Source organism: Pseudochrobactrum sp. B5, from assembly GCF_001939785.1.
Classification (GTDB): domain Bacteria; phylum Pseudomonadota; class Alphaproteobacteria; order Rhizobiales; family Rhizobiaceae; genus Pseudochrobactrum; species Pseudochrobactrum saccharolyticum.
The window spans coordinates 57,672-115,342 of record NZ_MOYL01000005.1; the positions used below are offsets into that span (position 1 = coordinate 57,672).

The following is a 57,671-nucleotide window of genomic DNA, read 5'->3' on the forward strand; positions in this document are numbered from 1 at the left end:
TCGTGCTCTATGCGATGCTTTATCTGCTGCCATTTCGCATGACGTTTTTCGGCGCCAGCATCTTTGTGTCACCATTTCTCAAGGCTGTCATAGGTTTGTCCCTGCCCGTTACCGCCTATGTTGCGGAAGGTTTCCGGAACGGAATCCGTGCAGTGCCGGATGGTCAGTGGGAATCTGCCCGTGCTCTCGGCTATCGCCGCGGTCAGATTTTACGCTCCATTATTCTGCCTCAGGCACTGCCAATGATGCTGCCCAACCTGATGACCACCTATGCAATGCTGTTTATCGGCACGAGCCTTGTGGTTGTTACCGGCACATCAGATGTCCTCTCCATTGGCAAAACAGTCATTGCCAGTGACGGCGATGAATATGCGACGGCAATCTATCTCTACATTCTCCTGCTATTTTTTCTCTTCGCCTATCCGTTGGCGACCTGGACGCGTGCTCTTGAGCGCCGCCTGATTAAAGGCAAATGACATGACCACATCCTCCACACCAATCATCAAAGTCGCTGACATCTATAAAAACTATGGTTCTGTTGCGGTGCTGAAGGGCATTTCAATGGATATTCAGAAGGGTGATGTTGCCTGCATCATCGGCCCTTCTGGTTCAGGAAAATCCACACTTTTGCGTTGCCTGAACGGCCTTGTCCCAGTTAACCACGGCAGCATTCGTGTCGGCAATTTTCAGGTTGAGAAACTGCGCTCTGAAAAAGAGCTGGTGCCGTTGCGCCATCAGGTTTCAATGGTGTTTCAGCAATATAACCTGTTTCCGCATAAGACCGTTCTGCAGAATATTATGATGGCACCCATACAAGTGCTGAAACACAATGCGCAGGAGGTGCGGGAGCGCGCGGTCAGGCTTCTCGCCAAAGTTCAACTGTCAGGCAAAGAAAATGCGTATCCGGGAGAATTGTCCGGCGGCCAACAGCAGCGTGTAGCCATTGCGCGGGCACTGGCGATGCAGCCGGAAATTATCCTGTTCGATGAAGTAACGGCCGCTCTTGATCCGGAAATGGTGCAGGAAGTCCTCAATGTCATCCGCGATCTGGCAGCTGAAGGAATGACCTGTGTGCTTGTTACCCACGAAATGCGTTTTGCGCAGGAAGTGGCCGATCAGGTGTTTTTCACCGATGGCGGCATCATGGTCGAGCGTGGCGAACCGTCAACATTCTTCAGCCAGCCGCGTGACCCGCGCCTCAAATCTTTCCTGTCCAAAGTTCTCTGATTAATTCTCGGGAGGAATTTATGCAGACTTACAAAATTCTGGTGCCGGATGCGCATCTGCGCGATTTGGCAATTGAAAGTGCCGTTTCCGGCGACCGGTTTGAGTATCTGATTTATGATGAGACTGATCCTTCTGCTATTCCGGAACGGCATTGGCGGGAATGCGACGGCATTCTGGTCTGGCACCGTATGCGCATTGCCCCGCAAACAGTTGCCCTGCTGGACAATTGCAAGCTTATTGTCCGCGTTGGCGTAGGCTTTGACAATGTGGATGTCGATGCGTGCCGGAAAGCCGGCATTGCCGTATCAAATGTTCCGAATTACGGCACAACAGAAGTGGCAGATCATGCCATTGCCATGCTGCTTTATCTGACACGCGGTCTCGGCACCTATGAGAAACGCCTTAAAGCTGATCCCGTCAAAGGATTTGTCGCAGAAGGCGCCCCTGTTGTACGGCGGCTGCGCGGGTTGACATTCGGAGCTATCGGCCTCGGCCGCATCGGCACTGCAATCGCACGTCGTGCTGCGGCCTTTGACATGAAAATTGCCTACTACGATCCCTATCTGCCTGAAGGGCATGAACTGGGTATCGGCTTTGAGCGCAAGCAAACGCTGGAAGAACTGGTATCGACATCTGACATTGTCAGTCTGCATGTACCATTATCTGCTGAAACCCGTTCCATGATCAATGACACCCTGCTGGCACAATTCCGAGACAATGCTGTTTTCATCAATATTGCGCGCGGCGGTCTGGTGGATATTGATGCGCTTTATCGTGCTTTGCAGAGCGGACGCCTAGCCGCTGCCGGACTCGATGTTCTGCCGGTTGAACCACCGTCCCCTTCTCCCGCCTTGCTTGAAGCATGGCGCAATGATGAAGCGTGGATTGCAGGACGGTTCATTGTATCGCCTCATGCGGCTTTTTATTCTGAAGCCGGCTATGTCGACATGCGCACATTCTCAGCTGAAATTATGCTGGATTTTCTTCTGCGCAACAAAGTCCGCAACAACGTCAATCCCGGTTGGGAACAATACAACCACTGACATACAGTGTGCCGAGGAGTGTGCCACAATGGCATTTCAAAAAGTAAACGCCCCGTTTCAAAAACTGTCTAGTGCTGCTCTTGATGCATGGCGCACCATCCCGCCTGCAGTCGCTTCCGACTGCCTGAACCGGACGCAGGCAATGAGCGCTGCGATCAAACCCGTCTCAACGGGCATCACACTCTGCGGTCAGGCGCGAACCGTTACTGCTATGGCGGGAGATTGCGGCAGTATCTGTGAACTGATTGGCGTAGCAGAGGCCGGTGAAGTCATTGTGGTTGATGCCGGTGGCGTAGAAGACACTGCGGTATGGGGCGGGATCATGACGGCAGAAGCAGCCCACCGGAAACTTGGCGGTGCAGTCGTTTTCGGCGCTATCCGCGATGTTGAAGAAGTTCGGCAACTGCAATTCAACATGTTCTGTAAAGCGATTGTCCCCCGTGGTCCGCATCATGGCTTTGGCGGCATCATTGACGGTGCTATTTCAATGGCCGGCGCCGTTGTTCACCCCGGAGATATTGTGCTTGGCAATGATGACGGCGTGGTGATTGTCCCCTTGGAACGAGCGGAAGAAATACTCGCGGCCGCACAAGAGCACATCGAAAAAGAAAAAGCTTGGCTCGACGGCATACGAAGCGGACAAACGATCCAGCAAATGTTCAAGATGCAAACTTCTGCATCAAGGTAACAATATTATTTTCAAAAATATGTAATATCAATAATTTTTGGAACTGACATTAAATATTCACATGTATTATCCATGTCAGTTCCAACAAAAATATTACTATTTTATATATACTTATAATTAGAAATAAAAATAAGAAATATATTGTAACTATGGTAAAATTTCTTGATAAGCAAGATTATCACTGTACTGATTACATAAGTTGCGACCTGCTTCGCGGGCAATTGTTGCAACCAGCGTAATTAATCGCGTTGCCGATGCCTCCAGATACATCGCACTATAATTTGTGGCCGGAAACATTGTATTTGTATTGAGAACTTTCAGCTCCCCCTGCCGCAGTTCTTTTTGGATAACAACCGGCGGAAGAACCGAAATACCAACACCCGCAGAGATCATATTGATGGTTGTAGTCAGAGAATTGGAATAATGCACCGTTGCATCTTTAATACGATCTTCTGAAAAATAATTGATGATTTGCTGATGATTATGTGCCCCTCGTTCATAGGAAATAATCGGATAGTTCAGCAAATCTTCACGTGAGAACAAATCTTCAGGACTAATAAGAACATCAGGTGTCCGGCTGATCCAAAACATGCCGAATGTGCAGATGTTAACACTGCGCAGTGTTGCCGCTGTGTCGGGACGTATTGCAAACACAATATCCAACTCACGTTGCTCAAGTTGTTGTGTCAGGACTTTGGAGGAATCTGTGGTAATTGAAATTCTGATTTTAGGATAACGCTGACGTAAAATATCTAAAACATCAGGCAAAATTGTCATTGCCAGGCTCGGAACAATACCGAGTTTAAGCTGTCCTTCGACACTGTTTTTGGGGCTAACGCTTTCAACAAGGTTGTGATAGCGCAGCACAATATCCCGTGCACCTTCAACAAACACCTCCCCTTCGGCTGTCAGGCTGACGTCACGGGCATCACGCTCAAATAAACGGAAGCCGAGTTCTTGCTCGATTGCACCAATGCGATTGGAAATTGCAGCCGGTGTCATGTTCATGCGCGCCGCAGTGATCCGGAAATTGCGCAATTCCGAAAGCCAGATCACCGTCTCAAGAAACCGGATATTCATCGATATGCAGTCTCCCCTCCGCATATTATGTGACTGAATTCTTATGTCTTATTTTTTAATATGATCCTACTGAGAAATAACCGGAGCGACCGACTATGAAACTGAATGGCCGCGCCGCTCCGGTTCAGATTTTTATACCGCCATACGCGCTTTGACTTTGTCGGAAGCGCCTGAAACTTCGCCGAGTTTCAGGCCGGTTTTGACGGAAGCCTCACGCTCTTTGCCGCGTTCCTGAATAGCCAGCGCTTTGGTTGCAACTTCGTTGACTTCGCCATGCGGCAGCACAAGCACACCGCTTTCATCAGCAAGAATGGCATCACCCGGATTGACGACCACGCCACCACAGGAAACCGGAATATTGATCCCGCCGCCCAGATCGTAAAGACGGGTGGTGATTGGCGAAATACCGCGTGCCCACATCGGGAAGTCGGAATCCTCAATCTCGGTCAGATCTGTGCACGGCCCGTCGACAATACCAGCCACCGCACCTGCAGCTTTAGCGGCAATGGTCACTCCCCCACCCCAGCAGGCATAGCGGTCATCTCCCATACGGTCGACCACCAGCACATCGCCCGGCCGCAGCATACCGGTGATATGATGCAAAAGCGTTGAATCCGGCCCCGGAATGGCAATGGTTACGGCAGTGCCAACAATCCGGCGCTTTGGCAGCAGCGGCTGAATGGAATGGTTCATAAAACCAAAGAAACGCCAGTGACCGACAGTTGCCGTTTCCACACCGGACAGCAAATCCAGATCAGCCTTAGCCACCTGTTCAGGCATCGCATTAATAACATACATGATGGGATTTCCTTACACTGCACAGGCTTCGTGACGTTTGCCTAACCGGCGGTGCTGCACCATCGGAATTAAAGCACGAACGCGGTTGATCTGCTCACGATCAACTCTGGCTGTAACAAAACCCACACCGTCTGATGCGCGGGCAACGACATGCCCCCAAGGATCACAGACTAGAGAATGTCCGTATGTATGACGTTTCTCACCGCCGCTCACCACCGCGCCGGTCTGTCCGCAGGCGACAAAGTAAGTCTGGGTTTCAATGGCGCGGGCGCGTGCCAATACTTCCCAATGGTCTTTGCCCGTTTGCAGTGTGAAGGCGGCAGGCAGAATGATGATATCAACACCAGCCTTTTCCAGCTCAAGATACAGTTCAGCAAACCGGATATCGTAGCAAATAGCACAACCGACTTTGAAACCGTCGAGGTCATAGACCACAACATCTTCACCCGGTTTCACCGTTGCGGATTCTTTATAGGCTGTGCCATCCGGTGCCACGATATCGAACATATGGATTTTACGATAATGGGCGACTTCTTTACCCGAGCGGTCAAAGACAAAAGTCGAATTATAAATCCGTGCCTCGCCGTCAACTTTCTCCATGATCGTACCGGCATGAACAAAAACTTTATGCTCACGGGCAAAATCCTGCGCCATTTTATAGGCAGCACCATTTGGTGCGGTTTCAGCCTCATTCAGCTTGCCCTCAGGACTGCCGCCATAATATTCAAAATATTCCGGCAGAACGATCAGATCAGGCGCATCTGTACGCACTGCATCTTCCATCAGTTTACGGGTTGTAGCCAGATTGGCGGCTTTATCAGCCTGCGGATTGGTCTGGATCAAACTTACTTTCATCATGCTCCTCCAAGCTCATTGAATAGAAATAAAATCAGGCAATAAGCGCTTCTTTTTTAAGCGCATTGACAGTGGTCATCATGCCCTGACGCAGGGTCATATTCTGTGTGGCGACGACCAGCATTGATGCGCCCTCATCCAAGGCAAAACGGCGCTCGGCTTCTGTCCATGCAGGCATGATCCATGGCTTGCCCGCATCACGGGCAGCTTTGGCGCAACGGCGCAGATCAGCCTTGTCCGCATCATTGAATTCATAAGCACCGCGACCACGGGCAAGTGCCAGATCAGAAGGCCCCGGGAAAAGACCATCGACCGTATCCAGCGCGATGATCTTTTCGACATCAGCAAGGCTTTCAGCCGTTTCGATCATGGCGTAGCATTTGGTTCGCTTATTCTCTTTTTCAAAGGCATCAGATGCAGGACGGCTATAGCCGAACACGCGGCCACCGGCATAAGAACGCGTACCGGTCAGCGGATATTTCGCTGCTTTGGTGACCTCTCTGGCATGCTCCACACCCAGAATATGCGGAACAATCACACCATCTGTGCCAAAATCGAGCACCTGCTGAATAGCTTCTGTGGTCGGTGCCAGCACCTTGGTCAGTGTCGGCAGGCCATGCGCTTTGGTGAAGGCCAGAAACTGATCAAGCGTGCCCAAGTCAAATGTGCCATGCTCCAATTCCAGCACGAAAGATGTGAAACCACAGGTTTTAGCAATCTCAAGATATCCGAAATGCGGCTGCGACATCCAAAGGGCGATATTTTCCATTTTCGAGACCTCCTCGTCTCTTCATTCATGCAATGCGAATGCGGTTATTTGGTATTTTCAGAAGACTTGCCGATGGTTCGGGAAAGGCCGAGCGTGCGTTCAATCAGGAAAATGATCAGCAAAGTTGCGATAATCAGCACCACAGAAATCGCGGCGGTCATCGGATCTGTACGGCTTTCCACATAGTTGAAAATCTCGACCGGCAAGGTAGTCAGGCGCGGTCCTGTGATGAACAGCGAGATCACCACCTCGTCAAAAGACAACAGGAATGACAGGGCAGCACTGGCCACCAGACCCGGCATCATCAACGGTAAGGTAATGCGGCGGAACACTGTGAATGGTGTAGCGCCTAGCATCGTCGCAGCTTCTTCAACGGAGGGTGGCAGGGTTGAAAAAGCTGTGATCATAATGCGGATCACATAGGGTGTGGTCACGATCAGATGCGCGATAACAAGCCCTGTAAAAGTACCGAGCAGCTGCATTCTTACAAAGACCAGCAGAATGGCCAGACCCAGCACGATTGACGGCAGCAGCAACGGCGCAGTGAAAATGTTGAGCAAGAATTCCCGCCCACGGAACTCATAGCGACGGATCGCATAGGCGGCCGGAATACCGGCTATCAGCGACAGAACAGTCACCACGCTTGCAACGCCAAGGCTGATCCACAAAGCATTGATTAGCGCCTCGTGATGCAGCATTTCACCATACCACCGCACACCCCAGCTTTGCGGCGGAAAGGTCAGATAATTATCATTGCTGAAAGACAGCGGGATCACCACCAGAATAGGTGCAAGCAAAAAAAGGTAGAGCGCTGCAACCAGAATTTTAAACGGCAGTTTCATAGTACCAATCATGAGATTTCCCCTGCCGGTTAATCGATGCGGCGGGCAATGCGTGAATACACGACCAAAGCCAGCCCGAAGATGATGAGAACGATGACGGATGTTGCTGCCGCACGCGGCCATTCAAGCTGGATAACCGCTTGATCATAAATCTCGGTTGCGAGCATGAAGACACGACCACCGCCAAGCAGTTTCGGTGTGATGAAAGAGCTGATTGCCAATACGAAGCACAGCAGACAACCCAGCGCCACACCGGGCAAAGTCAGCGGGAAAATCACACGGCGAAAACGGGTGAAGCTATTGGCACCAAGTGAAGCGGCAGCCTCTTCCAATGTCACATTCAGGCGGCCAAAACCGGCAATTAATGACAGCGCCATATACGGGATAAGGATTTCCACCATACCGATGAAAACGCCAAGCGTATTATTGACCAGACGAAACGGTTCTGAAATCAGACCCGTGCTCATCAACATACCATTGATAAGCCCCTGATCACCGAGCAGCACCATCCAGCCATAAGTTCGCACCACGCTGCTCACCAACAGCGGTGAAACGGTGATGACAAACAACAAGTTACGCCATACCGGTGATACACGATGAAGAAACAGGGCAATCGGATAAGCGCAGACCAGTGTCATCACTGTAATCAATGTGCTGATCCAGAGAGAGTTGAAAATTAGCTCCCAGTTGAAACTGTCAGTGAAGAAGCTGAGATAATTCTCCAGCGTGTAATTGTCGGTCAGAACCCCGCCGCTGCGGCTTTCCAGAAAGGAGATCTGCGCAAGATTGGCTACCGGTACGATGAATGCGATCAGATTGATCAATGCCATCGGCAGTAAAAGCCCGACGGCAATCAGAGGAAACCAGCCGCGCTTCGGTTTCACAAGATTATTGGATGCAGAGGTAAGTGCAGTCATTGCTTACCTCCGAAAACCAGCATGTCTTCCGGCTTCCACTCGCACAGCAGCTTATCGCCAAGCTGGAAACCATGGCCACCACTGGTCGTCGGCACTTCAACCTTCAGGCAGCCGCCATTAATCTCGATTTCATATTGAACAATATCGCCGATATAGGTAATCCGCGCGACCTTACCGCGGGCGCTATTGGTGGTCACACTGATCAGCGACTGGTCACGGTTAGGTGTCAGGCTGATACGATGAGGACGGATCGCAATCTGCCCCTCACCGGAAGTCGCACCATGAGTGTTACAGCGATAGACATTGTCACCCAGACGGCAGGTATTCTCTGCGATGATCTGGCAGATATGCACATTGGCGCGTCCGACAAATTCCGCCACAAACAATGAGGACGGGCGCTCATAAATTTCTTCCGGTGTGCCGAGTTGCGCCAGTTTGCCATTATGCATCACACCGACCACGTCACACATGGTCAGCGCTTCCACCTGATCATGGGTCACAAAAACAGTTGTGATATTCATACGTTGCTGAATTTCGCGGATTTCGATGCGCATATCATCGCGTAATTTCGCATCAAGGTTGGAAAGCGGCTCATCAAGCAGCAAAATGCGTGGTCGGATCACCAAAGCACGGGCAAGTGCAACGCGTTGTTGCTGGCCGCCGGACATATCTTTCGGTTTACGGGGGCCATAACCGGGCAAGCGCACCATTTCCAGCGCTTCCTCAACCCGTGCCAGTGCTTCATGTTTAGGCACGCGGCGCATATCCAGCCCGAAAGCCACATTCTCTGCTACGGTCATATGCGGAAACAGCGCATAATTCTGAAACACCAGACCAATGTCTCGCTGATGTGGTGGTTTGCGGGAGATATCCTCGCCATTGATATAAATATTGCCGTCTGTGATCGGCAATAATCCGGCAATCATGCGTAGAGTTGTAGTCTTGCCACAACCGGATGGCCCCAAAAGCCCGAGAAGTTTGCCTTTGGGCAAATCAAGATGCAGATCATCAACGGCCTTATAGTTGAGACCATAGAGTTTTGAGACGGCTTTGAGTTGCAGAAATGTATTGTCTGTCGTCATGTCAGAACCCGAATTATTCTGTGCCGTTCCGCCTGATAAAGATCAGGCAGAGCGGTTTTGCAGTCATAAGAAATGGAAATCTGTGCGCTGAAAATCAGCGGCCGGCAGGGATGATCTGGCGACGCCACGGGTCCAGAATTTTGCCGCGGATATCGCCGATCGTCATCCAGTCCACAGGAATGAGCTTGTCACGCTGTTCAGAATTCATCATCGGGATGCGGGCGCGTGTGGCCTCATCAACTTCGGCTTTGGTATTGGTCGGTGCATAGAACATCATCTTGGCAAAACGCGCCTGTGCCTCAGGGCTGAGTGCATAATTTATGAAAGTCTTGGTTGCGTCCTGATTTTTACCGTTGGCAATCGCACTGATCACATTAATCTGCGCTGCTGTACCCTCGGAAGGCCCTACAGAACCTAGCTTACCGCCGGTCTGATCATAATAAAACTGCGCACGGGCATTATAACCGATCGACAGGTTCGCGGTGCCATTCGCCACCAATGTATAGGCGTCAGGTTTTGGCTCCCATGTCTGAACCAATGGCGCCAATTCTATAAGCTTTGCCACAGCAGGTTTGATGGTTTTTACATAGTCAGTTTCACCGGCGAGCCGGTTGGTGATGATTGTTAGCAAAATAGCCTGAATATCACCGCCACCCTGCGCGGCGATAATGACTTTGCCATTTTGTTTTTTATCCCACAGCGCTTCCCAACTGGTTGGCCCTTCCGGAAAAGCATCGTGATTATAGATCAGTGACAATGTATCGAATGTAATCGGAATGGCTTTACCGGCAAGCTCTCTGCCAATATCTGCCAGATCGGCGTAATTGCTCAGATCAGCAGTATTTAGGTCTTCGACCAGCCCTTCATCACTGGCGATTTTAGCAACGGAAAGATCATAAATAACCGCATCAGTTTGCGGAGAGGACTTTTGAGCGCGCATATTACCAAGTGATGTCGCGGCATTCTGGACACCGTAATAGGTCACTTTAATATCCGGATGTTCTTTCTGGAAAGGCTCGATAACAGCCTGAATATAATTATCCTGAAATGCACCGCGATAGCCCATCACGGTAATATCAGCAGCCATCGCTGGCAGTGCCACCCCCGTCAGGGCAGCGGCAGCTGCCAAAATCAAAATACGGGATGCCTGATATTGAGATTGTTTCATGTTCTTCCCCTTTGTTTTTTTCAAAGGTGCAAAACATCAGGCTTATCGTCCAACGACTTATTCTTACCGCCTGTTCGATTTTGGTTTATGCATGTTGCTTATGCTTGTCAGAATTATGTTTTTTGCCTGTCAGTATCCATCTTGGCCGCATAATTTATATAACAATCCAAACGCAAATAGATTGGCCAATGATCATCCATGATGTCTCGTGACACTTCAATGGCACAATCAAGCACTCGCACTCTCAGGTTTGAGCTTTTTCTCTCTTCCTAGGAGCAATGTTCCCACCTTTTCTATTGGTCATTAAAGAGGCAAAAGGGCAATGGTCTGTCCGTCAACAGCTATTCATCACGAAAAATAAGCTTTACAGCTTCATGTGCTAATCTGATAACCTTTAGTAACAAGATTATTCGTGCTGAAATCCAAGGAGTGAATGCCACATCCGGCGAGCAATCACTACCGCAACCTGCCCCCCCAAATCACGTTTCAATACAGCACCATATCTGTAGCATTACATTATGTAGCGTCTAATAAAGATTCATTTTCACCTTCAATTTATCTAGGTAAAAAAACAGAATAGATCATATTTTTTCAATAAACTTAAAATAATACGCATTTTTATGAGTAAAAAAGATTTTTAAAGTGACAATAAATTGTTACTTTATGTTATTATAAAAATTCTCAGCACAACTATCTGTTTGGGGATTACGGGGAAATTATTTCACGTGCAGATAGCTGGGAATCAAAGTCGGGGTCACAGGGGGAATTGTTTTTGGTTTCAAAAACGCACCGGAAAATTTGCATCGGTACGATCACAAAAGATCGCCCCGTTATGCTGCAGAAATTGCTGATGTCTTATGCCCGGCTGATTATTCCTGAGGGGATACAGGTCTGTTTTTTAATTGTAGAAAACAATCATGAGAAAACAGTCTGCTCGATTATCAATGACTTTAAGGCAAGAGTTTCACCTGCTGAAGTCGTCTATACTGTTGAGCCGGTTTTAGGGATCGCATCCGCCCGAAATCACGTGCTCAATTATGCTGTTGATCATGGTTATGATCTGCTGACATTTGCCGATGATGACGAGCAGGTAGAGCCGCAATGGCTCATGGAATTGCTGAAAGAACGCGATTACCACAATCTTGATATTGTCGGCGCACCGGTACGTTTTGCACCACCCGAAGGCAAATTGTCATTATGGCAAAGAATTGTCTGGCAGGGTGTTGATAAAATGAACAGTAATGCGGAAAGCCGCTCAATCAAAAAACGAGCTAACGGCAAAGCCGGACAAGTGAAACTTGCGACCGGCAGCTGGATGGGCAATCTCGACTTTTTCCGCTCAACCGGATTGCGCTTTGACGCAGCTTTAGGTCAGTCTGGGGGTGAGGACTGGCAGCTATGGGCCGAGGCAAAAGCCCTTGGCGCTAAAACAGGCTGGACGCCGCACGCTATTGCCTATGAAACCGTTCCTACCTCGCGTTTGAAACTGGGCTATTATTATCGCCGCAACCGTGATATTGCCAGAGCAGCCCATCTGGAGCGCATGAAAAATCCGGAAAAAAGTATAATATGGCGCACCTTCAAATCCGTTCTTTCGCGTGTTTATAAAGTGCTTGTCGGCAGCTTATTACTGCCCATCTATCGCGAAAGAGGCCTGCTAACGATCGCTGCGAATTTAGGCAGTCTGGTCGGCTTTATCGATGGAGCCCGTGGCAAAAAATCCATGCATTATGTTGATATTGACGGCTACTGATAACCAGCCCCTGCCCAAAAAGTAAAAGCATCTGCCTATGACAGTTCCGATCCTTGTCTATCATCATATTGCGGCTGTCGGCAGCAGTGTCCCTTTTCGCAGCCTGTTTGTGCATCCTAAACGCTTTGCAAGCCAGATGCGCTGGCTGAAAAAACTCGGTTATCAGGGGCTCTCTGTGCGGGATGCCATGCCGTACATTAAAGGAGAAAAAACCGGAAAGGTTGCTGTCCTGACTTTTGATGACGGCTTCCTGAATGTACTGGAAAATGCCGCACCGGTTCTGGCAGAGTGCGGCTTCACCGCCACGAATTATTTTGTGGCCAACCAGATCGGTGGCAGCAATATCTGGGACAAGGCAATCGGCATTCCGGAAATGGCATGTATGTCCGTTACGCAAATGCGTGAATGGGCAGCATTGGGACATGAAGTCGGCGCCCATACGCTTGATCATGTCAATCTGAATGACACACCGGATGAAGAAGCCCGCCGCCAGATCAGTGAATCAAAATCACGTCTGGAGGGCATGCTGGGCGCAGAGGTTCCTCATTTTTGCTATCCCTACGGTGCCAATAATCAGACGCACCGCGTAATGGCACGCGAGGCAGGTTTTCAAACTGCGGTCACGACAATTGCCGCGCGTGCAAAACCAAATGATGACCCGTTTGGCATTCCGAGAATATATATCCGTCGCAATCATACATTGCCGGAATTTTTATACCGTGTGTATTTCCGCTAAAGGCAGCAAACAGCATATTTTCAGATAATTAACACCTGCAATTATCGTCAGTTTGTTCTGACGCAAAGACGCATTCCGCCACTTCATTAAAGTCCACTGCATAACCGCTGAGCAGCCTGCTGCTGCAGCACCTGACTTGCAGTGAGCACCTTATATGAACCGCTTTCATGATCGTCCGGCATTTTTCATCAGAAAACTGATCCTGCTGTTCTGTCTTCTGTTAAGCGGCTTCATCAGCCTGCAAACGACAGCCTTTGCCGCTCAGCTGGATAAGTATCTGCCTGTGCTAAAAGTGCAGGAACTATTTCAGGATGCGGATCGTATCGGCACGCCGCAAGGCGAACCACCGATTGCGCCGGTTTATAAAAATCAGGATTTGCTCGGCTATATTTATCTGAATTCGGATTTTACCAGTTCAGTCGGCTATTCCGGCAAGCCGATCCATATTCTCGTTGGTATTGATACCAAAGGTATCATTCGCGGCATCAAACTTGCCGACCATAAAGAGCCGATTGTGCTGATCGGCATTCCCGAAGCCAAAGTGGTTGCGGCGCTCAACTCCCTCATCAACAGCGATTTCAATGCCGTTGCATCCGGTACAGCCAAACCGCCTCAGGTCGAGATTGTCAGCGGTGCCACGGTCACTGTTCTGGTCATGGGCGACAGTGTGGTGCGCTCGGCTGTCGGACTGATCCGTAGCGGCCGTCTGGGCAATCAGCTTGCTGCCGGACAAGTCGCGGCACCGCAAGAAACCCGCACTGTTGATCTGTCGAAACAGGATATCCGTGACTGGCAGGAACTGACCGGTGACGGCTCTGTCCGCAGCCTGAAGCTCAGTGTCGGCGAAGTAACGCAAGCCTTCCTTGATGCCAAACAACCGCGTGCGGCAGAAAACCCTGAAACATCCGCTCCGGAAGACCAGTTTATCGAGCTCTATGTCGCGCCGGTATCGGTGCCATCCATAGGCCTCAGCCTGCTGGGACAGGCCGGTTATGACCAGATGCAAAAACGGCTTAAACCCGGTCAGCAGGCCGTACTGGTTGCCGGTGATGGTGCCTATTCCTTCAAGGGATCAGGTTACGTACGCGGCGGTATTTTCGACCGTATCGAACTGTTGCAGGACGGTCAGGGCATCCGTTTTCGGGATAAAAACCATACGCGCATCGGCAATATTGCTGCTGAAGGCGCACCGGATTTGCGTGAAATCGCACTGTTCACGGTGCCGGAAGGTTTCGCTTTCGACGTAACAAAGCCATGGGAACTGCAATTACTGGTACAGCGTGGCTTTGGTGCCCGTGACAAAGCCAGCATCTTCTATGACCTCGGTTATACACTTCCCGACCAATATGTGACCATCACCGCACCTGCCAAACCTGTCCCGGCTCCCGTGCAGCCTGCACAAGATGCTGCCACTGCGAATAATCCGCATGTCAGCGCACCGGTCGGTGAAGCATCCATGCCTGATTTCTTCGGAGAAGATAATCCGTTGTGGATCCAGATGTGGCAGATGAACAAAATCAATATTGTGATTACTGCCTTCGCCATTCTGGTACTGGTCGCAATCTTCTTCTTCCAGAACCATCTGGTCAGACGTCCGCGCTTCTTCGCATGGGTCAGACGCGGCTATCTTCTGTTCATCCTTGTCTGGCTTGGCTTCTACACCAACACCCAATTGTCGGTCGTCAATGTCCTGACTTTCACCAATTCGCTTATCACCGGCTTCAACTGGGAATTTTTCCTGACCTCCCCGCTGACCTTCCTGTTATGGGGCTCGGTTGCCGCCGGTCTGCTGTTCTGGGGACGCGGCCCGTTCTGCGGCTGGCTCTGCCCTTTCGGTGCGCTGCAGGAACTGAGTAACAATCTGGCACAATGGCTGAAAGTACCGCAGGTCAAACTGCCATGGGGCCTGCATGAACGCCTGTGGCCGATCAAATATATTATCTTCCTCGGCCTGTTTGGTCTGTCGCTCTATTCCGTGGCTCTGGCCGAAGTTTTCGCTGAAGTCGAACCGTTCAAAACTGCAATCATTCTGAAATTCGCCCGCGAATGGCCTTTCGTCATCTATGCTCTGACCTTGCTGACTGCCGGTCTGTTCATTGAGCGCTTCTTCTGCCGCTATCTGTGCCCGCTCGGCGCGGCACTCGCCATACCCGGCCGTATCCGCATGTTTGAATGGCTGAAACGCTGGCCGGAATGCGGCTCGCCATGCCAGCGCTGCGCCGTTGAATGTCCGGTGCAGTCTATCCATCCGGAAGGCCAGATCAATGTCAATGAATGTATCTACTGCATGCATTGTCAGGAACTCTATCACGATGACCAGCGCTGCCCGCATATGATTCAGGTGCGCGTCAAACGTGAGAAATTCGCTGCCCGCAACGCGCCTTATACGCCACCGGCAGAGCGTACCGGCAGCCAGTCAAAAACCATCATCACCCATAACGGACAACCTGTTACCGGCGCATCCGCACCGGACGCAGCATCCTGAAATTTTCAACTGGAGACAAAGCAATGTCTGAGCAAGAAAATAAGACCCGCATGAACAGACGGCAATTACTCGGCACCTCGGCTTTTGTAGCCGCTGCCGGTGCCAGCGGCATGGGCGGTGCGCTTGTCATGGCCGGCGCACCGAAGCAGGCCATGGCGGCATCCGCATCCGGTTCAAGTGCGGAGGTAAAACCGGGGGAACTGGATGAATATTACACCTTCTTTTCCAGCGGCCAGAGCGGTGAAGTGCGTATTGTCGGCCTGCCATCCATGCGCGAGCTGATGCGCATTCCGGTTTTCAACCGTGACAGCGCCACCGGCTGGGGGCAGACCAATGAAAGCCTGAAAGTGCTGACCGAAGGCATGCTGCCTGAAGACCGTGAGTTTATGAAAGACCGCGGCGGCGTTTTCGACAATGGCGATCTGCACCATCCGCATCTTTCCTTTACCGACGGCACCTATGACGGCCGCTATCTCTATGCCAATGACAAGGCCAATACCCGCGTCTGCCGTATCCGTCTTGATGTGATGAAATGCGACAAGATCATTCAGCTGCCGAACCAGCACACGGTTCATGGCCTGCGCGTGCAGAAATATCCGAAGACCGGCTATGTCTTCTGTAATGGTGAAGACCGCGTGCCGATCCCGAATGACGGTAAAAATCTGACAGATACCAAAAACTATCATGCGATTTTCACCGCCGTTGACGGCGAAAGCATGAAAGTTGCGTGGCAGGTCATGGTCAGCGGCAATCTCGACAATGTCGACTGTGACTATCAGGGCAAATATGCTTTTGCCACTTGCTACAATTCCGAAGAGGGCGTGACACTGGCCGAAATGATGGGCAGTGAGCAGGACTGGATTGTTATCTTCAACCTGAAACGCATTGAAGAAGCGGTTGCCAAAGGCGAGTTCAAGGAAATCAACGGCGTGCCGGTGATTGACGGACGCAAAGGCTCCAAATTCACCCGCTATATTCCGGTGCCGAACAGCCCGCATGGTATGAATACCGCACCGGACGGCATCCATATTGTGGCCAATGGTAAATTATCGCCGACCGTCACTGTTTTCGATGTGCGCAAATTTGACGACCTGTTTGATGACAAAATCAATCCGCGTGATGCCGTTGTGGCAGAGCCGGAACTCGGTCTCGGGCCTTTGCACACCGCCTATGACGGCAAGGGCAATGCCTATACGACACTGTTTATCGACAGTCAGGTCTGCAAGTGGAACATTGAGGATGCCAAACGTGCCTTTAAGGGCGAAAAGGTCGATCCGATCCGCCAGAAACTTGATGTGCATTATCAGCCGGGCCACAACCACACCTCAATGGGGCAAACCAAAGAGGCTGACGGTAAATGGCTGATCTCCCTCAATAAATTCTCCAAAGACCGCTATCTCAATGTGGGCCCTCTCAAACCGGAAAATGACCAGCTCATTGATATTTCCGGAGATAAAATGGTGATTGTCCATGACGGACCAAGCTTTGCCGAACCGCATGACGCAACAATCGTACATCGCTCCAAGATCAATCCGGTCAATGCCTGGAATCGTGAAGATCCGTTCTTTGCCGATGCTGTTGCACAGGCAAAGGCCGATGGCGTCGATCTGATGGAGGCTGCTGAGGTCATCCGCGACGGTAATAAAGTCCGCGTCTATATGACCTCTGCCGCACCGGCCTTCAGCCTTGAGGAATTCACCGTCAAACAGGGCGATGAAGTCACTGTCTATGTAACCAATATTGATGAAATCGAAGACCTGACCCATGGTTTCTCGATCATCAATTACGGGATCAATATGGAAGTGGCACCGCAGGCCACCGCCTCAGTCACCTTCATCGCCAACAAGCCGGGCGTGTGGTGGTATTACTGCTCGTGGTTCTGCCATGCCATGCATATGGAAATGAAAGGCCGTATGCTTGTTGAGCCGAAAGGCGCTTAAGCATCATGCAGCATCAGCGCCATAAGGAAAAACGCAATTCCGCAGCTTTACCGGAGCACAGAGCGCCCGCAATGAAGCACTATGCTTTGGCCACGGCTTTGTGTTTTTCCGGCCTGCTGCCCGCTATGATTTCTCCGGCACTGGCCGGAGAGATCACCGTATCTGCCGGACAAAATCTGCAGACCGTCCTTGATCAGGCACCGGCGGGGGAAACGATCCGCCTGCTCAAAGGGCGGCATGACGGGTCAGTCGTCATTGACAAGACAGTCATGCTGGAGGGGGAAGCCGGAGCCGTGCTTTACGGCTCCGGCACCGGCAATACGATTACTGTCAATGCACCGGAAACTATCATTCGTGGGTTGGAAATCCGTGGTTCCGGCGACAATCTCTATGATCTCAATTCCGGTATTTTCATCGCCAAAACTGCTACCGGCGCGCGCGCGGAGAATAACCGGCTGATTGATAATCTCTACGGTATCTATCTGCATGGTGCCAAAGATTCCGTAGCCGAAGGCAATGAGATTATTGGCAAGCGCGGTGTGCGTATGGCGCAAACCGGCAGCGGTGTTTCCATCTGGAATGCACCGGGTGCCAAAGTGCTGAATAATATCATCCGCTATGGCCGTGACGGCATTTATACCAATGCCAGCCGCAAGAATATCTTCCGTGGCAATCTCATGGAAAATGTGCGCTTTGCTGTCCATTATATGTACACAAATGATAGCGAAGTCAGCGATAATATCTCGCGCAATAATTCTGTCGGCTTTGCCATTATGTATACCAGCCGGCTTAAAATTACCGGCAATCTTTCAGAGGGTGACCGCGATCACGGGTTGCTGCTAAACTATGCCAACAGTTCCGTCATCACCGGCAATCGGGTAATCGGCAAAATGCAATCGGCTGACCGCTGGATGGATGCCGGTGTACAAAGCGCCGAGCACGGCATGCCAGCACCGGAAACTGACCCGTCTGCAGAGACTGGCAACCTGCGACTGGGGCCTGAGAAATGCGTTTTCATCTACAACGCCAATAAGAACAAGTTCACCGGCAATCAGTTTGAAAATTGCAGAATCGGCATTCATTTCACGGCCGGTTCCGAAGGCAATGTGATGAGCGGCAATGCCTTCATCAACAACCGCAATCAGGTCAAATATGTCGGAACCCGTAATCTCGACTGGTCGGCCAAAGGACGCGGTAATTTCTGGAGCGACAATCCCGCCTTTGACCTCAATGGCGACGGCATTGCTGACAGCCCCTACCGGCCGAATGATCTGATCGACAAAGTGCTGTGGACAGCACCGCAGGCCAAAATTCTTATCAACAGTCCGGCGATCCAGACGATCCGCTGGGCGCAGACGCAATTTCCCGCATTGATGCCCGGTGGTGTCATTGACAGCTATCCGCTGATGAAACCGCCTGCGATGCCGGTCAAATCCGGAGGCGAAAATAAATCATGACTGAAACTGTAAAGCTTGCCGGTGTTACCAAAACCTATGGCACATTCAATGCCATCAGCGATGCGTCCTATGTGCTGAATGCCGGTGAAAATATTGCCCTTGTCGGCCATAATGGTGCAGGCAAAACCACAATGATCAAGCTGATGTTGGGACTGATCCGCCCGACACATGGCAAAGTGCTGGTGCTGGGTGAAGATCCCGCAGCCGGACAATTTGCGGCACGGCGCAAGCTTGGCTATCTGCCCGAGCATGTCTCCTTCAATATGGCGCTGACCGGACGGGAAACTCTGTCCTTTTACGCCAAGCTCAAATCCGTTCCCGTGAAGGAAACCGCTGCGCTGCTCGATCATGTCGGCCTGTCCCATGCGGCAGACCGCCGTGTCGGCACCTATTCCAAAGGCATGCGCCAGCGGCTGGGTCTGGCGCAGGCTTTGCTCGGCAAACCCGCTGTGCTGCTGCTGGATGAACCGACAACCGGCCTTGATCCGGCCTTGCGTAAAAACTTTTACGATCTGCTGGAGGTTATGCGTGCGGAAGGTACCACTATTCTGATGTCCTCTCATGCGCTCACTGAACTGGAAAATCGTGTCGGACGGGTGATTATCGCCAATCGCGGTAAGGTCATTGCTGACGGTTCACTGGATGATCTGCGCCATATTGCGCGTCTGCCGGTGCGTATCCGTGTCAGTTTAGCCGAAGGCGAAACTGCACCCCACAGCACCGGACAATCCCTGCGGATTGGCTGGCGAAAAACCGGCTTTGCAAGTTTTGAGGCGGATGTTTCCGCAGAAGATAAAATGCAGGTTCTGAACTCCGTTATCGCTCAGAACCATAACATCACGGATATTGATGTCATGGCACCGACACTGGATGAGCTTTACGCCCATTTCCTCACAGTTAAAGAGGCCGCGGAATGAAAAATCTCATTCATATTGCCGGTAAGGAAATTCAGGAAGGGTTGCGCAACCGCTGGGTGCTGGCAACCACTCTGCTGCTGGCTGCGCTGGCACTCAGCATGAGCTTTCTCGGCAATGCACCGACCGGCAGCACCATCGGTTCCAACCGGCTGGATGTGGTGATCGTCAGTCTCTCCAGCCTCACTATTTTTCTCATCCCGCTGATTGCACTGCTGATCTCTCATGATGCTGTTGTCGGCGAGATGGAACGCGGCACCATGCTGTTACTGCTGAGTTACCCGATCGGGCGCAAACAGGTCATTCTTGGCAAGTTTCTCGGACAGCTCACTATTCTCGCTTTCGCGACCCTGTTCGGCTATGGCAGCACTGCCGTAGTGCTTGCGCTGACAGGCGGCGGCATTGATGCGGCAAGCTGGCTGGCTTTGCTGTCGCTGATCGGCAGTTCCATCTTGCTCGGCGCGGTATTCATCGCCATCGGTTTTTTCGCCAGCACAATCGTGCGTGAGCGCAGCACTGCTGCGGGTATTGCTATCGGTATCTGGCTGCTCTTTGTGCTGATCTATGACATGGCGCTGCTTGGTTTGCTGGTCTTCGATCAGGGACAAATGATCGGCACTGCTTTGCTCAATATTTTGCTGCTTATCAACCCGACAGATGCCTATCGCCTGCTCAATTTCGGCACAGGCGGTGCCGGTGCCCTCACCGGCATGGGTGGCGTTGCGGGTACCACAACTCTGAGCGCAGGTGTCCTCACTCTGGCGCTGGGACTATGGACTGCCATTCCGCTCGGCCTTTCCATACTCATCTTTTCAAGGAAAGAACTATGAGACTGATCTCCCTTTTCATCCCCGTCATTGCCGCTCTTACCCTGTCCGCCTGTTCGCCTGAAAAACAGGCCGAGACACCGGCTCCGTTTGCACTGACGGAAGCGGCCATGGGGCGCTATTGCGGTATGAATGTTCTGGAACATAGCGGCCCGAAAGGTCAGATCATTCTGCATCCGGCAAGTGAAGCCATCTGGTTCTCCTCTGCCCGTGACACGCTGGCTTTTACCATGTTGCCGGAAGAGCCGAAAAATATCGCGGCAATCTATGTCTCCGATATGGCCAAAGCCCCAAGCTGGGAGCAACCGGGCGCACAAAACTGGGTTGATGCGAAAAAGGCTTTTTTCGTCATCAACAGCAATGCCACCGGCGGCATGGGGGCTAAAGAAACCGTGCCCTTCTCTACCCGTGAAGCGGCAGAGCAATTTGCCAAAGATAAAGGCGGCGACATCGTTACCTTTGCCGACATTCCGCAGGACTATGTTCTCGGCACCTCAGACGCGCCAACTGAAGCACCAATGAGCACACATCACTAATCTCATGAATATTTGCACGGAGGCTGCCATGACAAGCCGTATCAATCGCAGACGTTTTATCGGTATCAGCTGTGCTGCTGCGGGTCTGAGCCTCCTGCCGTTTCATGCCGGTGCATCTGCACATAATAATGCTGTGATCTGGCAGGGCTTTGCCCTTGGCGCACCGGCAAAAATCATTCTGCATCATCCCGACAAGAGGGCTGCAGAAGCCCTCCTCCGGCAGGTTCGTGCGGAAATCGCACGTCTGGAAGGTATTTTCAGCCTTTACCGGCCAGACTCTGAACTTGCCTCGCTCAACCGCTCCGGTGCTCTGGCGATGCCATCGCCGGAGCTGGTTGAGTTGCTGGAAAAATGCCGTGATTTTTGGGAGAAAAGCGGCGGTCTGTTTGACCCGACCATTCAGCCGCTTTGGGCATGTCTTGCGCGGCATTTCTCCGCAGAACATGCCGCCGCCTCCGGCCCCTCCGCACAGGAATTGCAGCAGGCGCAGTCTTTAACCGGCTTTGATGCCGTGCGTTTCAGTAAAGACCGGATTGTCTTTGACCGCCCGCATATGGCCATGACCCTCAATGGTGTGGCACAAGGCTATATTACTGATCTGATTACGCAATTACTGGCAGACCACGGCGTGACCAATACGCTGGTGAATCTGGGTGAATATCGTAGTCTGGATAATCAGCCCGATGGTACGCCCTGGCAGATTGGTATTGCCGATCTTGAAACCGACCCGCAGCCCGATGCGATGCTGGAACTCTCCGACAATGCACTGGCCACATCCGGCGGTGCCGGTTTCCGGTTTGATCCGGACGGGCATTTCAACCATCTGCTCAATCCGAAAGCTGCGAACAGTCATGAACTGTCTTCGTCGCGTTATCAGCACCTGACAGTTATCGCGCCTGATGCAACTTCTGCCGATGCATGGGCGACAGCCTTCAGCCTGATGGAGCAGGCAGAAATCCGTGCAATCCTGCAAAATATGTCCGCAACTTCTGTCTATATAAAAACTGCAAAAGATGGTTTTCACCGGTTAAAAGTCTGAAAATGATAGCAATATATTGAATTGCACCACGCTTCACAAAGCTTTACTACTCATCCCACATTGATGAACACAGGGGCGGTCACGGCGACGGCTCTATAGCGTATCATGACTGCAAAGGGATGAGTATGATTGACCGGACGCTTGTCAGCGCATTGCCGATCTTTGCAGGCATGGAAGAAAGCGCTCTAGACAAACTGCTCTCCAATGCGGCTCAGCGCCCTGTTGCCAAAGGCGCTAAAGTCTTCGAGCAAGGTCAAAAAGCAACCTCATTCTACCTGCTTCTGCAAGGCCGGTTGAAAGTCATGCAGGTCACCGCCGGTGGTCAGCAGCTGATTGTGCGCGTCGTCCATCCCGGTGATTTATTCGGATTTGCTCTGGCAATCGGGCGCACAGAATATCCGGGCACACCGATTGCGGTCGCCGACAGTATTGTACTCGCATGGCCGATGAACATGATGAACAGCTTTTTGGAGCGCAATCCCACGCTGGCGATTAACGCCATGCAGATGATCGGCCAGCGGCTGGATCAGGCGCATAACCGTATCCGTGAAATGTCCACGCAGGAAGTGGAGCGCCGTATCGCTCATACGGTTATCCGGTTGGCACAGGAAGCGGGCATTCATGAAGGTTCTGATATCCGCATTGATTTCCCGATTTCGCGGCAGGATATTGCCGAAATGACCGGCACCACATTGCATACGGTTTCACGCATACTCAGCAACTGGGAAACCAGAGGACTGGTCAAAGGCGGACGGCAATTGCTTCTGGTTTCCAATCTGACCGGACTTAAAAGACTGGCCGAGCACGAAGACTAAAATACTCCACCATTTTTGTCCGGTTTTTCAGCCTCTTTGCGCCCCGACAAAGAGGTGTGTTTCAATCTGTCTTAAGAAACGGGCAGCCGCTGAAGCGGTTACCTTTTTTCGGAGACTGACATGAAACTTACCGCAACAAAACTGGCTCTGACAGCAGGCGTTTTCGCCCTCTTCACCCTGCCGTCTCTGGCTGCCGATATTGAAGTACACATGCTTAATAAAGGCGCAGAAGGCGCAATGGTCTTTGAGCCCGCCTATATCAAAGCCAATCCCGGCGACAACATCATCTTCATCCCGACGGATAAAGGTCACAATGTCGAGTCGGTCAAAGATATGATCCCCGAAGGCGTTGAAAAGTTCAAAAGCAAGATCAATGAGAATTACACGCTGACAGTTCAGCAGGACGGCGCTTATCTGGTCAAATGCACACCGCATTATTCCATGGGCATGGTCGCGCTGATCGTTGTCGGTGACAATCCGGCTAATCTCGATGCCATTGTGGCCGCGAAGAAGCCAAAGCCGGTGCAGCAGCGCCTCGAAAAAGCAATTGCCAGCGCACAAAAATAACAGCCCTGCCTGATGCAGGTTTGCATACCGGCCCGCATGTTGAGATGAGGACACCGCTGTGAACGCCCCTGATACCGCTGACCATCTGAAAAACGAAAACACCAAAACCAGAAAACCGGTGCCGCGCGGGTTAAAAATGACCGGCCCTGTGCTTTTCAGTTATGGTTTCAGGCCGTTTTTCCTCGGTGCCGGTATCTGGGCTGTGCTTGCAATGCTGTTGTGGATTTTATCCCTCACACTCGGCATGCCGCTGGGCGGTTCTTATGATGCACTCAACTGGCATGCCCATGAAATGCTGTTCGGTTTCGGTTCTGCGGTTCTGGCAGGGTTTCTGCTGACCGCTGTACCAAACTGGACCGGCAGCCTGCCGGTCTCCGGCACACCACTGATCATTCTTGCCGGTTTCTGGCTGGCGGGACGTCTGGTCTTTCTCTATCCCGATCTCATCCATTTCTATGCGGCAATCGCATTGGAAAGCCTGTTTCTGCCGTTATTGCTGATTATTTGTGCAAGAGAAATCATTGCCGGCAAACAATGGAAAAATCTGAAAGTGCTGATCGGTGTCACGCTTCTCACCATCGCCAATCTGATCTTCCATTATACCGTGATAACCGATGGTGATATTGCTTTTGCCAGCCGTATCGCTGTCAGTGCCTATGTGTTGCTGATTATGATTATCGGCGGCCGTATCGTGCCGAGCTTCACCCGCAACTGGCTCAACCGCAATCAGAAAACACGTTTTCCTGTACCGTTTAACCGCTATGATGCACTTTGCATCATCACAGGCGCATTAACGCTTCTAAGCTGGATAGTTGCGCCGGAAACGCCGGTCACACTCGTGCTCGCCAGTCTGGCTGCGATCTTGCATATTGCGAGACTGGTACGCTGGCGCGGCTGGGAAACCGCACCGGAAAAACTCCTGCTCATCCTGCATATTGCCTATGTTTTCATTCCCGCAGGTTTTATCGCTATCGCTTTGTCTGCAGCGGATATGCTCAATGCCTATTCAACATTACATATCCTGACTGTCGGCGCTGTCGCGACCATGATGCTGGCGGTGATGGGGCGTGCCACTCGTGGGCACACCGGCAATGCGCTCAACGCATCTCCGCTCACCATTCTGTCTTATGTCTGTCTGATTGCCTCAGCACTCCTCAGACCATTTGCGGAAATTGTTCTGAATTATTTCCATACAATTCTGGCAGTGTCGGCGCTGTTATGGATCGCGGCCTTCGCCCTTTATGTCATCGAATATGCACCGATGCTGCTGCAGGATCGCCGCCAGCGGGCAGAATAAGAACAAATCAATGAGTGCCGGAGCGGATCATCATCCGGTATGCTTCGCCGCTGGCATCAAAATTTCCGACCCATTGATGACCTGCATTTTCCAGCTCCGGCAGCAAGAAATACGGCTCGGCTGAAAACAGCGCGAAGATCACAGCGCCTTCTTCAATTCTGCCAAGCAGGCGCAGGATTTCTTCCGTAACAGTCTTCTGATCCGGCAATGAATAATCCAGATAATGCATCGGATCCGGCCAGATTTCCGGCACCACGGTTCGGGCAGACAGGCTGACAGGCTTTATCTCTTCTGCGGTTTCTTCTGAAATTGCCGGAGAGAAAATGACCTCCCAGTCACCACCGGTAATTTCACGGGCAGCGCAGGAAAAACCTTTCCGCTCCATGACCTGAAACAACGGCACCGGACGGAAAGTTGCAAGCAATCTGAGGGATTGCCCTTCCTGCAAGCCGGAAACAGTCTGCATAATCAGTGGAAACGGCTCACCGCCCTCGCGCAGCACCGGCCGTACATCCAGCTCAACTATTTGCATGTAAATCCCCCGTCATAGACAGAATCTTGATTCCGGTGCGTTTTCAGGAGGTCAGTTTAAACCGGAAGTCTTCAGAGAATAAACAAACCATGTGTGAATTATAATCATGGTTTGAGGACAGGATTTTGTTCTGTCGCAAATTGCTCGAAATAAGAATTAGCTTTTTAAAATTACGCTAAAATACACAGTGAGGTAAGCACGGGCATATCGGTGACCGCGCGTAAAAGCGTGTGGTTTACACCAATTAAGAGCGTAAACCACAAAGCTGATTAACCGGCGGCCATCACTGAATGCGCCTGTCCGGTTTTGTTCAGGTCAGGAATAACGACGATATCACTGCCATCACGCACATTATCATACAGATGCATCACATCCTGATTGACCATGCGGATACAACCGGAAGAAACGGATTTACCAATGGTCCAATATTCAGGCGAGCCGTGAATACGGTAGATCGTGTCACGTCCGTCTTTATGGATATAATGGGCACGGGAACCGAGAGGATTTTGCAAGCCCGGCCCCATACCACCATTGGCGATGCTGTAAGGTTCAAGCGCCGGATTACGGGCTACCATTTCATCCGGTGGTGTCCAGCGCGGCCACTTACGCTTATAGGCAATTTTCGCACGGCCGGACCATGCATAACCGTCTTTACCGACGCCGATACCGTAGCGAGTTGCACGGCCACCGGATTTAATGTGGTAGAGATATTTATTCGGGGTATCGACGATAACCGTGCCCGGCTTTTCATCCGTGATATAATCAACTTCCGTACGCCAGAATTTCTCCGGAATTTTCGACACATCGACTTCAGGAACCTGATAGCCTTCATCCCACACTGCATAATACATTGGCGGAGTGACAGGCTTGATTTTGTTGGCTGCAAGATCAGCCGAAGGGCGCTTGGTTTCACCGGTGGAAACGCAACCCGTCAAAGCAAGAGCACTGGCTCCAAGCAAGAAATGACGACGGGAGAATGCAAATTCAGACATTTATAGCTCAATCTTCATTGGAATTGACCCCGAACTATCATGTCTGTCCTTAAGTCAGGCTTAAGAGCAGTCACGGGATCTTTCACTTCATTCATTTATCTTTTCTGATTTACTGAACGCGGGAGGCTGCGTTTTTCATTCAGCAAGTCTGAAACCTGAGAAACCACATCTATGACAACAACATGGTAAAAACAGAATTAACGCATGAAATAATAAGTTTTCTGGATGACCTGTGGCATTTATAACAACATGTAAGTTTGTCAATTACATTCACTCCCAGATGAGAGGACATTGCATGACAATTAACGCAGTGATTGAAAAATATGACGGACGGGACTTACGCCTCAAAACGCGTATTCTTGAAGTTGATGAAGATAGTATTCATCCATATGTCCTCATCGAAGGGAGTGCCGATACATTAAGAAAATTGGCGGAACTAATACTGGCCCTACCCGACGATAATATTGCACGTGATTTTCAAATGGGACCGAATGCACCTGGTTGTGCTCATTTTACAAAAGATTCAACCATCGGCATTTATATTAATTGCGTTGATTGACGGCCTGTCGGTTGAATAAATACACCTATTTTATTTTTCTTATACAACAAAGCCCTCTGCATTTCAGGCAAAGGGCTTTGTTCATTTCGTACTTATGTCAAAGTTCAGTTCTTGCCGTAGCCGCCACCGGTCGGGGTAATAATGGTGAAAGCCTCACCGGCTTTCAGAACTACCTGATCGCAGCCTTTCAGCACTTCAACAGCACCGTCCTGACGGCGGACTTCATTGCGTCCCAGCTGACCGTCCTCACCACCTTCAAGGCCAAACGGCGGTACGCGGCGATGGCCGGAGAGAATCGCAAATTCCAGTTCTTCCAGAGCGCGGATGGTACGGTGTGTACCATTACCCGCAGTCCATTTACCGCGGCCGCCGGAATTTTCACGGATATGGAAATCTTCCAGCATCACAGGGAATCGGGTTTCCAGAATTTCCGGATCGGTCAGACGCGAGTTCGTCATATGGGTATGCACAGCATCGGCACCGTTGAAACCAGGGCCTGCCGGCGCACCGGAGCAGATGGTTTCGTAATACTGATATTCATTATTACCGAAGGTCAGATTGTTCATCGTACCCTGTGCCGCAGCCATGGCCTTGGTTGCACCAAACAGACAGTTGGTCACAGCCTGACTGACCTCCACATTGCCCGCCACAACAGCAGCAGGATAATGCGGTGACAGCATCGAGCCTTCCGGCACAATGATTTTAATCGGGCGCAAACAACCGGCATTCATCGGAATATCGCCGTCAACCAGCACGCGGAAAACATAAAGCACGGCGGCACGGGTAACCGGCTGCGGGGCGTTGAAATTGTCAGGACGCTGTTCAGACGTACCGGTGAAATCAACCGTCGCTTCACGCTTCACACGGTCAATCGTTACCTTCACTTCAATCTTGCTGCCCTGATCCAGTTCATAAGTGAACTGACCATCCGGCAATTGATCCAGCACACGGCGCACGCTTTCGGCAGCATTATCCTGCACATGCCCCATATAGGCTTTCACAACATCCTCACCGAAATGCACAATCATCTTGCGCAATTCAGCCACGCCTTTTTCATTGGCGGCAATCTGAGCTTTCAGATCGTTGACGTTCTGGGTGAGATTACGCACCGGATATTTTGCGCCATTGAGCAAATCAGCCAGCGCTTCTTCGCGGAACTGCCCCTGATCGACCAGCTTGAAATTGTCGATATAGACGCCTTCCTGCTCAATATTCACCGCCAGAGGTGACATCGAACCCGGTGCAATACCGCCGATATCGGCATGGTGACCACGGCTGGCAACCCAGAAACGGATTTCTGTCTGCTCATCATCGAAGACCGGCGTACACACGGTCAGATCCGGCAGATGCGTGCCGCCATTATAAGGCGCGTTAATCAGGAACACGTCACCCGGTTTAATCACCGGATTCTCACGGATAGCTGTGGCAACAGAGGCATCCATCGATCCCAGATGCACCGGCATATGCGGCGCATTGGCAACCAGATTACCTGTCGCATCAAAGACCGCGCAGGAGAAATCAAGACGCTCTTTAATATTCACCGAATAGGCAGTGTTCTGCAAAGTCACGCCCATCTGTTCAGCAATTGACATGAACAGATTGTTGAAAATCTCCAGCATGACCGGATCAGCTTCTGTGCCGATGGCAACGCGCTTCGGCAGCGCCTTGATGCGGGTCAGCACCACATGGTCATGCTCGGTCAGGCGTGCCTGCCAGCCATCTTCAATGATAATAGTCTGGTTTTTCTCAATGATAATCGCAGGACCGGTTACGGTCTGGCCGCGCTGCATGGTTTCACGCACCACAACAGCTGCATCATGGAACGCACCTTGTGAATAGAAGCGTGTCTGACGGTCAGCCTGCGCTTCAGTTGCCTCACCAATATTGCCTGCTGCCTCGCCCTCACCGGCACCACCGCCGACAGTTTCGAGTTCAACAGCATCAATGACCAGCGCTTTATTTTCCGCAATGAAACCAAAACGACGCTTATGCGCAGCTTCAAATTCGGCACGCAGGCGCGAAGCCGCATCAATAGCCGGATAAGTTGCCTCAACGGAAAGCACGGTATCTGTGCCTGCATAACGGATATGGGCACGCAGATGCTTGGTAATAACCTGCTCTTCCACGCCCTGTGCGGTGAGTTCCGCCACGCATTCTGCGGCCAGTTCTGCACCAAGACGCTGCAATTCTGCAGGCGCATCCGCATCAAGATCAACACCCAGCGCCTTCTGACGAGTGGCGCGAATATCTGCCAAGCCCATACCATAGGCGGACAGCAGACCGGACATCGGATGCAACAGAATATTCTTCATGCCCAACGCATCAGCCACCAGACAGGCATGCTGACCACCGGCACCGCCAAAGCAGCTGAGTGCATAACGGGTCACATCATAACCGCGCTGTACGGAAATCTTCTTGATCGCCTCAACCATATTGGCAACAGCAATACGGATGAAACCGTCTGCCACGCTTTCCGGTGAACGGTCGTCGCCGATTTCATCGGCCATCTGTGTAAACAATTCACGCACGCGCTCAACATCCAGCGGCTTGTCCTGATCGGGACCAAAAATCGAAGGGAAATAATCCGGAATCAGTTTGCCAAGCATCACATTGGCATCGGTGACGGCCAGCGGGCCACCATTACGGTAGCAGGCAGGCCCCGGATTGGCACCGGCAGAATCAGGACCAACGCGGAAACGACCTGCATCAAAATGCAAAATAGAACCGCCGCCCGCTGCAACAGTGTGGATCAGCATCATCGGCGCGCGAACGCGCACACCAGCCACTTCGGTTTCAAAAGCGCGTTCATATTCGCCGTCAAAATGCGCCACATCTGTTGATGTACCGCCCATATCAAAACCGATCACCTGACCAAAACCAGCAGTTGCACCGGTACGGGCAAGTCCGACCACCCCGCCGGCAGGGCCGGAGAGAATCGCGTCTTTACCCTGAAACATATCCGCAGCCGTCAGACCGCCGGAGGACATCATGAACATCACGCGCGCACCGGTGCGTTCTACGTCGAGTTCGCGGGAAACCTGTGCCACATAACGGCGCAAAACCGGCGACAGATAAGCATCAACAACGGTGGTATCGCCACGGCCAACCAGCTTAATCAATGGTGACACTTCATGGCTGACGGAAACCTGTTCAATGCCGATCTCACGGGCGATTTTGGCTACAGAAGCTTCATGGGCAGGGAATTTATAGGCATGCATGAAGACGATTGCGACGGCATTATAGCCTTCAGCTTTCAGGGCACGCAGCGCAGCTTCTGCCTGAGCCAGATCAAGAGGCAATTCAGTGCTGCCATCGGCCAAAACGCGCTCATCAATCTCGACAACGCGGTCATAAAGCGCTTCCGGCTTGATGATTTCAGTCGCAAAAATATTCTTGCGTTCCTGATAGCCGATGCGCAGCGCATCACGGAAACCTTTGGTAGTCACCAGCGCCAGCTTTTCGCCCTTGCGCTCCAGCAGCGCATTGGTGGCGACTGTTGTGCCCATGCGCACTTCACCGATTGCACCGGTCGGTACCGGCTCACCGGTTTTCAGCCCCAGATGCAGGCGGATACCCTGAACAGCCGCATCCTTATAGGCAGAAGGATTCTCTGACAGCACTTTGCGGGCGTGGAGCACACCCTGCGGGTCACGACCGATAACATCCGTAAATGTGCCGCCACGATCAATCCAGAAGTCCCAAGCCCCTGAAATCTCTTGTGTCGCTGCGCTCATTATCGGCTCCCTCACAAAATTATGCCGTTACGCTGAATGTTTATTGGAAAACATAGTTTCATTTTATTGACAAAATGTCGATAAGATGGTGACATAAAATACACAGGATTGGGAGACTGGCAATATGAGCAGGAAAAAATCGCCGCCACCGGCAGATCATAATGACGAGTCATTTATGGCCGAGGTCAGCCTGCCTAAGCATTTGCGCCCTGTCCCTTCCATCGGCCCTATTGTCTCTTCCGCCCATCTGGCAGAAGGCGGCTCCACCGCTTTATCCGAAGTGGAATATGGTTTAATTCTTGCGTCCCATGCATTTTCCCGCTGGATGGTACGCTGCATGGCTGCTGCAGGTTTGCCGGGCCTCTCCCCGATCGAAATTCTGATCCTGCACTCGATCCGTCATCGCGGACGTGAAAAGAAGCTTGCAGATATCTGTCTGGTTCTGGATATTGAAGACACGCATATTGCGACCTATGCCCTGCGCAAGCTGGAAAATGCCGGCTTGCTGACCACCGGCAAGGCCGCAAAAGAAAAGACCGTCCGTATTACCGATAAAGGCGCTGAAGCCTGTGCGCGTTATGCGCAAATCCGTGAGCGTCTGCTCGTGGATTCCACAGCCAATGCCCGCCCTTCGGAAGAAACCCTGTCGGAAGTTGCAGCTCTGCTGCGCTTTATGTCGGGTGCATTTAATCAGGCAGCCCGTTCTGCCATTACACTATAAGGATGACCGGAGTGAACGACGCACAGCTTCGCCAAACAGCTGAAACCCAGCCACTGCTGGAAGTCAAAGATCTCTCGGTAGAGTTCGGCACCGCCCGCGTGGTGGACGGATTGAGCTTTTCCGTTCGTTCCGGCCGCACAACGGCGATTGTCGGCGAGTCCGGTTCCGGTAAATCCATTACCTCTTTGTCGGTGATGCGTCTGGCAGATATGCTCGGTGCAAAATTCCCTGAGGGCAAAATCCTGTTTACCGGCTCACAGGGACAGATGAACCTGCTCGAAGCCGAACAGAAAACCATGCGCGGTATTCGCGGCAAAGAAATTGCCATGATCTTTCAGGAGCCGATGACCTCGCTCAACCCGGTTTTCACCATTGGTGACCAGATTGCCGAAGTGCTGATGCTTCATGAAAAAATGAGCAAGAAAGCCGCCCTGAAAGAAGGCCAGCGTCTGCTGGAAATGGTACGCCTGCCGGATGCGCAGGGCATGCTCAGCCGCTTCCCGCATCAGCTTTCCGGTGGTATGCGCCAGCGCGTGATGATTGCAATGGCGCTTGCCTGCCGCCCGAAACTATTGATTGCCGATGAGCCGACCACCGCCCTCGATGTAACCATTCAGGCGCAGATTCTGCATATTATCCGCGATCTCCAGAAAGAACTGGAAATGGCTGTGATCTTCATCACCCATGATATGGGCGTTGTTGCGGAAATGGCGGATGATGTGGTGGTGATGTGGAAAGGTAAAAAGGTTGAGGAAGGCGCGGTCAGCGATATTTTCGCCAATCCGCAGCATCCTTATACCAAAGTGCTGCTGTCAGCCGTGCCGAAACTCGGCAGCATGGCCGGTGAAGATTTCCCGAAGCGCATGCCGGTCACAATTCTGGAAGATAATAAGCCGGTTCTGGTCGGTGAAACCCGCATTCAGGACACTGCCCGTCTGGATCAACCACCGCTGTTGTCGGTGCGTGATCTGTCTGTCCGCTTTAATATCAAGAAGAACCTGTTCGGCCGCACCACCCATGTGTGCAATGCAGTATCGCAGGTCAGTTTTGATATTCATCCGGGCGAAACACTGGCACTGGTTGGTGAATCCGGTTCCGGCAAGTCCACCATCGGCCGCACAATTCAGCAATTGCAGAACCCGCTTTCCGGCGACATGCGTTTTAACGGCAAAGCCTTCTCGGAAATGAGTTCGGCAGAGCGCTTCCGCATGCGTCAGGAAGTGCAGTATATTTTTCAGGATCCGTTTGCCTCGCTTGACCCGCGCAAAACCATCCGCTTCTCGATTGCCGAGCCGATCCGCACACACGGTCTCATCCTGGATGAAGCCGCGATCACCAAGCGTGTTGATGAATTGCTGGAACGGGTAGGCTTGAGTTCCGCCGTTGCCGGACGTTATCCGCACGAATTTTCCGGCGGTCAGCGCCAGCGTGTTTGTATCGCCCGCGCGCTTGCTTCCAATCCGAAGCTGATTATCGCCGATGAGGCATTGTCCGCACTCGATGTGTCCATTCAGGCGCAGATCATCAATCTGTTTATGGACCTGCAGAAAGAGCACGGCCTCGCTTATCTCTTCATCAGCCATGACATGGCTGTGGTGGAGAAGATGAGCCACCGCGTGGCCGTGCTTTATCTCGGTCAGATCATGGAATTAGGCTCGCGCCGTCAGGTGTTTGAAACACCGTCCCATGATTATACCCGCCGCCTGCTCTCTGCCGTTCCTGTCGCCGATCCGCTGGCGCGCACCAACCGCGCAATGCTGGAAGGCGAAATTCCGAGCACGACACGCCGGATCGAGGACAAACCGCAGATCTGGCAGCATGAGGAAATCGCCAAAGGGCATTTCATTGCCCGCAGTGCATAAAATCTAACATCTGTTTCATTGTTTACAAAAGGGGAGTCGAGATTATGAAGCTTAAAGCATTACTCACAGCGCTGACTGTCGGCACAGCATTGTCCGCTGTTGCTCTGTCATCCGCACCGGCATTCGCCGCCGGTAAAATGACTGTATCCTCGCCGCAGGATCCGGGCAGCTGGGATCCGATTGACACATTTCTGGTCAACTGGGCATCTGTTGCCACCAATATTTATGACGGTCTGGTCTATCGCGGCCCTGATCTGAAAATCGTACCGGCCCTCGCAACCTCATGGGAAGAGCTGGACGAAGGCAAGCGTATCCGCTTCAACCTGCGTGAGAATGTAAAATTCCACAATGGCGAGCCTTTCAATGCGGAAGCTGTCAAATTCACCTTTGAGCGTCTGCTCGGTGATGAAGGTGCCAAAGGCCCGCAGCGCTCTAACTATGTTGCGATTGAAAAAATCGAAGTCATCGACGACAAGACTGTCGATTTTCACCTGAAAGCGACCGATCCGGTTCTGATGACCAAGCTCGCCGGTTACGGCGCGATGATCGTGCCGCCAAAATATATTCAGGAAAAAGGCGATGATTTCTTCAACGCCAATCCTGTCGGCACCGGCCCGTTCAAAGTCACCAGCTACAAGCCAAAAGTCGGCATTCAGATGGAAGCTTTTGCTGACCATTGGGGCGGCGCACCAAAGCTTTCTGAACTTGAATACCGCTTCATCACCGAACCTTCGACAGCCGTTGCTGAATTGCAGGCAGGCCGCGTTGATCTGGTAATCCCGCCGACAATTCCTATCGGCATGATCCCGACCATTGAAGCTGATCCTAATCTGGCGATTGTCACCACTGCCGGTCCGACTGTTTATTCGCTGCGTTACAATACCCGCGACGGTATTACCGCTGATGAACGTGTGCGTAAGGCGCTGATCCTCGGTGTTGATCGCGACACCATCATCAAATCCATTCTCGGTGGTCAGGCTGAACCGATTGCCAGCCTTCAGGGTGCGCTTTCCTTCGGGTATGATGCCGAAATGAAGCCGCTGCCTTATGATCCGGAAGGCGCGAAGAAGCTTCTGGCAGAGGCCGGTGTTAAGCCGGGTGCAACCGTGCAGATCGACATTCGCGGTAATGATGCGACATTCAACGAAGTTGTGCAGGCTGTTTCCAGCTATCTGCAGATCATCGGCATCAATGCGACCATCAAGCCATATGAAACCAACGTATTGCTGAATGACATCATCCCGCAGGGTAAAACCGGCGCGATGTTCCAGCAGTCATGGGGCGGCTGGACATTCGATTACGATAACACCGCTTATTCCATGTATCACGCCGGTGAAAAGTGGAACCCGTATGACAATGATGCGAAAATGAATGAGCTGCTGGAATCCCAGCGCGCCATCACAGATCGTGCCAAGCGTGAAGAAATCCTCAAGGAAATCGCGAAATACGCCGCCGACCGCGCATTGGAAATGCCGCTTTACAATCTCAAAGCGATTTACGGCATCAACAAGCGCGTGAAAGATTTCGTACCGGCACCGGACAGCCGTCTGCGCCTCACCGAAGTCAGCGTTGACTAATAAACAGACTAAACCGCGCCGGTTCTTTCATCGGCGCGGTAATTCCTTGATCTTATAAAGGATAAGAATTTTGGCCGGATTTCTGATCAAACGAATTTTACAGGCGATCTTTGTCGTCATTGTCGTGACTTTGACCGTCGCTTTCGCAATCCGTATGACCGGTGATCCGGCGCTGATGCTCACCCAAGGTGCGGGCAGCGTAACCGAGGCCGATCTGGAGCGCATCCGTGAAGGTCTGGGTCTGAACCAGCCTTTCATCGTGCAATATATGAATTTCATCAAAGGCCTGTTCACGCTGGATTTCGGGCGCAGCTTCCTTGGCGGCACTCCGGTTTCCCTGCTGATTAAAGATGCCCTGCCTGCCACTTTGCTGCTGGCTTTTGCATCCATGGCCGTATCGATCATTATTTCGATCCCGCTCGGTATTAAAGCTGCGGTATCACGCGGCAAATGGGCAGATCAGCTGATCCGTATCCTGTCGCTTGTCGGCCTGTCCTTCCCGAACTTCTGGCTCGCAACCATGCTGGTGCTGCTGTTTGCCGTTGGCCTGCAATGGCTGCCGCCAAGCGGTATGGATGGGTTTGCCAGCTTCATCATGCCTGCGGTGACAATGGGGATTATCCTCACCGCTACCAATGTGCGTCTGGTGCGTACCTCCATGCTAGAGACCCTGCAGTCCCAGTATATTATGGTGGCACGCGCCAAGGGCCTGAGCGAAAACAAGGTGCTGTACAAACATGCACTGCGCAATTGCGCCATTCCGCTGATCACCTATTTCGGCCTGCAATTCGGCGGGCTGCTCGGCGGTATTGTGGTCGTTGAACGCGTGTTCAACTGGCCCGGCATGGGCACACTGGCTTTCGATGCGGTTTCCGGTCGTGACTATCCGGTTCTGCAGGCAAGTATCACCGTGCTGTCGCTTATGATTATCGGTGTCAATCTTCTGGTCGATATTGCCTATGGTCTTGTCGATCCGCGTATCCGGACGGAGTAGAAAATGGCCGCGAAAACTTCCTCTTCTCTGCTGTTCTCCCGCCTGTTCAGCCTTGAATTCATTCTCGGCGTCGGCCTCACAGCTATTATCTGTCTTGCCGTGCTGTTCTCCGGCCTGTTGTTTCCCGGCGGTGCGGACAAGATCGATCTGATGGCGCGTCTTACGCCGCCATTCACCAATATGTCCCATATTTTCGGCACCGATCCGCTCGGCCGCGATGTGCTGGCACGCGTAGTCACCGGCGGTAAAATCTCGCTGCTGGTCGGCTTCGTCTCCGTTGCCGGTGCCGTGGTTGTCGGCGTTATCATGGGTCTGATTGCCGGTTACTATCGCGGTTTCTGGGACATGGTGGTGATGCGTTTTGCCGATGTGCAGCTCGCACTGCCATTCATCCTGCTGGCCATTACCTTTATCGCCATTGTCGGCGGCGGTCTGATGAACACCATCATCCTGCTGATCGTATCCCAATGGGTACAATATGCCCGTCTGGTGCGCGGTTCGGTACTGGCGCTGCGTGAGCGTGAATTCATCCTCTCCGCCCGTGCAATCGGTGTCAAAGACTGGCGCATTATTTTCCAGCATCTGCTGCCGAACCTGCTTGGTCCGGTGATCGTGCTGATGACGCTGAATGTTGCCAATAATATTCTGCTGGAATCCAGCCTGACGTTCTTGGGGCTTGGTGTTGATCCGACCATTCCGAGCTGGGGCGGCATGTTGGCCGATGGCCGTACTTACTTGCAAACCGCATGGTGGGTCAGTGTTTTCCCGGGGTTAGCAATCTTGCTGACAGTTCTTGGCCTCAACCTTCTGGGTGACTGGCTACGCGACAGCCTTGATCCGACAGGGAGAACATCACGATGAGCATGATCTTTGAAAAAAGCTTTGAGCGCAGTCTCGATGCACTTGTTGCCCGCTTTTCCGATGCGTCAATGAAAGGCGCAACGGTTGAGGCATGGCTGTTCGATGATCTGCAAAGCCGCAAAGCTGCGGAAGCAAAATTGCAGGCACTTGGTGTTAAAGCCAAGCTGCATAGTGCCTATAAGCCGCTGGTGCATTGCTTTCTTGAAGATGTGAACTGCAGCAATCTCAAGCACATCAGCATTGCCTATCCTGCCCATGAAGCTTGTGCAGCCAATCGCTTTTTGCTGGAAACCTATCCGCTGAGCAAACTTGTTGGCGATGCAGAGGTGGATTTCAAGCCATCAGGCAAACAGGATTTCACCTATCAGGTGACCCTGACAGATAAAAACGGCACCGTTACGCAACACGAGGTTTTCGCACCAAACCGCACCCATCAGGATGCGGTTGGCGAAACCTTATTGTCGCCGACCGGCTGGTTGAAAGTCACCCATCAAGGCACGACCAAATCCGAGCGATTTGAGACAGATTTTGAACAGCTGTTCCATGCCGGTATTGCAGCAGTAGCTAATCATGCATGGGGCGATACAGAGCCTTATTTTGAAGAGCTGAATATTGCCGTCTCGCTACCAGTTAAAGATCAGAAGCTAACTCACGCGGAAGAAGCAATCAGCCTGACAGAAGCGCTGCACGAAGATTTCTACTTTGCATTGTTGGAAGTGTTCCAGAAAAAATCCGGCCGCCCGCTCGGTGACCGTGGTTTGCAGCCGGGGCAGATTGTGCCGGAAATCACTTACGCAGATGCAGCGCCTTCTATCTGCATCTCTGTCCGCGCTTTATCGACCCAAAACAGCACCGGCGAAAGCCAAACGCTTGCCACCGCACAGGCACCACTCTTTGCAGCACAGATCGCACAGGAGCTGGAACTTATTGGTGGTGAGGCTTTTGAGGCCAAATCCCGTTCCGGCCGCAGCGTTCTTGGCCGCTATATCAAAGGCACTGATGAGCCGATGATTATCAGCGGCGGTCAGCATGCCAATGAAACCACCGGTGTGGTCGGTGCATTGCGTGCAGCTCATGAGCTGAAATCCCGTAAAGGCGCGCATTTCACCATCTCCCCGCAGGAAAATCCTGACGGCTATGAGCTGCACCGCCGTCTCTGCGCTGATAATCCGAAACATATGCACCATGCGGCGCGTTACACCGCTATGGGCGATGATCTGGAATATCGGAGCGGCGAGAAGCTCTGGGAAAAAGCCATCCGCACACAGGCTGAAGCGCTGACCGGTGCCAAGCTTCACGTGAATCTGCACGGCTATCCGTCTCATGAGTGGACACGCCCGCTCTCCGGCTATATTCCGCGCGGTTTTGGCATGTGGACATTGCCGAAAGGCTTTTTCCTCATCGTCCGCCATCACTCTGACTGGGCACAGCAGTCCGAAGAGCTGGTTGATCATGTCACCCGTCATCTCTCGGCTATTGACGGTCTGGTGGATTACAACAATGCGCAGATCGCCTTGTTTGAAAAACATGCGGGCGAAACCGGCTTCCGCATCATCAACGGCTTCCCTTGTCTGATCGGCGTTGATGACCGTCATACGGTACCGCTGACGCTGATCACCGAATATCCGGACGAAACCATTTACGGCGAAGATTTCATTCGCGGCCATACGGCGCAAATGGAGACGGTGCTCTCAGCCTATGAGGCACTGCAAAAATTATCCGCCAAATGGTACATTGCATGAATAAAAATCCCGCCACTTCAACAAAAGCGGCGGGATTTTTTAATTTATTATACCAACAGGTAAAAATGCCTCATGGCACCCCGCTTTACTTCACCCTGCTGACAAAATAGGCTTTCCTTGCTTCTGATATTTCAGCATCGGCCATCAAACCAATATCTGAATAAAACCAGAGACATATAAATAATAATCCGGCCTTTTGCTTTCCTGATCAGATGCACAAGACAATCGCAGTTCCGGCTCAAAACAGTCCGGAAATGGTGTGTGTAAAGAGGAGAGACCATGCCTGAGACTCTGATTTCCGTTGATCTTTCACAGTCCGCTTATGACAATGAGAACCTGCATAACCGCTGGCATCCGGATATTCCGATCAATGTCTGGGTTGATCCCGGTGATGACTTTCTTGTCGAGACTGTCGACTGGACCGGCGGTGCGATCAAGAACAATGATTCCGCTGAAGATATCCGCGATGTCGATCTGACAACGGTGCACTTTCTCTCCGGCCCTATCGGTATCAAAGGTGCCAAACCCGGCGATCTTCTCGTGGTCGATATTCTCGATGCCGGAACACTCAAGGGTCATGAATGGGGCTTTAACGGCTTCTTCTCCAAGACCAATGGCGGCGGCTTTCTGACCGACCATTTCCCGAGCGCCCAGAAATCCATCTGGCATTATGAGGGCATGTTTACCCGCTCCCGTCACGTTCCGGGTGTCAGCTTTGCCGGTATGATCCATCCGGGTCTGATCGGTACGCTGCCTGACCGTAAAATGCTGGAAATGTGGAACACCCGTGAGCTTGGTCTGATCGCTCAGGAACCAAACCGCGTTCCGCCACTGGCCAATCCACCGCACGCCCGCACCGCACATCTCGGTTCGATCAAGAAGGGTGAAACCTTCGACAAGATCGCAGCGGAAGGCGCACGCACTGTTCCGCCACGCGAACATGGCGGCAATTGCGATATTAAAGACCTGTCGCGCGGTTCGAAAATCTATTTCCCTGTCTATGTTGACGGTGCCGGTCTCTCTATGGGCGACCTCCACTTCAGTCAGGGCGACGGCGAAATCACCTTCTGCGGTGCCATCGAAATGGCAGGCGGTTGGCTGCATATCAAAGTCGATCTGATCAAAGACGGTATGGCAAAATACGGCATTCGTAATCCGGTCTTCAAACCATCGCCGATGGTGCCGAATTATAAAGACTATCTGATCTTTCAGGGTATTTCTGTCGATGAACAGGGTCATCAGCATTATCTCGATGCCAATGTCGCCTATCGTCAAGCTTGCCTCAATGCCATCGAATATCTGAAGAAATTTGGCTATTCCGGTGCGCAGGCCTATTCGATTCTAGGGTCGGCTCCGGTGCAGGGACATTTCTCCGGCGTGGTGGATATTCCGAACTCCTGTGCAACTTTGTGGCTGCCAACCGAAATCTTCGATTTCGATATCAGCCCGTCGGCAGCAGGACCGAAGAAGTTCCTCGACGGCTCCATTGATATGCCGATTGCCTATGATCTTTGAGGTGAAACATGCCGGTTTATGAATATGCCTGCGAAGAATGCGGGCCATTCACAGCTCTGCGTCCGATGTCGGAATATGATCAGCCCTGCGCCTGTCCGGACTGTGAGACGTCTGCCAAACGCGTCATGCTGACAGCGCCCAATCTTGCATCAATGAATGCAAATAAGCGCACTGCAATGGCGGTGAATGAACGCAGTTCTCATGAACCGATCAGCTCAAAGTCATTAGGACACGGGCCGAATTGCGGCTGCTGCGGATCAAAATCCAAAAAATCCAAGGCAAAAGTCTCGGCAAACGGCGCGAAGAGTTTTCCTTCCGCCCGTCCGTGGATGATCAGTCATTAAATCTGCAAATAAAAAAGGCGGGTCTTCCCGCCTTTTTTACAAATTAACACCGCGATTGAATTTTGTTTCCATCACAATATTCGATGTAGTGCGGACAATACCCATCATTTCATTGATCTTGTTGATCTCGGCATTGAGCTTTTCCAGCGTATCCGTGCAGATGTGAATAATCAGATCCCAGTCACCGGAAATCGAATGTACAGCCTGTACCGCTGTCAGTGTTTTCAGCTGTTTGATAACATCAGGAAAATTCTTGTTGTTCAGCGCAGCAAAGGTAAAGCACTGGATCGGTGAGCGGTTCACATTCGAACCGAGGCGCACCGAATAACCGTCAATAATCCCGTTGGTTTCCAGCCGCTGGATACGCTCCTGCAAAGCCGTGCGGGATACGCCAAGCTGGCGCGCCAGAGACGCCACAGATTCACGGGCGTTTTTCTGCATCAACGCCAGTAACTGCTTATCCTTATCGGTCATTTGCATAGTCGTCATTCCGTGTCTTAACGATGCGCGCCCTTATAGCGGCCTTCCTGAAAGTAATCCATCAGGCGCAGATAATAGTAGACGCTTTCAGCGGCCAGCGGGCCGAAAATACCGCCATTCCATGTCAGACCATAAGGTTTGAACAGACGGATACGGTCGCTTTCGCCACTCACAGCTTCAGCCACAACACGTCCGCCGATAGCGGTTGTATTCATACCGTGACCGCCGAAAGAGCTGCATGCCCACACACCGCCTTCAACTTTGGCAATGTGAGGCATTTTATGGCGCGAATAGCCCATCAGACCCGACCATGCCTTTTCGATTTTCACATCTTTCAGACCGGCAAACACATCGCACATATCCTTGCGCAGAATTGCCGCGAGACGTGTCTCATCCTGCTCATTCTTGGTGGTAATACGCCCGCCCCAGAGAATGCGGTCCCCTTCCACCACACGATAATAATCGGATGAGCGACGGTCATCACCGACCGCATCAGTGGTGCGGATGAAATCCTGTAAACGACTGCCCAGCTTTTCAGTCAGTACAACATAAGTGGCGATCGGCAGGAATGAACGGCGCAGCTTGCCGAACTGGGAACCGCCATAACCACCACAGCACAACACCACATCATCGCATTGCACAGAACCCTGTGCGGTTTTCACCGTATAACGTCCTGTAGCACCGGCCTGTGGGTTACGCGTGAAAGACTGCATCGCACTGTCTTCAAAAATCCGGCCGCCTTTGGCGCGGATCAGATCAGCCAGCCCCAGTGCATAATTCAGCGGATGAAAATGGAAGCCGGTACTGTCACGCAGTGCCTGTTTATAGATCGGCGTATTCAGCTTCTGACGAACGGCAGCAGTGTCCAGATACTCATATTCATAATTGAAATGCTGCGCCATACGATCACGATATCGCTGCATCTGGTCCGCAGCCTCATAGCGCACAACGCTGAGCTTGCCTTTGACAATATTGCAATCGGGCAGATTATTCTGCTCAATATTCTCACGGACAATTTCCACGCCTTCAACCGACATGGCAAACAGCTTTTTTGCATCCTCAAAGCCGCTGCGTTTTTCAATCGCGCCCAAGCCTTCAGCCCAGCCGTTCAGACAGAAGCCGCCATTGCGCCCCGACGCACCCCAGCTCACTTTATTCGCTTCAATCACGATCACGGATTTATTGCGTTTCAGCAATTCCCATGCGGTTGTCAGACCGGCAAGTCCGCCGCCGACAATACAAACATCGGCCTGCAAATTTTGCTGCAAGCTTTCATAGGCAGAAGATGAAGCAACGCGTGTGGCGCTGTAATAGGTAGCCGGATATGAACTCATAATGATACTGCTTCTTACAGAAAATGCGTTTCAGTTTGTAAAAGACAATACCGGTTTCTGACTACGGGGGAAGTCCAGAAACCGGCATGCATAAACAGACTGATTATTTAAGCTTGGTATAATCCACGCCGTACCATTTTACGGACAAATCAGACATTGTGCCGTCTGTTTTCAGCTGTTCAAAGATCTCTTTAACCTTAGCTGAGAACTCAGGATCACCCTTGTCAACGGCAACAGCCAGCGGCTCGTAGAATGCCGGCTCATCTGCCAGTGCGCGGATCGGATAACCGCGCTTCACCGCATTTTCCACGGTTGGCATAGCGGAGACTGTCGCATCAAGACGGGTGCCGTCACCAAGACGCAGATCATCCAGCGGACCTACGCTGTCGCCATAGGTTTTAATATCACCAGGCTTCACGTCATATTTGAATTCAGGTACACCAACGGCATCAATCTTCAGGCTGCCATTGATATAATCTTCGGTGGTTGTGCCACCTTCAACACCAATGGTCTTGCCGTTCAGATCTGCACGCTTTTCAGCCTTGGAATCCTTATGCACGGTGAAAACATAGGGCGTGTAATAATAAACAATCGGGAAATCGAGCACGCGGGCGCGGCCTGATGTCGGGGTCATGGAACCTACAGAAATATCCCAGCGGCCATTCCAGTGACCGGCAGTAATAATGCCCCATTCAGGTGTCACAAAACGGGCAGTCGCACCCAGACGTTTGGCAACTTCGGTTGCAACGTCAATGTCAAAACCCACCAGCTTGTCGTCTTTCATGAAAGACTGCGGTGGCCAGTTCGCGGCAGTTGCCACAACCAGTTCTTTTTTGCTGGTCACGCGATCCAGCGTTTCACCGGCAAAAGCAGGCAGGCTGACAGTCAGTGCCAGTGCTGCAACGGCGGCGGATAAAATTGCATTCTTCATATGGTTTCCTCCCCAGAGCATAGCGCTAATCAAATGACCTCACCGGAATAAACGCTATGCGAACAACAATAGATAGTTGTGGTCAGAACGGCTGACCGCCCGTATTCATCAGCGCTCCTGACGCTTCATGCGGTTTTCCAGCACGGCCTGACAGCGTTCGAGAATGATCGACAAAATCCAGTACAGCAGTGCAGCAGTGATCAGCATTTCCAGATGGCGGAATTCTTCACGACCCTGCGTACGGGCAAGGAACATCAGCTCCCAGACACCAATCACCGAGACAAGTGATGAGTCTTTCAGCATCGCAATGAACTGGTTTCCTGTCGGCGGGATGATCAGTTTCATCGCCTGCGGCATGATTACTTTGCGCATAGTGGTGAACGGACGCAGACCAAGGGCACGGGCAGCTTCCCACTGACCACGCGGAATGGACATGATCCCGCCGCGAAAAATCTCGGTCATATAAGCGCCGTAGCAGAGCGACAGGGCAAGCACACCGGCGGGGACCGCATCAATGACATAGCCAAGCTGCGGAATACCCAGATAAATCAGATAGATCTGGATCAGCAGCGGCACGCCGCGGAAAAATGAAGTGTAAAATGAGGCGATAGCAACGGCAAAACCGTTCTGCGAAAGTTTGGCAACCGCACCGACAATCGCCAGTACAAAAGCAATCGCAATGGAAATCGCCGAGATATAAACGGTGGTGAATACACCCTGCGTAATCAGGAATGGCAGCTTCGACAGGATGAAAGTGTAAGACAGATCAAAACTGTAGAAGAAATACAGAGCAACAGAGAGCAATGCCAGCCAGACAACAATCGTCTGTATCTGCATCGGCAACTTACCGACAAGATTGATAATCAGCGTCAGAACCAGCGAAGTGACGGCTGCAACCGCAATTATGCCGCCCGATGTCTGCAATAATCCGGCCAAGCCCGTAGCGGCAGCATCGGCTGCGCCTGTCAGATGCCAGTTCTTCCAGACCATAAAAATGAAGGTAACAAGGGCGAATGCGCCCAAAAACCACGGTTTTTGCGTGATTTTATTTTTTTGTACTTTATCGTAATACATGCTGCTCTGCTCCCTGCCTCTATGTCTCCGTCAAAAAAGCGCAGGCTTCCACCCGAACATTTGCCGGAAATGACACAAAAGGCAGTCAAAATCACTGAAATAACAGTTATAATGCGATTCAAAGCAGCAGATTTAACTGCATAAGCGCATGATGAAGTCTTTAAAAGTGATTTCGCAGGTCATAAAAGACTGAAACACGGGTCAATGACCGTCATTTTCACATTATTTTTCGCCGCACATATCGCACGATATTAAACAGTGTTTTCAGGACACAGCGTTGCCGGTTATGCGACTTGATTTATCCCTGCCCGCACCATAAATTCGGCTCATGCAGCAAGAACCGGAACTGTCCGGCGCTTTGCTCATAATAATTTTAATCGTTCTCAGGGCGGGGTGTAATTCCCCACCGGCGGTAACAGGCGGAAGCCTGAAGCCCGCGAGCGCTTAATCGAATGATGCCAGCATGATCTATATCATCATCTTGCAGGCTCAGATTTTGGTTATGGCGTGCTGAAAATGGTGTTTTTCGAGAACCGGAGCGGAGTGTACTTTGAGTATATGAGCACCGGAAAGCGTAGAAAAACGACATTTGCAAGCCGTCAGAGACTAAATATGTCGGTTAAGGTCAGCAGATTCGGTGTGAATCCGAAGCCGACGGTCATAGTCCGGATGAGAGAGAGCGGGGCTGAAATGGCATCATGCGCGGTCACTTTTGCCGCCATTGTGTAATTTTCTTCCCGTAGCATTTCCCAATCCCTGGGGTAACGGCTTACGAGACAGGAAGAAAAACGTTGAGCCCAATTGCCTCTGTTCAAACATTAAAACCAACCGTCCGCGGTGCAGCACTCATGCTGGCAGCAGGAGCGGCTTATGCGGGCGTCAATGTCGCCACCCAATGGGCGGGCACACGCACGGGTATCCCTTCGGTTATTATTGCTTTCTGGCAATATGTCATCGCCCTTGTACTGACCTTACCGCTGCTGATCCGCGAAGGCGCACAAGCACTGCGTACCAATCATCTCGGGCTGCATATTATTCGCGTGGCGCTGGCTGCCGCCGGTGTGCAGGTGTGGATTTTCGCCCTCACCCATGTGCCGATCTGGCAGGTGATTGCGCTGTCCATGACCTCACCGTTTTTTGTTATTCTCTGTGCCAGATTGTTTCTGCGCGAGGCGGTAACACAGACACGTCTGCTCACAACTCTCGCAGGTTTCATCGGCGCATTGATTATCATTGCTCCGTGGTCTGACACTTATACAGTCTATTCCCTGCTGCCAATTCTCGCGGCGGCACTGTGGGCAGGCTATTCGGTGATGACCAAATATCTGACCCGTTTTGAAACAACAGCCAGTATCTCCATGTATATGCTGATCCTGCTCACACCGATTAACGCGGCACTCTGGGCTGCATCAGGTGTCGGTTTTCCGGAAATTGCATCGCCATCTATGGAAATCTGGTCAATCCTGCTCACCATCGGTGTACTGACTGCCATGGCGCAATATTTCCAGATCGCCGCCTATTCCGTGGCTGATGCTGTCTATCTGCAGCCTTTTGACGATCTGAAACTACCGCTGAATGTTATTCTCGGCTGGATCGTTTTTGCGGCCACCCCAAGCATCAATTTCTGGCCGGGTGCCCTGCTGATTGTCGGCGCATCGCTCTATCTGATGCGGCAGGACAGCGGGCGATCATCACCGAAAATACAAGCGGCAGAATAAACAAAAAACGGCGGGAAATCCCGCCGTTTTTTATTTGAACTGATATGCCCTTAATGGCCTGCCGCGTCTTTCGACACATCACCGGGCTTCTTCATCATCGTGGCAAAAAACGCCAGTGAGACAAACAACACGGTCAGGATCATAAACACGTCGATGAAAGACATCAGCGTTGCCTGCTGGCGCACCATGCCGGAGAGTTTCATCAATGCAATATTGGCACCATCCATACCCGCCGCATTAAATTTAGCAGTCAGATTGGCCAGCATTTCCTGTGCTTCGCGGTTGCCCCAGTTCAGATGTTCCGACAATTGCGCATAATGCAGATCACCGCGCCGCATCAGCATCGTATTAATCACCGCCAGACCAATCGCACCACCCAGATTACGCATCAGATTAAACAGGCCAGAGGCGTTTTTAATATGGGATGGATGCAATGTACCAAGCGCCAGATTGTTGATCGGCACCATACACAGCATCATTGAACAGCCTCGCAGAATTTGCGGTAGCAATAGTTCATAGAAGTCCCAGTCCGCTGTCAGCCCTGTCATCAGATAGGTACCGGCGGCAAAGCCGATAAAGCCGATCATCATCATCAGACGCGGATCCATTCGCGTTGAGAGAAAACCTGCCAGTGGCGCTGTCATAAACATCGCCAGACCACTGACAAACAGAGCCTCACCGATCATCAGCGCATCATAACCGCGGATACTGCCGAGATAGAGCGGATAAAGATAGGTCAGCCCGTAAAGCCCTACCCCCATGATGAATGAGAAGCTGGAGCCAAGTGCAAAATTCATATTCCTGAAGGCCGAGAGATCAACAATCGGCTCTTCCGCAGTAAATGCCCTGTAAAAGAACATCAGCGCACCGGCCACGAGCACAATGGTCATAATCACAATATGGCTGTCCTGAAACCAGTCATTGCGCGGCCCTTCTTCCAGCACATATTCCAGTGAGCCGAGAAATGCCGCCATACCAGCCAGTCCCCACCAGTCGAATTTAGCCAGCAGGGATTTATCACCCTTGTCAAAGTCGATCAGGTTCCATGCAGCAATTGCCACCAGAATTCCGGGCCCGACATTGACCAGAAACAGCCAGTGCCATGAAAATGCGTGCGAAAGATAACCGCCGATTGTCGGCCCTACAGTCGGCGCCAGTGTTGCCACCAGCCCGACAATCGGCGAGACGATGGAACGCTTGGACGGCGGGAAAATTGTGAAAGCCGCCGCAAACACACTCGGGATCATACCGCCGCCGATGAACCCCTGAATGGCGCGGTAGACGATCATCTGTTCGATATTGGTCGCAGTCGCACAGAGCACGCTGGCAGCGGTAAAACCCGCCGCCGAAACAGTGAACAGCACTCGGGTAGACAGCAGACGGCCAAGGAAGCCGGAAAGCGGGATCATCACCACTTCGGCAATCAGATAGGAGGTCTGCACCCATGAAATCTCGTCGGAACTGGCACCCAGTCCCGCCTGAATTTCAGCCAGCGAGGCCGACACAATCTGGATGTCCAGAATGGCCATAAACATACCGAAGACCATGGCCAGAAAGGCAAAGGCTTTTTTCGGATCAATTTTTTCTTCAGCGGCAGGCACTGCCTGCATGGTGGTTGATACAGCCATGGCTGAATACTTTTATTGTGCAGCCGGAGTGTTTTGCGGTGCTGTGCGGGTATCCACATCCACAACAACACTCAGACCTGCGCGTAGTTTACCGGTCGCCAGAGCCGCTTCAGGGATGGCAATACGCACCGGCACACGCTGCACAACCTTGGTGAAGTTGCCTGTGGAATTTTCCGGCGGCAGCAGGGAGAACACAGAGCCGGAAGCCGGTGACAGCGATGCGACTTTGCCTTCAAATGTCTCGCCTCCCAGCGCATCAACGGTGAAATGCACTGTCTCGCCGCCATGCAGATTTTTCAGCTGGGTTTCTTTAAAATTCGCATCAATATAGAGCGCATTCACCGGTACCAGCGCGGCAATACGCTGCCCTGCACTGACCAGATCACCTTTTTTACCGGTCAGATTGCCGACAACACCATCAAAAGGCGCACGCAATGTAGTGAAGGACAGATCGCGCTGCGCCTTGTCGCGTGCCAGTTCAAGACTGCGGGTCTGGCTTTCGGCTTCCTGATATTGTGCTTTCAAAACACCGATATTGGCCTGAGCCGCTGCAATCTGCGCCTGTGCATTGGCATCCGCCGCCTGTGCCTGCGCCAGAGCCGTGGTTGCGCGGTCAAGCTCCGACTGCGAGACAAAACGTGTATCATGCAGCTTGGTGATCCGCTCCATGGTTGCCTGCGCATTGGTCAGACCGGCAGCGGAAGATTGCTGAGAGGCACGCGCCTGTGTGAGACTGGCTTCTGCCGCAACAGTCTGTGCTTCAATCCGTGCCAGCGTTTTCTGCTGGCTGGCCAATGCCGCGATTTTCTCATTCAACGCAATCTGGTAATCACCCTGATCGAGCTGGAAAATAGCATCACCGGCTTTAACATGGCTGTTGGCACTCACCAGCACATCATCAATATAGCCGGTCACTTTCGGCGACATTGCCATAATATCCCCGTGAATATAGGCATCATCGGTCGAGACCATAAAGCGGCCTGTCGTCCACCAGTCATAGCCATACCATGCGCCACCGGCCAATGCCGCGAGCAGCAGAACACTCAGGATTTTACGCTTGCGCGATGGTTTACCCGATGCAGGCTTTGATGTTTCCGGCGCTGCTGTCTGTTCGCTGAAGGGCTGGGACTGCTCGGCGCGCAGCGGATCATCCGGCATTCTGTTGTCATCATTCTGCGCCGCTCGCTTGAAATCAACCGGAGCAACACTCTGGGTGTTGTCCTGATCGGACGAGGAATGATTCGACTGAACTGGTTTCGCAACGGGCTTGAGAGCGGACATAGCGGGGGCAACTTTCTGAGTAAAACAGGCCGTACTGCCAATAAACTTTATTGAATTTAGAGCATTTCCATTTTTGACTGGGTCAGAGGAAATGCTCTATCTATTTGTTTTTACGCATTTCCTGACGCAAAACCGTTATCCACTTTTGCTGGAATGCTTATTATTCCGGTAAGAAGAATTTCAAAAAGAACCGAAACCGGACTGAGAAATATCCCTGCATCTGTCTTCGTGACAGGCGCCGCATAACTCTTCAAACCGATCGGTTCGATGTTGACATAAAGCAAGAGAGACGGCATATCAATTGAAATCGCACTGATCGGTTCGAATTGATGATTTTTATCGTCGGCACATAAGCGGAAACACACAGACATGACAGACACCAAACAGGGACAGAATGGCCGTCACGGCGCCGGACAAGATCCGGCAAAGCGTCAGAAAATTCTGGACGGTGCGCAAAATGTGTTTCTGCGCATGGGGTTTGATGCTGCGAGTATGAATGACATCACCCGTGAAGCCGGTGTGTCCAAAAGCACGATCTATGTTTATTTCGAGAGCAAAGACGAATTATTTGAAACGCTTTGCGAGCAACATCGCAGCGTTTTATTTTCGCAGATCGGTGCAATTAACGGCAACGCCCTGTCCAGCAAAGAGAGCCTGATTGCCTATGGTGTGGCGCTCGTGACGCTTGTCACATCGGATATGGTTATCAGCGCCCAGCGCACTATTCTCGGTGTTACAGAGCGGAAACCGGAAATGGGTGTGCGCTTCTATGAGCGCGGCCCGCGGCGCGGCTTGATGGTGCTGAAGGCCTATATTGAAAAGCTGGCCGAGCAAGACATTATCCGTGTGCCGGATGTACAGCATGCCGCCTATCAGCTGGCAGAACTGTTTCTCGCAGGCATATATCGCCAGCGGCTGTTCGCTTATATGGAAGAAGCACCGACAGCAGAGCAAATCCGCTATAATGTGGAATCCGCTGTGAATATGTTCTTCGCGGCCTATGGCACACAACCGGACGCACCCGAAGCCCGATAACTTCGCCCCCTCCTCTAAACATCACAATGCCATAACTGTAATTGTGATTGCAGCAATGCAGATTTGCGCTACTCTGCCTCAAACAACAGTTTACGTTCAGGTCAATTAGAGCGCCGTGTGCCGGATTTGGCACACAAAGGTCGCTCTAACACTTTAAAATTAGAGCATAATTTTACCTTCAGCTGATCCAGGGTTAAGGAATTATGCTCTGAACAGGCTGTGTAAAGGGGGAGACAATGCATGGCGGTCGGAAACACATCACAGACAATCAATAATCATCATGCTGCAACAGTGATCTATATTTTACTCGCTACAGCAGCAATTGCGGGCGCATTGCTTGGCAGCTCACTCAGCCCTGAATGGCGCTGGCTGCATTATCTGACCAAGCCAACGGCTACGGCTTTCCTGCTGTTTCTGACTTTGCAGATTAAGCATCCTGCATCCCGCCATTATCGCAATGCTATTGCGCTCGGGCTGGCCTTTGCCATTGGCGGTGATTTCTTCCTCATGCTGCCGCAGGATTATTTTATGGCGGGGCTAATTTGCTTTCTGCTCACCCATTGCGCCTATATTTATGCATTACTGTCCGATCATGCTGCGTTCAAACCCGCTGTCTTTATCGGCTTTGCAGCCATTGCATTGCTGATTATTTCCGGTCTGTGGAACAGCCTGCCTGATGGCATGCATATTCCGGTCGCTATTTATGCGGTGGCACTGGCGCTGATGGCTGCACTGGCACTCAACCGCGCTATCAACATGACGATCGCCGACCGAAGCACAAAACAGGCAGCCAAGATTGCGGCTTTTGGCGGCATCTTCTTTGTTATCAGTGATAGTATTCTGGCTTACGGGCGTTTTCGTTTTGATATTCCGCTGAATCCGGTCTGGGTACTCGGCACCTATTACGCAGCGCAATGGTGCTTTGCCCGTTCTGTTTTAAGGGACACAAATGACTGAGCAACTGAGCACGAATTTTGCGATTTTGCGTGAAGCATGGCTGAAAAACCGCCCTGATGATCGGCAGCGCCGTGAAGATTTGTTGCGGTTGCGCACCGCATTTAAGGCCAGCCTGCCGCAGATGGCCGAAGCAATATCGCGCGATTTCGGGCATCGCTCCACCCATGAAAGCATGATGGCCGAAGCCGTGATTGTGCTCAAGGAAATCGACTTCTGTCTGCGCCATCTCAGAAAATGGATGAAGCCGCAAAGGCGTAAAGCCGGATGGCAGTTCTGGCCGGCGAAAGCAGAAATACGACATGTGCCGCTGGGCGTGGTTGGCATCATGTCGCCATGGAACTATCCGGTGAACCTTTCCCTGACACCGCTGGTTTCTGCACTTGCGGCGGGCAATCATATCTATCTGAAACCTTCAGAACATACCCCGCATACCAATGCCTATCTCAGCCGCCTGTTGCAGGAAATATTCCCGCCAGAGCGTGTATGTATCGCTCAGGGTGGTGCGGACATCGCCGCAGCATTTTCTGCCCTGCCCTTTGACCACTTGTTTTTCACCGGTTCCGGCGCGGTCGGTAAAAAAGTCATGGCTGCAGCTGCCCGAAATCTCACACCGGTCACTCTGGAACTTGGCGGTAAATCGCCTGCATTGATCGCCCCCGATGCCGATCTTGCTACAAGTGTCAGCCGCATCCTGACAGGTAAACTCTTCAATGCCGGACAAACCTGCATCGCGCCGGATTATGTGCTGCTGCCGGAGAATATGCTGGACGCTTTTATCGCAGAATGCAAAAGCCAGACCGCCCGTCGCTATACGGGGCTCGACCGGCAACCGGATTACACAGCCATTATCAATGAAGGTCAGTATAAACGCCTCACCCATTTGCTGGATGATGCCAGTATCCGTGGTCATAAGACCATTCCGCTTTTGACCCTGAGCGATATACAGAGAGCCGGAGAATATCATATTCTGCCGCCGATGCTGATTATCAATCCTGATGATAACTGTGCCATCATGCAGGAGGAAATTTTCGGCCCGTTACTGCCGGTAAAAACCTACCGCACTTATGATGAGGCCATTGGTTTTATCACCAGCCGCGACCGGCCGCTGGCATTCTATTGTTTCAGCAACAGTAATGAGACCATTGAGACTGCGCTTACACATATTGTGGCAGGCAGTGTGTGTATTAATGATACGCTCTATCAGTTCGCCTGTGCAGACCTGCCATTCGGCGGCGTGGGCATGAGCGGTATGGGGCATTATCACGGTGAGGAAGGTTTCAAAACTTTCTCCAAAGCCATGCCGGTGCTGCGAAAATATAATCCCGCGGCGACTGATTATCTGCATCCGCCCTATAGTCGCTTTGCCGATTTCATCATCCGTTTTCTGACACGGTAAAAACAAAAAGCCCCGCCTGAAACAATCAGGCGGGGCTTTTTCATTGCTCTGTTACCGCTGCTTAATTGGCAGGCTGCACCTGCATCATAGCGGCTGCACCACGGGCAAAATATTGCGGACGATACATATCTTCCACAAATGGTGCCGGATGCGCATAGGTGCCCGGTGTCACCGCCCGCACAATATAGGCGACCGTATATTCACGGGCATTGCCGCCGCTGCTGTTGAATGCCGCAACAAAACGGTCACTGCGGAATTCGCTATGAGCAACGGTCGTGTCACCGAGCCAGCCAAAATTGCTCAGATCCGCACTGTTCACAACGCGCGGATTATCAATTTCAAATCCGGCAGGCAGCAAATCCGTTATCAGCACACGGGAAGCCCAGTTATTCGATTCAGCTACTTTCAGAACAACTACATAGCGCTCATTCTGTTTCGCTTCAGAAACACTGATCTCTTCACCGTCGAGCGTGTAATAGCTGCGGCCAATGCTGAAACCGTCACCGCCTGCCGGTGGTGCTTCCACCGGCGCTGCAACAGTCGTAATCACAGCAGTCACCGGCCTGTCACCGGTATTACCCACAGTCACCGGCGCGGCTTCAAGCTGTTCGCCTGTCAGACGCTCAGACAATGCACCCTGACGGGCCTCACCATTGAGCAGCAAGGTCAGATTGGCATCTTCGTCCTTCAGCCCCTTGGCAGCCAGCAACAACCATGCCTGTTCTTGCGTGCTGGTATAGCGCGTTTCATTGCTCAGACCGCCAACCACTTTCACCAGTTCCGGCACAATGCTTGGTACCGGACGGCTTTCTGCGGCAAGAGCCAGAATGGCCGCACCGTCACGCAGGTGCGAACCGTAATCCGAACGCGCCCAGGAAATATTGCCTTTATTGGCAAGACGGAAAGCCGAAGCAAAAGCCTTCTCGGAACGTGCACCGTCACCATAAAGGGCAAGGCTTGCACCGAGCTGAGCACGTGCCAGCGGCGTTTCAAACTCACCCAGACGGGTATCCGCGTAGTAGCGCAGATCGGCAATGGATGCACGACGGTTACGCGACAATACATAGAAAGCATAAGCTATCGAATTGCCGTTATCCTTGATCGAAACATCGTAAGACAGTGCATTTTGCAGATTATCCAGTGCCGAAATCATCGGCTGCTGCGGCACATCAAATTTCTGCTCACGGGCGCGGGTCAGGAAATCTGTCACATAGGCATCAAGCCACAAATCACCGCTATCCGGCGACCAGAGACCGAAACTGCCGGAAGAGGACTGATTATTCAGAACCTTATAAATAGCTTCCTGAATACGCTTGTGCAGTTCTTCTTCACTGTCCTGCATCGGCATACCGGCCTGCTTGGCCAGTTCGCTCATATAGAGCAATGGCAAGGCACGGCTGGTTGTCTGTTCGGTACAGCCGTAAGGATAACGGTCAAGCGATGTCAGCAAGCCCGGAATATCAAAGCCGGATGCATTGGAAACATTGATGCTGACTGAAGCGCCGTCCATACGCTGACCCGCAAGCAGTTCTTTATTGATAACAAGAGAACCGTTAACCGCAGCCAGCGTTACTTCCTTGCGGGTCGTTTCCGGCAAAGACGATGCACGCACCGGCAGGATCAGATCCTGCGAAATGCTCAGACCGCTTTCATGGGTCAGCTGTACCGTCAGCTCTTCAGTCCCTGCACGTTCCGCTTTCAGCGGCAGTGTCAGATATTTCTTTTCGCCCTGTGCCAATGTCACCGATGCCGGTGCCTGTTCCTGCGGTACAGAAACCAGACCGGAACTGGCCACACTCACAGTGTAATTTCCGGCAGGGCCATCCGTATTGGCAATATCAAGACGCAACTGTGCCTGATCGTCCGGTGCCATGAATTTTGGCAGAGCGGCAGTGATAACCACCGGATCACGGATGATGACATCCGACTGCGCATTCCCGACAGCCGTCTTTGTCCAGGCTACGGCGCTGATGCGCGCAGTACCGTTAAACTGCGGAATATCAAAGCTGACATTGGCTTTACCATCGGCACCAACCTCAACAGGACCGGCAAAGAATGCCACCAGTTTTTCGGTTGGCGGCGAGCCTTCAGCGGCCATTTGCGCGCCGTCACCACCTGTGCGCAGACGACCCATCGTGCCGAGCGAACCGTCAATCAGTCGACCGTAAAGATCGCGGATTTCGAGACCGAGCTGACGCTGACCGAAATACCAGCCAGCCGGATCGGCCGGTTTGTGATTGGTCAGGTTAAGAATACCCACATCCACAGCCGAGATCATGACATAAGCCTGATCGCCGGATTTCAGACCGCCGATTGAAACCGGAATCGTCAGAGCCTGACGCGGTTCGGTTTTCTCCGGCGCTTCAATCCGCACCGAGAGCTTGCGCTCTGCCGGATCAACAGCCAGCCAGCGGATACCGATGGCACGTGCAGGCATACGGGTTTCCTGAGCTTCGCCCGGACGATAAAGGCTTGCGGTAATATAAGCACCGGCACCCCACTCACCGCTGACCGGAATTTCAACTTCCGTACCCTCAGCAGGAACCGAAACGGTTTTGGTCATCAGCAGACTGTCAGCACCGACAGTAACCAGCAGTTCACCGGCAAAACGCGGAGAGACTTTCAGCTTTGCGGTTTCGCCGTCTTTATAAATGTCTTTATCAAGCGCAACTTCCAGACCGTCCGGTGTTTCAGTCGAGCGTGCTTCAACATACCAACCGGCATCAAATTCAATGCTGGTCTGCGGGCCGTCAGGGTCAGAGGTCGCGACCTCAAGACGATAACGTCCCCATTCCACAGGCACCTGAATGCTGCCTGCAGTCTGCTCATCGGCAGAAACAGTACCGTCGGCGACTTTTTTCGTATAGCTCACCGGCTCATAGTTCCATGAGCTGCCGCTGCGATACCACTGATACTGGCGCTCGACTTTAACCAGCGTCCATTCCAGCCCTTCTTCGGCTACGCGCTTGCCATCAGCATCGCTGACAATCACCGAGAACTGCGCATTGCTGTTTTCAGGCAGGCTGTCGCCGTCAAATTCCGGCTTGATACCGATCATGGCGCTCTCGGATGCAACCGGCAAAGTCAGCTTACGCTCAACCGCACGGCCGCCACCTTCACGCATACGCACAACAATATCCGCATTCAAACGCTGCGTTGTCGCGGGCAGATCATTCAGCAGCACCGGAATTTCGGCCTTGCCCTGTTCATCCAGTTCCGGCAGATCATCCAGCGTAATACGTGTATCTTCCGGCTGATCCTCATCGGCCAGTCCGAAAACATATTTCGGGAACAGATCCCATGTCCGTGTCGGGCGAATATTGACTTCGCCTTCCAGTGTCAGACCGGCCGCTGGCGCACCATAAAGATAACGGCCGTCCACTTTAACCACAGCCGCATCACCGGCTTGAATTTCCTTCACATCCGAAGTCAGGTCAAATTCTGTGCGGTCGGGCACAAAATCCTCAACCAGAAACTGCTTTTCTGACAGCGGGGTGGCTTTCGGATCGCTTAAGATACGCAATGTCCATGTACCGCGCATGGCGTTGTTTGCCAGCGGCAATTCCACAGCATGACCACCGGCAGCCTGTGAGGTGCTGACAATCGCACGGTCTTCCACACCATCAGGACGCAGGAAAGAGAATGTCAGCGGCAGATTTTCAACGGCCTTCGCGGAGCCGTCACGCACCAGCGCGGCGGCATGAACGGTTTCACCGGTGCGATAAATACCGCGCTCGGTCCAGCCGTAAACATCCAGCGCACCCGGTGCAGGGCGACCGGTTACACCCCGATCCGAGAGGTCAAAACCGGCACGTTTCATATCGAGGAAAACATAATCTTCCTCATCGCCATTGCCCTTGGAGCGTGCGGTCAGAATGGCAGGCGCCATCGCTGCTGTGCCGCGCATCAGACCGGCGGTGAAGGTCGCGCGACCATCACCATCCGTTGTTGCAGTCCCCAGAACTTCATTATTCGCCGCCAGCAATTGCAGTTCCACGCCGCTCAACGGCTTGGCTGTTGCAAGGGAACGGGCAAAAACATTCAGACCATCTTCACCGGCAAAAGTTGCAAGACCGGTATCCGAAACCAGAAACCACTGTGTCGCCTGCGATGACCAATATTCCGAACGGTCACCTTCAGCCTTGGCTGTCATAATATAGATGCCGGGCTTACGCTTCGGCAGCGCTTCATCCACGGGAAAGGATGAGACGATTTCTTTGTTCAGCTCACTCTCAACATCCAGTTTGCCGGTATAAACTTTTTCACCCAGCGAGCTGACGATCTGCGATGTGGCATAGCCGTCAAGCTGACCGATGAAACTGATACCATCCATCGACTGGGTAAGAGCACGCTCCCCCACACGATAAACTTCCAGATCAATGGTTTTGACATTGATGCTGACAACAGGAATACCGCGGCGCATGGTGCTTGGCAGCACAAAAGCATCGCCGTTGAAACGTACAGTCGGTGCACGGTCACGCACATAGATATTAAGCGCAACCGGTGTTTCAATCATTTCACCGATCGCGGCAGGCAGACCGGAGCGGATACCGATGCGGTAATTTTTACCGTGCTGCAAACCTTCAATACAGATTTGCTTTTCTTTAGCTTCCAGACCTTTCGGGCTTGCATCATCAACAGTCACGAAAGAAGCGTAATCAATGCCGCTTTTCATCAGCGTTTCTGAAAGCTGGATACAAACACGCGGATTGGCGCTGTCGCTGTCCACCGTATGATCGACCACGCGGAAACCTTTACGTGTACGCAGGTCTTCATAAGCGGCACTGACCGCAGCCGAATTTTGCAACGCGAGGCTGGCTTTATAACTGTCGATAGCAGGACGGAAATTATCGTGCAATTCCAGCGCCTTGGCCAGATTGCTCAAAGCTTCAGCACGGTCAGAAACCGTACGGCTGAGCTGATAGGCAATAATAGCCGAAGATGTGGCAGCGCGTTTGATCTGCCAATTGGCATCATTGCTTTGTGCAGAACCAAGCGTCGCGCGGCTCAATCCCATCCAGACAGCACTGTTTTCTTTTGCAGCAGGCACAATACTGGCAAAATCAATCACTGATGAAGAAACACTGCCGGATTCGTAATTTCTTTGGGCAGCGCGCAGCAATTTGCTGACATCACCGGCAGGTTTTTCACCGCTGTTCAGCTTATTGCGATAGGTGCGTGCCTCATCCAGAACACTGGCCGGAACAAAGGTAATCGGTGCAGGTGCGGGCAATTCCGCTTCCGCAGCGGCAGCATCCAGCACTTTACCCGCTACTGCGCCTTCAAAAGCATTGAGCTGATTATAATCGGATTTCAGGAAGCACCATTTTGCTTTCACATTATAGGTGAAAGCACGGCATTCCTCATCTTTCAGACAAATATTCTCACACTGGTCAAGGCCGACATCCTTCACTGTGCGCAGATCAAAACCGGGATAATCACCGTTTTGCGTTGTTTCAATCGTCCTTGTTCCGTTTTGAGCAGTCTGAGCAATGGAAGCTTGAACAGACAGTGAAAGCGCAGCAGACAATATCAGGCCTGCAAAGACAGTACGCATCGACATCGGGAT

General features: G+C 52.0%; 48 protein-coding genes and 1 riboswitch (1 of these 49 only partly in view). Of the genes, 29 read left to right on the top strand and 19 right to left on the bottom strand.

Annotation, left to right across the window (positions count from 1 at the left end; all coding sequences use genetic code 11):
• The 4 genes in view from BKD14_RS14500 to BKD14_RS14515 are tightly spaced (at most 28 nt apart) and all read left to right on the top strand, a layout consistent with a single transcriptional unit that may run on beyond the window.
• Positions 1–476: the 3' portion of an ABC transporter permease subunit gene (locus BKD14_RS14500; protein ID WP_075656982.1), read on the top strand. The gene continues 325 nt to the left of window position 1, outside the view; the window shows 476 of its 801 coding nt (coding positions 326–801); its start codon lies beyond the left edge, outside the window; its stop codon occupies positions 474–476.
• Between the two features lies 1 nt (position 477).
• Positions 478–1,227: an amino acid ABC transporter ATP-binding protein gene (locus tag BKD14_RS14505; RefSeq protein WP_075656983.1), complete on the top strand. Its 750-nt coding sequence runs from the start codon at positions 478–480 to the stop codon at positions 1,225–1,227.
• A 20-nt stretch (positions 1,228–1,247) separates the two neighbouring features.
• Positions 1,248–2,270 (top strand): C-terminal binding protein, encoded by a 1,023-nt coding sequence (locus tag BKD14_RS14510; protein ID WP_075656984.1) that lies wholly within the window; start codon positions 1,248–1,250, stop codon positions 2,268–2,270.
• A gap of 28 nt (positions 2,271–2,298) precedes the next feature.
• Positions 2,299–2,958, top strand: coding sequence for a dimethylmenaquinone methyltransferase (locus BKD14_RS14515; protein WP_022709683.1), 660 nt, complete (start codon positions 2,299–2,301; stop codon positions 2,956–2,958).
• Between the two features lie 147 nt (positions 2,959–3,105).
• On the opposite strand, the gene BKD14_RS14520 is transcribed toward BKD14_RS14515, so the two are convergent.
• The 8 genes from BKD14_RS14520 to BKD14_RS14555 form a co-directional block, all read right to left on the bottom strand.
• Entirely contained in the window at positions 3,106–4,038 is a 933-nt protein-coding gene (locus tag BKD14_RS14520; protein WP_075656985.1) for a LysR family transcriptional regulator, read from the bottom strand.
• 132 nt (positions 4,039–4,170) lie between these two features.
• Positions 4,171–4,836, bottom strand: a complete 666-nt coding sequence (locus BKD14_RS14525; protein ID WP_075656986.1) for an RraA family protein — start codon at positions 4,834–4,836, stop codon at positions 4,171–4,173.
• Between the two features lie 12 nt (positions 4,837–4,848).
• Positions 4,849–5,691 carry a carbon-nitrogen hydrolase family protein gene (locus BKD14_RS14530; protein ID WP_022709680.1) on the bottom strand — a complete coding sequence of 281 codons (843 nt, stop codon included), beginning with the start codon at positions 5,689–5,691 and terminating at the stop codon, positions 4,849–4,851.
• A 34-nt stretch (positions 5,692–5,725) separates the two neighbouring features.
• The gene (locus BKD14_RS14535; RefSeq protein ID WP_075656987.1) at positions 5,726–6,460 is read right to left on the bottom strand and encodes an aldolase/citrate lyase family protein; all 735 of its coding nucleotides are present in this window, start codon (positions 6,458–6,460) and stop codon (positions 5,726–5,728) included.
• Positions 6,461–6,504: 44 nt separating this feature from the next.
• Positions 6,505–7,314 (bottom strand): ABC transporter permease, encoded by an 810-nt coding sequence (locus tag BKD14_RS14540; RefSeq protein WP_075656988.1) that lies wholly within the window; start codon positions 7,312–7,314, stop codon positions 6,505–6,507.
• Positions 7,315–7,331: 17 nt separating this feature from the next.
• Positions 7,332–8,219 (bottom strand): ABC transporter permease, encoded by an 888-nt coding sequence (locus tag BKD14_RS14545; RefSeq protein ID WP_075656989.1) that lies wholly within the window; start codon positions 8,217–8,219, stop codon positions 7,332–7,334.
• Positions 8,216–9,301 (bottom strand): ABC transporter ATP-binding protein, encoded by a 1,086-nt coding sequence (locus BKD14_RS14550; RefSeq protein WP_075656990.1) that lies wholly within the window; start codon positions 9,299–9,301, stop codon positions 8,216–8,218. Before BKD14_RS14550 ends, BKD14_RS14545 begins: the two co-directional genes overlap by 4 nt.
• Positions 9,302–9,395: 94 nt before the next feature.
• The gene (locus tag BKD14_RS14555) at positions 9,396–10,469 is read right to left on the bottom strand and encodes an extracellular solute-binding protein (protein WP_083647178.1); all 1,074 of its coding nucleotides are present in this window, start codon (positions 10,467–10,469) and stop codon (positions 9,396–9,398) included.
• A gap of 832 nt (positions 10,470–11,301) precedes the next feature.
• Here BKD14_RS14555 and BKD14_RS14560 point away from each other — a divergent pair.
• From BKD14_RS14560 to BKD14_RS14615, 12 genes are all read left to right on the top strand, one after another.
• Positions 11,302–12,222 carry a glycosyltransferase family 2 protein gene (locus BKD14_RS14560; protein WP_083647207.1) on the top strand — a complete coding sequence of 307 codons (921 nt, stop codon included), beginning with the start codon at positions 11,302–11,304 and terminating at the stop codon, positions 12,220–12,222.
• A 37-nt stretch (positions 12,223–12,259) separates the two neighbouring features.
• Positions 12,260–12,958 carry a polysaccharide deacetylase family protein gene (locus tag BKD14_RS14565; protein WP_075656992.1) on the top strand — a complete coding sequence of 233 codons (699 nt, stop codon included), beginning with the start codon at positions 12,260–12,262 and terminating at the stop codon, positions 12,956–12,958.
• A gap of 187 nt (positions 12,959–13,145) precedes the next feature.
• Positions 13,146–15,443, top strand: a complete 2,298-nt coding sequence (locus BKD14_RS14570; protein WP_075657151.1) for a NosR/NirI family protein — start codon at positions 13,146–13,148, stop codon at positions 15,441–15,443.
• A gap of 23 nt (positions 15,444–15,466) precedes the next feature.
• Entirely contained in the window at positions 15,467–17,383 is a 1,917-nt protein-coding gene (nosZ, locus tag BKD14_RS14575; RefSeq protein ID WP_075656993.1) for a TAT-dependent nitrous-oxide reductase, read from the top strand.
• Between the two features lie 71 nt (positions 17,384–17,454).
• Positions 17,455–18,840, top strand: a complete 1,386-nt coding sequence (locus BKD14_RS14580; RefSeq protein WP_075657152.1) for a nitrous oxide reductase family maturation protein NosD — start codon at positions 17,455–17,457, stop codon at positions 18,838–18,840.
• Positions 18,837–19,757: an ABC transporter ATP-binding protein gene (locus BKD14_RS14585; protein ID WP_075656994.1), complete on the top strand. Its 921-nt coding sequence runs from the start codon at positions 18,837–18,839 to the stop codon at positions 19,755–19,757. Before BKD14_RS14580 ends, BKD14_RS14585 begins: the two co-directional genes overlap by 4 nt.
• Positions 19,754–20,584 carry an ABC transporter permease subunit gene (locus BKD14_RS14590; protein WP_075656995.1) on the top strand — a complete coding sequence of 277 codons (831 nt, stop codon included), beginning with the start codon at positions 19,754–19,756 and terminating at the stop codon, positions 20,582–20,584. The genes BKD14_RS14585 and BKD14_RS14590 overlap by 4 nt, the downstream gene beginning before the upstream one ends.
• On the top strand, positions 20,581–21,117 hold the full coding sequence (locus BKD14_RS14595; RefSeq protein WP_075656996.1) for a nitrous oxide reductase accessory protein NosL: 537 nt from the start codon (positions 20,581–20,583) through the stop codon (positions 21,115–21,117). Before BKD14_RS14590 ends, BKD14_RS14595 begins: the two co-directional genes overlap by 4 nt.
• A 28-nt stretch (positions 21,118–21,145) precedes the next feature.
• A complete protein-coding gene (locus tag BKD14_RS14600; RefSeq protein ID WP_075657153.1) occupies positions 21,146–22,156 on the top strand; it encodes an FAD:protein FMN transferase in 1,011 nt (336 codons plus the stop codon).
• A 119-nt stretch (positions 22,157–22,275) separates the two neighbouring features.
• On the top strand, positions 22,276–22,971 hold the full coding sequence (locus tag BKD14_RS14605) for a Crp/Fnr family transcriptional regulator (protein ID WP_075656997.1): 696 nt from the start codon (positions 22,276–22,278) through the stop codon (positions 22,969–22,971).
• Positions 22,972–23,091: 120 nt separating this feature from the next.
• Positions 23,092–23,538 carry a pseudoazurin gene (locus tag BKD14_RS14610; RefSeq protein WP_022712562.1) on the top strand — a complete coding sequence of 149 codons (447 nt, stop codon included), beginning with the start codon at positions 23,092–23,094 and terminating at the stop codon, positions 23,536–23,538.
• Positions 23,539–23,674: 136 nt separating this feature from the next.
• A complete protein-coding gene (locus BKD14_RS14615) occupies positions 23,675–24,835 on the top strand; it encodes an NnrS family protein (protein ID WP_083647208.1) in 1,161 nt (386 codons plus the stop codon).
• A 7-nt stretch (positions 24,836–24,842) separates the two neighbouring features.
• On the opposite strand, the gene BKD14_RS14620 is transcribed toward BKD14_RS14615, so the two are convergent.
• Both BKD14_RS14620 and BKD14_RS14625 read right to left on the bottom strand, forming a co-directional pair.
• The gene (locus BKD14_RS14620; RefSeq protein WP_075656999.1) at positions 24,843–25,367 is read right to left on the bottom strand and encodes a DUF2249 domain-containing protein; all 525 of its coding nucleotides are present in this window, start codon (positions 25,365–25,367) and stop codon (positions 24,843–24,845) included.
• A 269-nt stretch (positions 25,368–25,636) separates the two neighbouring features.
• Positions 25,637–26,359 (bottom strand): L,D-transpeptidase, encoded by a 723-nt coding sequence (locus BKD14_RS14625; protein ID WP_022712560.1) that lies wholly within the window; start codon positions 26,357–26,359, stop codon positions 25,637–25,639.
• Between the two features lie 295 nt (positions 26,360–26,654).
• Between BKD14_RS14625 and BKD14_RS14630 the strand changes: the two genes are divergently transcribed.
• On the top strand, positions 26,655–26,918 hold the full coding sequence (locus BKD14_RS14630; protein WP_075657000.1) for a hypothetical protein: 264 nt from the start codon (positions 26,655–26,657) through the stop codon (positions 26,916–26,918).
• A 104-nt stretch (positions 26,919–27,022) separates the two neighbouring features.
• Here the strand turns inward: BKD14_RS14630 and BKD14_RS14635 are convergent, their stop codons facing one another.
• Complete coding sequence (locus tag BKD14_RS14635) at positions 27,023–30,652, bottom strand: hydantoinase B/oxoprolinase family protein (protein WP_075657001.1); 3,630 nt, start codon at positions 30,650–30,652, stop codon at positions 27,023–27,025.
• A 124-nt stretch (positions 30,653–30,776) separates the two neighbouring features.
• Here BKD14_RS14635 and BKD14_RS14640 point away from each other — a divergent pair, with 124 nt between their 5' ends.
• From BKD14_RS14640 to BKD14_RS14675, 8 genes are all read left to right on the top strand, one after another.
• A complete protein-coding gene (locus tag BKD14_RS14640; RefSeq protein ID WP_022712558.1) occupies positions 30,777–31,373 on the top strand; it encodes a winged helix DNA-binding protein in 597 nt (198 codons plus the stop codon).
• Between the two features lie 11 nt (positions 31,374–31,384).
• Complete coding sequence (locus BKD14_RS14645; RefSeq protein ID WP_245293656.1) at positions 31,385–33,235, top strand: ABC transporter ATP-binding protein; 1,851 nt, start codon at positions 31,385–31,387, stop codon at positions 33,233–33,235.
• Between the two features lie 44 nt (positions 33,236–33,279).
• Entirely contained in the window at positions 33,280–34,812 is a 1,533-nt protein-coding gene (locus BKD14_RS14650) for an ABC transporter substrate-binding protein (RefSeq protein ID WP_075657003.1), read from the top strand.
• A gap of 70 nt (positions 34,813–34,882) precedes the next feature.
• Entirely contained in the window at positions 34,883–35,806 is a 924-nt protein-coding gene (locus tag BKD14_RS14655) for an ABC transporter permease (RefSeq protein ID WP_075657004.1), read from the top strand.
• Between the two features lie 3 nt (positions 35,807–35,809).
• Positions 35,810–36,667 (top strand): ABC transporter permease, encoded by an 858-nt coding sequence (locus BKD14_RS14660; protein ID WP_022712554.1) that lies wholly within the window; start codon positions 35,810–35,812, stop codon positions 36,665–36,667.
• Positions 36,664–38,409, top strand: coding sequence for a M14 family metallopeptidase (locus tag BKD14_RS14665; protein ID WP_075657005.1), 1,746 nt, complete (start codon positions 36,664–36,666; stop codon positions 38,407–38,409). The genes BKD14_RS14660 and BKD14_RS14665 overlap by 4 nt, the downstream gene beginning before the upstream one ends.
• Positions 38,410–38,688: 279 nt before the next feature.
• Entirely contained in the window at positions 38,689–39,924 is a 1,236-nt protein-coding gene (fmdA, locus tag BKD14_RS14670; protein WP_075657006.1) for a formamidase, read from the top strand.
• An 8-nt stretch (positions 39,925–39,932) separates the two neighbouring features.
• Entirely contained in the window at positions 39,933–40,268 is a 336-nt protein-coding gene (locus BKD14_RS14675; RefSeq protein ID WP_022712551.1) for a zinc ribbon domain-containing protein, read from the top strand.
• Between the two features lie 36 nt (positions 40,269–40,304).
• Here the strand turns inward: BKD14_RS14675 and BKD14_RS14680 are convergent, their stop codons facing one another.
• The 4 genes from BKD14_RS14680 to BKD14_RS14695 form a co-directional block, all read right to left on the bottom strand.
• A complete protein-coding gene (locus BKD14_RS14680; protein WP_022712550.1) occupies positions 40,305–40,748 on the bottom strand; it encodes an Lrp/AsnC family transcriptional regulator in 444 nt (147 codons plus the stop codon).
• Between the two features lie 17 nt (positions 40,749–40,765).
• Positions 40,766–42,082, bottom strand: a complete 1,317-nt coding sequence (locus BKD14_RS14685; protein WP_075657007.1) for an FAD-binding oxidoreductase — start codon at positions 42,080–42,082, stop codon at positions 40,766–40,768.
• A 103-nt stretch (positions 42,083–42,185) separates the two neighbouring features.
• Positions 42,186–43,013: a transporter substrate-binding domain-containing protein gene (locus BKD14_RS14690; protein ID WP_022712548.1), complete on the bottom strand. Its 828-nt coding sequence runs from the start codon at positions 43,011–43,013 to the stop codon at positions 42,186–42,188.
• A 108-nt stretch (positions 43,014–43,121) separates the two neighbouring features.
• Complete coding sequence (locus tag BKD14_RS14695; protein ID WP_075657008.1) at positions 43,122–44,087, bottom strand: amino acid ABC transporter permease; 966 nt, start codon at positions 44,085–44,087, stop codon at positions 43,122–43,124.
• Positions 44,088–44,462: 375 nt separating this feature from the next.
• A riboswitch (FMN riboswitch) is annotated at positions 44,463–44,772 on the top strand.
• A gap of 106 nt (positions 44,773–44,878) precedes the next feature.
• Here BKD14_RS14695 and BKD14_RS14700 point away from each other — a divergent pair.
• Entirely contained in the window at positions 44,879–45,805 is a 927-nt protein-coding gene (locus tag BKD14_RS14700) for a DMT family transporter (RefSeq protein WP_255618271.1), read from the top strand.
• A gap of 50 nt (positions 45,806–45,855) precedes the next feature.
• Here BKD14_RS14700 and BKD14_RS14705 read toward each other — a convergent pair whose 3' ends face one another.
• The 3 genes from BKD14_RS14705 to BKD14_RS14715 all read right to left on the bottom strand — a co-directional run bounded on the left by BKD14_RS14705 (position 45,856) and on the right by BKD14_RS14715 (position 49,085).
• Positions 45,856–47,433, bottom strand: coding sequence for a DHA2 family efflux MFS transporter permease subunit (locus BKD14_RS14705; RefSeq protein ID WP_075657009.1), 1,578 nt, complete (start codon positions 47,431–47,433; stop codon positions 45,856–45,858).
• A 12-nt stretch (positions 47,434–47,445) separates the two neighbouring features.
• A complete protein-coding gene (locus BKD14_RS14710) occupies positions 47,446–48,714 on the bottom strand; it encodes an HlyD family secretion protein (protein ID WP_245293657.1) in 1,269 nt (422 codons plus the stop codon).
• A 110-nt stretch (positions 48,715–48,824) separates the two neighbouring features.
• The gene (locus tag BKD14_RS14715; RefSeq protein WP_075657010.1) at positions 48,825–49,085 is read right to left on the bottom strand and encodes a hypothetical protein; all 261 of its coding nucleotides are present in this window, start codon (positions 49,083–49,085) and stop codon (positions 48,825–48,827) included.
• On the opposite strand from BKD14_RS14715, the gene BKD14_RS14720 reads away from it, so the two are divergent.
• The 3 genes from BKD14_RS14720 to BKD14_RS14730 all read left to right on the top strand — a co-directional run bounded on the left by BKD14_RS14720 (position 49,084) and on the right by BKD14_RS14730 (position 52,102).
• Complete coding sequence (locus tag BKD14_RS14720) at positions 49,084–49,749, top strand: TetR/AcrR family transcriptional regulator (RefSeq protein WP_075657011.1); 666 nt, start codon at positions 49,084–49,086, stop codon at positions 49,747–49,749. The genes BKD14_RS14715 and BKD14_RS14720 overlap by 2 nt on opposite strands.
• A gap of 240 nt (positions 49,750–49,989) precedes the next feature.
• Positions 49,990–50,706 carry a lysoplasmalogenase gene (locus BKD14_RS14725; RefSeq protein WP_075657012.1) on the top strand — a complete coding sequence of 239 codons (717 nt, stop codon included), beginning with the start codon at positions 49,990–49,992 and terminating at the stop codon, positions 50,704–50,706.
• On the top strand, positions 50,699–52,102 hold the full coding sequence (locus BKD14_RS14730) for a coniferyl aldehyde dehydrogenase (protein ID WP_075657013.1): 1,404 nt from the start codon (positions 50,699–50,701) through the stop codon (positions 52,100–52,102). The genes BKD14_RS14725 and BKD14_RS14730 overlap by 8 nt, the downstream gene beginning before the upstream one ends.
• A 61-nt stretch (positions 52,103–52,163) precedes the next feature.
• Here the strand turns inward: BKD14_RS14730 and BKD14_RS14735 are convergent, their stop codons facing one another.
• Complete coding sequence (locus BKD14_RS14735) at positions 52,164–57,665, bottom strand: alpha-2-macroglobulin family protein (RefSeq protein ID WP_083647182.1); 5,502 nt, start codon at positions 57,663–57,665, stop codon at positions 52,164–52,166.
• Between the last annotated feature and the right edge of the window lie 6 nt (positions 57,666–57,671).

Excerpts from the sequence above, each read along its gene's own strand:
- BKD14_RS14735 (WP_083647182.1), bottom strand. The coding sequence starts at position 57,665 with ATGTCGATGCGTACTGTCTTTGCAGGCCTGATATTGTCTGCTGCGCTT.
- BKD14_RS14695 (WP_075657008.1), bottom strand. The coding sequence starts at position 44,087 with ATGTATTACGATAAAGTACAAAAAAATAAAATCACGCAAAAACCGTGG.
- BKD14_RS14600 (WP_075657153.1), top strand. The coding sequence starts at position 21,146 with ATGACAAGCCGTATCAATCGCAGACGTTTTATCGGTATCAGCTGTGCT.
- BKD14_RS14725 (WP_075657012.1), top strand. The coding sequence starts at position 49,990 with ATGGCGGTCGGAAACACATCACAGACAATCAATAATCATCATGCTGCA.
- BKD14_RS14515 (WP_022709683.1), top strand. The coding sequence starts at position 2,299 with ATGGCATTTCAAAAAGTAAACGCCCCGTTTCAAAAACTGTCTAGTGCT.
- BKD14_RS14595 (WP_075656996.1), top strand. The coding sequence starts at position 20,581 with ATGAGACTGATCTCCCTTTTCATCCCCGTCATTGCCGCTCTTACCCTG.
- BKD14_RS14620 (WP_075656999.1), bottom strand. The coding sequence starts at position 25,367 with ATGCAAATAGTTGAGCTGGATGTACGGCCGGTGCTGCGCGAGGGCGGT.
- BKD14_RS14565 (WP_075656992.1), top strand. The coding sequence starts at position 12,260 with ATGACAGTTCCGATCCTTGTCTATCATCATATTGCGGCTGTCGGCAGC.
- BKD14_RS14715 (WP_075657010.1), bottom strand. The coding sequence starts at position 49,085 with ATGTCTGTGTGTTTCCGCTTATGTGCCGACGATAAAAATCATCAATTC.
- BKD14_RS14530 (WP_022709680.1), bottom strand. The coding sequence starts at position 5,691 with ATGAAAGTAAGTTTGATCCAGACCAATCCGCAGGCTGATAAAGCCGCC.
- BKD14_RS14685 (WP_075657007.1), bottom strand. The coding sequence starts at position 42,082 with ATGAGTTCATATCCGGCTACCTATTACAGCGCCACACGCGTTGCTTCA.
- BKD14_RS14650 (WP_075657003.1), top strand. The coding sequence starts at position 33,280 with ATGAAGCTTAAAGCATTACTCACAGCGCTGACTGTCGGCACAGCATTG.
- BKD14_RS14625 (WP_022712560.1), bottom strand. The coding sequence starts at position 26,359 with ATGTCTGAATTTGCATTCTCCCGTCGTCATTTCTTGCTTGGAGCCAGT.
- BKD14_RS14525 (WP_075656986.1), bottom strand. The coding sequence starts at position 4,836 with ATGTATGTTATTAATGCGATGCCTGAACAGGTGGCTAAGGCTGATCTG.
- fmdA (WP_075657006.1), top strand. The coding sequence starts at position 38,689 with ATGCCTGAGACTCTGATTTCCGTTGATCTTTCACAGTCCGCTTATGAC.
- BKD14_RS14710 (WP_245293657.1), bottom strand. The coding sequence starts at position 48,714 with ATGTCCGCTCTCAAGCCCGTTGCGAAACCAGTTCAGTCGAATCATTCC.
- BKD14_RS14720 (WP_075657011.1), top strand. The coding sequence starts at position 49,084 with ATGACAGACACCAAACAGGGACAGAATGGCCGTCACGGCGCCGGACAA.
- BKD14_RS14555 (WP_083647178.1), bottom strand. The coding sequence starts at position 10,469 with ATGAAACAATCTCAATATCAGGCATCCCGTATTTTGATTTTGGCAGCT.
- BKD14_RS14585 (WP_075656994.1), top strand. The coding sequence starts at position 18,837 with ATGACTGAAACTGTAAAGCTTGCCGGTGTTACCAAAACCTATGGCACA.
- BKD14_RS14590 (WP_075656995.1), top strand. The coding sequence starts at position 19,754 with ATGAAAAATCTCATTCATATTGCCGGTAAGGAAATTCAGGAAGGGTTG.
- BKD14_RS14660 (WP_022712554.1), top strand. The coding sequence starts at position 35,810 with ATGGCCGCGAAAACTTCCTCTTCTCTGCTGTTCTCCCGCCTGTTCAGC.
- BKD14_RS14705 (WP_075657009.1), bottom strand. The coding sequence starts at position 47,433 with ATGGCTGTATCAACCACCATGCAGGCAGTGCCTGCCGCTGAAGAAAAA.
- BKD14_RS14730 (WP_075657013.1), top strand. The coding sequence starts at position 50,699 with ATGACTGAGCAACTGAGCACGAATTTTGCGATTTTGCGTGAAGCATGG.
- BKD14_RS14640 (WP_022712558.1), top strand. The coding sequence starts at position 30,777 with ATGAGCAGGAAAAAATCGCCGCCACCGGCAGATCATAATGACGAGTCA.
- BKD14_RS14665 (WP_075657005.1), top strand. The coding sequence starts at position 36,664 with ATGAGCATGATCTTTGAAAAAAGCTTTGAGCGCAGTCTCGATGCACTT.
- nosZ (WP_075656993.1), top strand. The coding sequence starts at position 15,467 with ATGTCTGAGCAAGAAAATAAGACCCGCATGAACAGACGGCAATTACTC.
- BKD14_RS14610 (WP_022712562.1), top strand. The coding sequence starts at position 23,092 with ATGAAACTTACCGCAACAAAACTGGCTCTGACAGCAGGCGTTTTCGCC.
- BKD14_RS14540 (WP_075656988.1), bottom strand. The coding sequence starts at position 7,314 with ATGATTGGTACTATGAAACTGCCGTTTAAAATTCTGGTTGCAGCGCTC.
- BKD14_RS14550 (WP_075656990.1), bottom strand. The coding sequence starts at position 9,301 with ATGACGACAGACAATACATTTCTGCAACTCAAAGCCGTCTCAAAACTC.
- BKD14_RS14520 (WP_075656985.1), bottom strand. The coding sequence starts at position 4,038 with ATGAATATCCGGTTTCTTGAGACGGTGATCTGGCTTTCGGAATTGCGC.
- BKD14_RS14635 (WP_075657001.1), bottom strand. The coding sequence starts at position 30,652 with ATGAGCGCAGCGACACAAGAGATTTCAGGGGCTTGGGACTTCTGGATT.
- BKD14_RS14615 (WP_083647208.1), top strand. The coding sequence starts at position 23,675 with ATGACCGGCCCTGTGCTTTTCAGTTATGGTTTCAGGCCGTTTTTCCTC.
- BKD14_RS14535 (WP_075656987.1), bottom strand. The coding sequence starts at position 6,460 with ATGGAAAATATCGCCCTTTGGATGTCGCAGCCGCATTTCGGATATCTT.
- BKD14_RS14510 (WP_075656984.1), top strand. The coding sequence starts at position 1,248 with ATGCAGACTTACAAAATTCTGGTGCCGGATGCGCATCTGCGCGATTTG.
- BKD14_RS14560 (WP_083647207.1), top strand. The coding sequence starts at position 11,302 with ATGCTGCAGAAATTGCTGATGTCTTATGCCCGGCTGATTATTCCTGAG.
- BKD14_RS14675 (WP_022712551.1), top strand. The coding sequence starts at position 39,933 with ATGCCGGTTTATGAATATGCCTGCGAAGAATGCGGGCCATTCACAGCT.
- BKD14_RS14680 (WP_022712550.1), bottom strand. The coding sequence starts at position 40,748 with ATGCAAATGACCGATAAGGATAAGCAGTTACTGGCGTTGATGCAGAAA.
- BKD14_RS14605 (WP_075656997.1), top strand. The coding sequence starts at position 22,276 with ATGAGTATGATTGACCGGACGCTTGTCAGCGCATTGCCGATCTTTGCA.
- BKD14_RS14630 (WP_075657000.1), top strand. The coding sequence starts at position 26,655 with ATGACAATTAACGCAGTGATTGAAAAATATGACGGACGGGACTTACGC.
- BKD14_RS14580 (WP_075657152.1), top strand. The coding sequence starts at position 17,455 with ATGAAGCACTATGCTTTGGCCACGGCTTTGTGTTTTTCCGGCCTGCTG.
- BKD14_RS14505 (WP_075656983.1), top strand. The coding sequence starts at position 478 with ATGACCACATCCTCCACACCAATCATCAAAGTCGCTGACATCTATAAA.
- BKD14_RS14545 (WP_075656989.1), bottom strand. The coding sequence starts at position 8,219 with ATGACTGCACTTACCTCTGCATCCAATAATCTTGTGAAACCGAAGCGC.
- BKD14_RS14690 (WP_022712548.1), bottom strand. The coding sequence starts at position 43,013 with ATGAAGAATGCAATTTTATCCGCCGCCGTTGCAGCACTGGCACTGACT.